This window comes from Lonsdalea iberica (assembly GCF_002111585.1).
Taxonomy (GTDB): domain Bacteria; phylum Pseudomonadota; class Gammaproteobacteria; order Enterobacterales; family Enterobacteriaceae; genus Lonsdalea; species Lonsdalea iberica.
The window spans coordinates 1-57,671 of record NZ_LUTP01000020.1; the positions used below are offsets into that span (position 1 = coordinate 1).

49 protein-coding genes, 1 tRNA gene and 5 pseudogenes are annotated in these 57,671 nt (G+C 55.5%); 23 read left to right on the forward strand and 32 right to left on the reverse strand.

Annotation, left to right across the window (positions count from 1 at the left end):
- The 5 genes and pseudogenes from AU511_RS17735 to AU511_RS09425 all read left to right on the forward strand — a co-directional run.
- A pseudogene (locus tag AU511_RS17735) lies at nucleotides 1-305 on the forward strand (hypothetical protein); the annotation flags it as partial.
- Nucleotides 227-436, forward strand: coding sequence for an AHH domain-containing protein (locus AU511_RS17740; protein WP_240503804.1), 210 nt, complete (start codon nucleotides 227-229; stop codon nucleotides 434-436). The pseudogene AU511_RS17735 and the gene AU511_RS17740, both read left to right, overlap by 79 nt.
- Entirely contained in the window at nucleotides 433-993 is a 561-nt protein-coding gene (locus AU511_RS09415) for a hypothetical protein (RefSeq protein ID WP_338037590.1), read from the forward strand. Before AU511_RS17740 ends, AU511_RS09415 begins: the two co-directional genes overlap by 4 nt.
- A 45-nt stretch (nucleotides 994-1,038) precedes the next feature.
- Nucleotides 1,039-1,566 (forward strand): annotated as a pseudogene (locus AU511_RS09420) (RHS repeat-associated core domain-containing protein); the annotation flags it as partial.
- Nucleotides 1,567-1,575: 9 nt separating this feature from the next.
- On the forward strand, nucleotides 1,576-1,974 hold the full coding sequence (locus AU511_RS09425) for an NTF2 fold immunity protein (protein ID WP_094109499.1): 399 nt from the start codon (nucleotides 1,576-1,578) through the stop codon (nucleotides 1,972-1,974).
- Between the two features lie 67 nt (nucleotides 1,975-2,041).
- Here the strand turns inward: AU511_RS09425 and AU511_RS17240 are convergent, their stop codons facing one another.
- The 10 genes from AU511_RS17240 to gpt all read right to left on the reverse strand — a co-directional run bounded on the left by AU511_RS17240 (nucleotide 2,042) and on the right by gpt (nucleotide 10,044).
- Nucleotides 2,042-2,197, reverse strand: a complete 156-nt coding sequence (locus AU511_RS17240; RefSeq protein ID WP_205756442.1) for a hypothetical protein — start codon at nucleotides 2,195-2,197, stop codon at nucleotides 2,042-2,044.
- A 267-nt stretch (nucleotides 2,198-2,464) separates the two neighbouring features.
- A tRNA-Thr gene (locus AU511_RS09430) sits at nucleotides 2,465-2,540 on the reverse strand.
- A 176-nt stretch (nucleotides 2,541-2,716) separates the two neighbouring features.
- Entirely contained in the window at nucleotides 2,717-3,970 is a 1,254-nt protein-coding gene (gene proA / locus AU511_RS09435) for a glutamate-5-semialdehyde dehydrogenase (protein ID WP_094109500.1), read from the reverse strand.
- Nucleotides 3,971-3,980: 10 nt separating this feature from the next.
- Complete coding sequence (proB, locus tag AU511_RS09440; protein WP_094109501.1) at nucleotides 3,981-5,084, reverse strand: glutamate 5-kinase; 1,104 nt, start codon at nucleotides 5,082-5,084, stop codon at nucleotides 3,981-3,983.
- 127 nt (nucleotides 5,085-5,211) lie between these two features.
- A complete protein-coding gene (gene crl / locus AU511_RS09445) occupies nucleotides 5,212-5,586 on the reverse strand; it encodes a sigma factor-binding protein Crl (protein WP_094100948.1) in 375 nt (124 codons plus the stop codon).
- Nucleotides 5,587-5,710: 124 nt separating this feature from the next.
- Nucleotides 5,711-6,196, reverse strand: a complete 486-nt coding sequence (gene yfiB, locus AU511_RS09450; protein WP_094109502.1) for an outer membrane lipoprotein YfiB — start codon at nucleotides 6,194-6,196, stop codon at nucleotides 5,711-5,713.
- An 8-nt stretch (nucleotides 6,197-6,204) separates the two neighbouring features.
- Entirely contained in the window at nucleotides 6,205-7,443 is a 1,239-nt protein-coding gene (gene dgcN, locus AU511_RS09455) for a diguanylate cyclase DgcN/YfiN (protein WP_094109503.1), read from the reverse strand.
- A complete protein-coding gene (gene yfiR / locus AU511_RS09460; RefSeq protein WP_167372013.1) occupies nucleotides 7,436-7,939 on the reverse strand; it encodes a regulatory sequestration protein YfiR in 504 nt (167 codons plus the stop codon). The genes dgcN and yfiR overlap by 8 nt, the downstream gene beginning before the upstream one ends.
- Before the next feature lie 247 nt (nucleotides 7,940-8,186).
- Nucleotides 8,187-9,434 (reverse strand): esterase FrsA, encoded by a 1,248-nt coding sequence (gene frsA / locus AU511_RS09465; protein ID WP_094109505.1) that lies wholly within the window; start codon nucleotides 9,432-9,434, stop codon nucleotides 8,187-8,189.
- Nucleotides 9,435-9,585: 151 nt separating this feature from the next.
- A complete protein-coding gene (gpt, locus tag AU511_RS09470; protein WP_026739764.1) occupies nucleotides 9,586-10,044 on the reverse strand; it encodes a xanthine phosphoribosyltransferase in 459 nt (152 codons plus the stop codon).
- 341 nt (nucleotides 10,045-10,385) lie between these two features.
- Here gpt and pepD point away from each other — a divergent pair, with 341 nt between their 5' ends.
- Nucleotides 10,386-11,846, forward strand: a complete 1,461-nt coding sequence (pepD, locus tag AU511_RS09475) for a beta-Ala-His dipeptidase (protein ID WP_094109506.1) — start codon at nucleotides 10,386-10,388, stop codon at nucleotides 11,844-11,846.
- A gap of 68 nt (nucleotides 11,847-11,914) precedes the next feature.
- Here the strand turns inward: pepD and dinB are convergent, their stop codons facing one another.
- The gene (dinB, locus tag AU511_RS09480) at nucleotides 11,915-12,976 is read right to left on the reverse strand and encodes a DNA polymerase IV (RefSeq protein ID WP_094100942.1); all 1,062 of its coding nucleotides are present in this window, start codon (nucleotides 12,974-12,976) and stop codon (nucleotides 11,915-11,917) included.
- A 499-nt stretch (nucleotides 12,977-13,475) separates the two neighbouring features.
- Between dinB and dpaA the strand changes: the two genes are divergently transcribed.
- A complete protein-coding gene (dpaA, locus tag AU511_RS09485) occupies nucleotides 13,476-14,198 on the forward strand; it encodes a peptidoglycan meso-diaminopimelic acid protein amidase (protein WP_094100941.1) in 723 nt (240 codons plus the stop codon).
- Here dpaA and AU511_RS09490 read toward each other — a convergent pair.
- From AU511_RS09490 to mtnK, 3 genes are all read right to left on the reverse strand, one after another.
- Nucleotides 14,169-14,936 (reverse strand): class II glutamine amidotransferase, encoded by a 768-nt coding sequence (locus tag AU511_RS09490; protein WP_094109507.1) that lies wholly within the window; start codon nucleotides 14,934-14,936, stop codon nucleotides 14,169-14,171. The genes dpaA and AU511_RS09490 overlap by 30 nt on opposite strands.
- A gap of 251 nt (nucleotides 14,937-15,187) precedes the next feature.
- The gene (gene lpcA / locus AU511_RS09495; protein WP_094100939.1) at nucleotides 15,188-15,769 is read right to left on the reverse strand and encodes a D-sedoheptulose 7-phosphate isomerase; all 582 of its coding nucleotides are present in this window, start codon (nucleotides 15,767-15,769) and stop codon (nucleotides 15,188-15,190) included.
- 536 nt (nucleotides 15,770-16,305) lie between these two features.
- Nucleotides 16,306-17,508 (reverse strand): S-methyl-5-thioribose kinase, encoded by a 1,203-nt coding sequence (mtnK, locus tag AU511_RS09500; protein ID WP_094109508.1) that lies wholly within the window; start codon nucleotides 17,506-17,508, stop codon nucleotides 16,306-16,308.
- Nucleotides 17,509-17,647: 139 nt separating this feature from the next.
- Between mtnK and mtnA the strand changes: the two genes are divergently transcribed.
- Complete coding sequence (mtnA, locus tag AU511_RS09505; RefSeq protein WP_094109509.1) at nucleotides 17,648-18,679, forward strand: S-methyl-5-thioribose-1-phosphate isomerase; 1,032 nt, start codon at nucleotides 17,648-17,650, stop codon at nucleotides 18,677-18,679.
- A 56-nt stretch (nucleotides 18,680-18,735) separates the two neighbouring features.
- Here the strand turns inward: mtnA and AU511_RS09510 are convergent, their stop codons facing one another.
- Genes AU511_RS09510 through AU511_RS09520 form a run of 3 tightly spaced genes read right to left on the reverse strand, consistent with a single transcriptional unit; the run spans nucleotide 18,736 to nucleotide 20,575 of the window.
- Nucleotides 18,736-19,278: a 1,2-dihydroxy-3-keto-5-methylthiopentene dioxygenase gene (locus AU511_RS09510; protein WP_094100936.1), complete on the reverse strand. Its 543-nt coding sequence runs from the start codon at nucleotides 19,276-19,278 to the stop codon at nucleotides 18,736-18,738.
- A complete protein-coding gene (gene mtnC, locus AU511_RS09515; protein ID WP_094109510.1) occupies nucleotides 19,275-19,964 on the reverse strand; it encodes an acireductone synthase in 690 nt (229 codons plus the stop codon). Before mtnC ends, AU511_RS09510 begins: the two co-directional genes overlap by 4 nt.
- A complete protein-coding gene (locus AU511_RS09520; RefSeq protein WP_094109511.1) occupies nucleotides 19,961-20,575 on the reverse strand; it encodes a methylthioribulose 1-phosphate dehydratase in 615 nt (204 codons plus the stop codon). The genes mtnC and AU511_RS09520 overlap by 4 nt, the downstream gene beginning before the upstream one ends.
- 463 nt (nucleotides 20,576-21,038) lie before the next feature.
- Between AU511_RS09520 and AU511_RS09525 the strand changes: the two genes are divergently transcribed.
- Nucleotides 21,039-21,470 (forward strand): hypothetical protein, encoded by a 432-nt coding sequence (locus AU511_RS09525; protein WP_139829364.1) that lies wholly within the window; start codon nucleotides 21,039-21,041, stop codon nucleotides 21,468-21,470.
- A 100-nt stretch (nucleotides 21,471-21,570) separates the two neighbouring features.
- Here AU511_RS09525 and AU511_RS09530 read toward each other — a convergent pair whose 3' ends face one another.
- Entirely contained in the window at nucleotides 21,571-22,422 is an 852-nt protein-coding gene (locus tag AU511_RS09530; RefSeq protein ID WP_167372014.1) for a glycoside hydrolase family 19 protein, read from the reverse strand.
- A 512-nt stretch (nucleotides 22,423-22,934) separates the two neighbouring features.
- Between AU511_RS09530 and AU511_RS09535 the strand changes: the two genes are divergently transcribed.
- Entirely contained in the window at nucleotides 22,935-24,092 is a 1,158-nt protein-coding gene (locus AU511_RS09535; protein WP_094100931.1) for a pyridoxal phosphate-dependent aminotransferase, read from the forward strand.
- Nucleotides 24,080-24,847 (forward strand): amidohydrolase, encoded by a 768-nt coding sequence (locus AU511_RS09540; protein ID WP_094100930.1) that lies wholly within the window; start codon nucleotides 24,080-24,082, stop codon nucleotides 24,845-24,847. Before AU511_RS09535 ends, AU511_RS09540 begins: the two co-directional genes overlap by 13 nt.
- Before the next feature lie 233 nt (nucleotides 24,848-25,080).
- Here the strand turns inward: AU511_RS09540 and hpxK are convergent, their stop codons facing one another.
- From hpxK to AU511_RS09575, 7 genes are all read right to left on the reverse strand, one after another.
- Nucleotides 25,081-26,382, reverse strand: a complete 1,302-nt coding sequence (gene hpxK / locus AU511_RS09545; protein ID WP_094109514.1) for an allantoate amidohydrolase — start codon at nucleotides 26,380-26,382, stop codon at nucleotides 25,081-25,083.
- On the reverse strand, nucleotides 26,379-27,623 hold the full coding sequence (locus AU511_RS09550) for a pyridoxal-phosphate-dependent aminotransferase family protein (protein ID WP_094109515.1): 1,245 nt from the start codon (nucleotides 27,621-27,623) through the stop codon (nucleotides 26,379-26,381). The genes hpxK and AU511_RS09550 overlap by 4 nt, the downstream gene beginning before the upstream one ends.
- 96 nt (nucleotides 27,624-27,719) lie before the next feature.
- Nucleotides 27,720-28,463 carry an amino acid ABC transporter ATP-binding protein gene (locus AU511_RS09555; RefSeq protein ID WP_094100928.1) on the reverse strand — a complete coding sequence of 248 codons (744 nt, stop codon included), beginning with the start codon at nucleotides 28,461-28,463 and terminating at the stop codon, nucleotides 27,720-27,722.
- Entirely contained in the window at nucleotides 28,444-29,097 is a 654-nt protein-coding gene (locus AU511_RS09560) for an amino acid ABC transporter permease (RefSeq protein WP_338037594.1), read from the reverse strand. Before AU511_RS09560 ends, AU511_RS09555 begins: the two co-directional genes overlap by 20 nt.
- Complete coding sequence (locus tag AU511_RS09565; protein WP_094100926.1) at nucleotides 29,097-29,765, reverse strand: amino acid ABC transporter permease; 669 nt, start codon at nucleotides 29,763-29,765, stop codon at nucleotides 29,097-29,099. The genes AU511_RS09560 and AU511_RS09565 overlap by 1 nt, the downstream gene beginning before the upstream one ends.
- A gap of 9 nt (nucleotides 29,766-29,774) precedes the next feature.
- Nucleotides 29,775-30,566 (reverse strand): transporter substrate-binding domain-containing protein, encoded by a 792-nt coding sequence (locus AU511_RS09570; protein ID WP_420843445.1) that lies wholly within the window; start codon nucleotides 30,564-30,566, stop codon nucleotides 29,775-29,777.
- A 686-nt stretch (nucleotides 30,567-31,252) separates the two neighbouring features.
- The gene (locus tag AU511_RS09575; protein ID WP_094100925.1) at nucleotides 31,253-32,092 is read right to left on the reverse strand and encodes a MurR/RpiR family transcriptional regulator; all 840 of its coding nucleotides are present in this window, start codon (nucleotides 32,090-32,092) and stop codon (nucleotides 31,253-31,255) included.
- 220 nt (nucleotides 32,093-32,312) lie between these two features.
- On the opposite strand from AU511_RS09575, the gene AU511_RS09580 reads away from it, so the two are divergent.
- The 4 genes from AU511_RS09580 to hpxZ are packed head-to-tail and all read left to right on the forward strand — an operon-like array spanning nucleotide 32,313 to nucleotide 35,943.
- A complete protein-coding gene (locus AU511_RS09580) occupies nucleotides 32,313-33,899 on the forward strand; it encodes a gamma-glutamyltransferase family protein (protein WP_094109516.1) in 1,587 nt (528 codons plus the stop codon).
- 48 nt (nucleotides 33,900-33,947) lie between these two features.
- A complete protein-coding gene (hpxX, locus tag AU511_RS09585; RefSeq protein ID WP_094109517.1) occupies nucleotides 33,948-34,136 on the forward strand; it encodes an oxalurate catabolism protein HpxX in 189 nt (62 codons plus the stop codon).
- Nucleotides 34,133-35,539, forward strand: coding sequence for an AtzE family amidohydrolase (locus AU511_RS09590; protein WP_094109518.1), 1,407 nt, complete (start codon nucleotides 34,133-34,135; stop codon nucleotides 35,537-35,539). Before hpxX ends, AU511_RS09590 begins: the two co-directional genes overlap by 4 nt.
- Before the next feature lie 17 nt (nucleotides 35,540-35,556).
- A complete protein-coding gene (gene hpxZ / locus AU511_RS09595) occupies nucleotides 35,557-35,943 on the forward strand; it encodes an oxalurate catabolism protein HpxZ (RefSeq protein WP_094109519.1) in 387 nt (128 codons plus the stop codon).
- Nucleotides 35,944-36,020: 77 nt separating this feature from the next.
- On the opposite strand, the gene puuE is transcribed toward hpxZ, so the two are convergent.
- From puuE to AU511_RS09610, 3 genes are read right to left on the reverse strand one after another with little or no spacing between them, the layout of a single operon-like run.
- A complete protein-coding gene (gene puuE, locus AU511_RS09600) occupies nucleotides 36,021-36,971 on the reverse strand; it encodes an allantoinase PuuE (RefSeq protein ID WP_094109520.1) in 951 nt (316 codons plus the stop codon).
- Nucleotides 36,972-37,012: 41 nt separating this feature from the next.
- The gene (locus AU511_RS09605) at nucleotides 37,013-37,750 is read right to left on the reverse strand and encodes an aspartate/glutamate racemase family protein (RefSeq protein ID WP_094109521.1); all 738 of its coding nucleotides are present in this window, start codon (nucleotides 37,748-37,750) and stop codon (nucleotides 37,013-37,015) included.
- Complete coding sequence (locus AU511_RS09610) at nucleotides 37,747-38,472, reverse strand: GntR family transcriptional regulator (RefSeq protein ID WP_094100918.1); 726 nt, start codon at nucleotides 38,470-38,472, stop codon at nucleotides 37,747-37,749. Before AU511_RS09610 ends, AU511_RS09605 begins: the two co-directional genes overlap by 4 nt.
- Before the next feature lie 154 nt (nucleotides 38,473-38,626).
- On the opposite strand from AU511_RS09610, the gene AU511_RS09615 reads away from it, so the two are divergent.
- The gene (locus AU511_RS09615) at nucleotides 38,627-40,105 is read left to right on the forward strand and encodes an NCS1 family nucleobase:cation symporter-1 (RefSeq protein ID WP_094109522.1); all 1,479 of its coding nucleotides are present in this window, start codon (nucleotides 38,627-38,629) and stop codon (nucleotides 40,103-40,105) included.
- Between the two features lie 113 nt (nucleotides 40,106-40,218).
- Here the strand turns inward: AU511_RS09615 and AU511_RS09620 are convergent, their stop codons facing one another.
- The 4 genes and pseudogenes from AU511_RS09620 to AU511_RS09635 form a co-directional block, all read right to left on the reverse strand.
- Nucleotides 40,219-42,027 (reverse strand): glycoside hydrolase family 13 protein, encoded by a 1,809-nt coding sequence (locus AU511_RS09620; protein ID WP_094109523.1) that lies wholly within the window; start codon nucleotides 42,025-42,027, stop codon nucleotides 40,219-40,221.
- A gap of 507 nt (nucleotides 42,028-42,534) precedes the next feature.
- Nucleotides 42,535-42,954: pseudogene (gene tnpA, locus AU511_RS09625) on the reverse strand (IS200/IS605 family transposase); the annotation flags it as partial.
- 160 nt (nucleotides 42,955-43,114) lie between these two features.
- Complete coding sequence (locus AU511_RS09630) at nucleotides 43,115-44,923, reverse strand: glycoside hydrolase family 13 protein (RefSeq protein WP_094109524.1); 1,809 nt, start codon at nucleotides 44,921-44,923, stop codon at nucleotides 43,115-43,117.
- Nucleotides 44,924-45,776: 853 nt separating this feature from the next.
- Nucleotides 45,777-47,573 (reverse strand): annotated as a pseudogene (locus AU511_RS09635) (glycoside hydrolase family 13 protein).
- A 1,319-nt stretch (nucleotides 47,574-48,892) separates the two neighbouring features.
- Between AU511_RS09635 and proV the strand changes: the two are divergent.
- The 7 genes and pseudogenes from proV (at nucleotide 48,893) to emrB (ending at nucleotide 57,486) form a co-directional block, all read left to right on the forward strand.
- The gene (gene proV, locus AU511_RS09645; RefSeq protein ID WP_094100914.1) at nucleotides 48,893-50,095 is read left to right on the forward strand and encodes a glycine betaine/L-proline ABC transporter ATP-binding protein ProV; all 1,203 of its coding nucleotides are present in this window, start codon (nucleotides 48,893-48,895) and stop codon (nucleotides 50,093-50,095) included.
- Nucleotides 50,088-51,230 carry a glycine betaine/L-proline ABC transporter permease ProW gene (proW, locus tag AU511_RS09650; protein WP_094109526.1) on the forward strand — a complete coding sequence of 381 codons (1,143 nt, stop codon included), beginning with the start codon at nucleotides 50,088-50,090 and terminating at the stop codon, nucleotides 51,228-51,230. The genes proV and proW overlap by 8 nt, the downstream gene beginning before the upstream one ends.
- 100 nt (nucleotides 51,231-51,330) lie before the next feature.
- Nucleotides 51,331-52,326, forward strand: a complete 996-nt coding sequence (gene proX / locus AU511_RS09655; RefSeq protein WP_094109527.1) for a glycine betaine/L-proline ABC transporter substrate-binding protein ProX — start codon at nucleotides 51,331-51,333, stop codon at nucleotides 52,324-52,326.
- A 252-nt stretch (nucleotides 52,327-52,578) separates the two neighbouring features.
- Entirely contained in the window at nucleotides 52,579-53,763 is a 1,185-nt protein-coding gene (locus tag AU511_RS09660; protein ID WP_094109528.1) for an MFS transporter, read from the forward strand.
- Between the two features lie 252 nt (nucleotides 53,764-54,015).
- Nucleotides 54,016-54,531: a transcriptional repressor MprA gene (gene mprA / locus AU511_RS09665; RefSeq protein ID WP_094100909.1), complete on the forward strand. Its 516-nt coding sequence runs from the start codon at nucleotides 54,016-54,018 to the stop codon at nucleotides 54,529-54,531.
- Nucleotides 54,532-54,761: 230 nt separating this feature from the next.
- Nucleotides 54,762-55,933: pseudogene (gene emrA / locus AU511_RS09670) on the forward strand (multidrug efflux MFS transporter periplasmic adaptor subunit EmrA).
- Between the two features lie 17 nt (nucleotides 55,934-55,950).
- Complete coding sequence (gene emrB / locus AU511_RS09675) at nucleotides 55,951-57,486, forward strand: multidrug efflux MFS transporter permease subunit EmrB (protein WP_094109536.1); 1,536 nt, start codon at nucleotides 55,951-55,953, stop codon at nucleotides 57,484-57,486.
- Nucleotides 57,487-57,671: the final 185 nt, after the last annotated feature.

A 57,671-nucleotide genomic window follows, 5' to 3' on the forward strand; every position in this document is an offset into this window, starting at 1 on the left:
TGTTGGGGGGGGAGAGTAACTATGGTTACGTTTACAATCCTAAAACATGGATCGATCCGCTGGGGCTAACAAGTTGTCAGCTATCATCTGCAATGGAAAAAAGTGGAGTTCCACGGCCAGCAGATTCGGCAGCGCATCATATTGTAGGAGAGACATCTAAAGCTGCTAAACCCGCCCGAGACATCTTGAACAAGCATGGTATGATGTTAATGGTGCTGAAAATGGAGTGTTCTTACCAAACAAAAACAACAGCGATGGTCTATTGGGAATATTGCATAACGGACGACATCCTGATGACTATTTAAGAGCGGTGAACAATCGGATTGAACAAGCGGATATTCTTGGCGGTAAACAAGAGGTAATTCGAGAACTGGACCGAATTAGAGATATCCTTACTTCTGCTAAAAGAAATGCAAGTTGGTACACTATATTATGATGAAGATATATCTGTTACGCTCAACTTCAAAGAATACCTGTTCATTCATTCAGGACTATCCGAGTGGCGAAAGAAGCATAATTGGCCGCTCGATGATGAGATGCTGGAAACCGTTTCTCAACGATTATAGTGAAATCAGGTTAGAACTGAGGAAAAATGACTTTGGTAAGAAAAACTACCAATTTGATTTCAGTAGTGCTCTTGGCCCTTTTTTTATAATAAGCGAGTCGGTGCTAGATAAACTCAGCGATATTTTAGAATCAAGAGGGCAAATACTTCCAGTTATCACTGACAGTAAAAAGAAGAAGTTTTTCGGTTATTACCCTACCAATCCATTGACAGGCTGCTTTGATACAGAAAAATCTATTTATCGTGTGGCTGAGCGAGGTTTGATTATTGAAAAACCCGTATTGATTGCTTCGAATATCGTTGATGAATATTTGTTCTCAATTGAAGAGGACATTAGCCGAGTATTTGTGACAGATCGTTTCAAACAACGGATCGAAGAAGCGGGGCTTTTAGGTTTTGATTTCTCAGTTGAAATACCAACCTCGTGATTTAAATGGCCGGGAGGAATATTATATCCCCCAGTTGTAAGCATTCACCGATTTCGGTACTACGACCCCACCGGCGGCGGGTATATCTCGCCGGACCCGATAGGGGTGCTGGGGGGGGAGAGTAATTACGGGTACGTCTCAAATCCCATGTGCTGGGTCGACCCATTTGGGTTGGCAAAGTGCCCGACGTTAACTCATGGCGCTAACGGGGAAATATTATCAGCCAAAGCCACCGTATCGAAAGCCGAGCTTAGAACGGGTTCCGGAACGAATCAAAGCTCCAGAGATTACGCCCGTTCATTAGGTAATCAAACCGACGATGCCGGACACATATTAGGCAATGTGCTTGGTGGTCAAGGCGGTAAAGGGAATGTGTTTCCACAATTACCGGGTATTAACCGTGGTGAATATCGAGTGTTCGAAGAGCAAGTCAGAAAATATATCGATAAAAATGGAACAGTAGATATTGACTGGGCGTTTAAATATGGAAATGGTGGAACCCGACCTACAGAAATCTACTATGACGTCTATCAAAATGGACAGAAAGTCCTTGGTAGAATATTCAATAAGTAAGGTATTTTTATGACTGAGTTATCTAAAGCTGAAAAGGTTCTAAAAGAATTTATCATTCAAATGAATCAGTGGGAGTTGAAGTATTACCCATTATTCAGAAATGAAGGAATGACTGCGTATAAAGATGCAGCCAAAAAGGAACTTGATGATATATATACTCTCTTCTGCACAAAAAAAGAAAGAAAACAGGGCAGGCAAGTATCGCTATCATGTGGTGAACCACCGGAATACTCACCAGATGAAGAAGTATTAAGCAACGAGTTAAATAAAAATAAATGTGTATTTATAACTCAACAACATACTGGATTTAAAAATCAATATCGCTATACTCTTCAATTTAAGAATGATGAGTGGCGAATTGATAAGAAAGAATGGTTTGATGACAAGTGGAAGCAAGCCTACTTATAATAAAAAGCCGGAAATGATCCCAATGATCCTTCCGGCTTTATTTTACCTGTCGTTCAATTGCATTTATTTACTGATTGAGTATCCCCACCATATCCAGCCCACCGGGAAAACGGTTCAGCCAGTCAGCTGCGGCGCGTTCATCAAACGGCTCCCGGCTTAATCCTTCCAGACTGCACCACAGCTCCCGAATATCCTGCACAGTGATGACGATGCAACCCGGCATCACGCGCAGCTTGAGCGGCAGCCTAGTGCTGACCCCGGCTTCCTGTAGTCATCTACCGCAATACATAGGCTTTAGTTTCAGGCTTAGCGCGGCGAATCTGTACACCGTTTGAAGTCATGTGTATAGGAGCTCCGATTCGAACAGGACATAGACACATTCTGTACCGGATTCGACTGGACGGTCATTGATGACAATGAATTGAGTGGGTCTAACGTCTTGTAAAACAGTAGGGTTATAGACAATTAGGGACGTTTGAGACTGTTGAAATGGTGCCGATAATAGGAGTCGAACCTACGACCTTCGCATTACGAATGCGCTGCTCTACCAACTGAGCTATATCGGCTTTTTGGTCGCCCTGCGAATGCCTGACGATGTGTTACGGGGTGACAAACTAGTGAAATCATGCTGGCAAGTCAAGCATCTGGCGCTCGTCTGCCGAATTTATAATCGGACCAACGAGCGCTTTTTTCCTGTTATAGCAGCTTGTTATAACTAACTGAACCGCTATAACACGGGCGATTAAGCGCGGACGAGATCGTCGCCGTAGCCTATCCACTTGTAGGTGGTGAGCGCTTCCAGTCCCATGGGGCCGCGGGCATGCAGTTTCTGCGTGCTGACGGCGACTTCAGCACCCAGCCCGAACTGTCCGCCGTCGGTGAACCGGGTGCTGGCATTCACGTAGACAGCGGAGGAGTCGACCTCACGGACAAATTGTTCCGCACGGCTTAGCGAACGCGTCAGAATCGCGTCTGAATGCTGCGTGCCGTGTTCACGGATGTGGGAGACGGCATCGTCAAGATCGTCCACCAGCGCGACATTCAGGTCCAGCGACAGCCATTCATCATCAAAGTCGGCGGCTTCAACGGCCGTGACTTGCGCCGGTCCCTCGCTAAGCAGCGGCAGAGAACGCGGACAGGCATGGAGCGTGACGCCGCTTTTGTGCATCGCGGCGCTCAGCTGCGGCAGGAAATCCTGCGCGATACGCTGATGAACCAGCAGCGTCTCCAACGTGTTGCAGGTGCTGGGACGCTGGGTTTTCGCGTTCACGATGATGCGCAGAGCGGGCTCGAACGCCATCGACTCATCGACGTAAGTATGGCAAACGCCGATACCGCCGGTGATCACAGGGATGGTCGACTGTTCGCGGCAGAGCTTGTGAAGACCAGCACCGCCACGGGGGATCAGCATGTCTACGTAGCGATCGAGTTTCAGCAGTTGGTTTACGAGTTCGCGGTCCGGCTTTTCGATTGCCTGGATCGCCGCGGCGGGTAAGCCGCACTGCGTCAATGCCCGTTGGATTACGCTAACCGTCGCCACGTTGGTGCGATAGGTTTCTTTCCCGCCGCGCAGAATAGCCGCGTTACCCGTTTTCAGGCACAGGCTCGCCACATCGACCGTCACATTGGGACGCGCTTCGTAGATCACCCCAACCACGCCCAGCGGTACGCGCCGACGTTCCAGCTTGAGACCGTTATCCAGAATACGTCCATCCATCACTTCGCCGACCGGATCGTTGAGGCTGCAAACTTGACGTACATCGCTTGCGATCGCGGCCAGACGCGCTGGCGTCAATTGCAGACGGTCCAACATCGCTTCGCTCAGCCCCTCTTCACGCGCAGCGGCAACGTCCTGTTCGTTAGCGGACAGAATAGAGGCGCTCTCCGCTTCCAGCAGATCGGCTATCGCGAGAAGGGCCTGATTTTTCTGACTGGTGCTCAAGGCCGCCAGTTGATAAGAGGCCTGTTTTGCCGCTTTGCCCATTTGTTCAAGCACCGCGTACTCCTTAATTGATAATCATGTCGTCCCGATGGACCGCCACCGGACCGTATTCGTATCCGAGAATTTCTTCGATCTCCTGCGAGTGATGGCCCGCAATCATGCGCAGTGCATCACTGTTGTAGCGAGTGACCGCGTGAGCCAAATCCCGACCGGACAGGCTGCGCACACAGATGACTTCGCCACGGGAGAAAATCCCTGTCACTTCACGAATGCCTTTTGGCAGCAGAGAGCTACCGCGTTCCTGGATGGCGGACAGTGCGCCGTCATCCACAATGATCTCGCCTGCCGGAGGCGCACCGAAAATCCAACGTTTACGTTTTTCGAGCGGTTCGTCAACGGCATGGAAGTGAGTACCCACCGACACGTTATTCATGACATCGCCAATCACGCCCAGTCGACAACCTTCCGCGATGATGACGTCGATCCCGGCGCGGCACGCCACTTCGGCCGCCTGAATTTTGGTCGACATACCGCCTGTTCCCAGACCTGATACGCTGCCGCCCGCGATGTGCCGCAGCTCATCGGTGATGGTCTGAACATCGCTAATCAGTTTCGCATCCGGATTATCACGCGGATCGGCGGTGAAAAGGCCCTTCTGATCGGTGAGCAGTAACAGCTTGTCGGCATCCGCCATAATGGCGACCAGCGCTGACAGGTTATCGTTGTCGCCGACCTTGATTTCCAGTGTCGCGACCGCGTCGTTCTCATTGATAACCGGAACAACACGATTATCCAGCAATGCGCGCATCGTGTCGCGCGCATTCAGGAAGCGTTCACGATCTTCCATATCCGCACGGGTCAGTAACATCTGACCGATGTGGATGCCGTAAATCGAAAACAGTTGTTCCCATAGCTGGATGAGTCGACTCTGTCCGACGGCAGCTAACAGCTGCTTGGTCGCGACATTCACGGGGAGGTCGGGATAGCCGAGATGCTCCCGACCTGCGGCGATAGCGCCAGAGGTAACAATAACAATGCGATGCCCTGCGGCATGCAACTGCGCGCACTGACGCACAAGTTCTACGATATGGGCCCGGTTGAGGCGAGAAGACCCGCCTGTCAGCACGCTGGTGCCCAGTTTTACAACCATCGTTTGGCTGCCACTCATAATTTTTCTGCCATTGAATTGTATAAAAAAAGAGGATGGTGAAGAAAACGTTGTAACAGGAGAGACGCGTTATGCCAACAGGCACAACGCGAAAAAAAACCACACAGTCCTATGACCTAAGGGGGGGTTACGGTCTTTCCGTTAAGGAATAAGGGGGGTCTAGCTTCAGTACCAATACTTCCAGTCGTTTGTGGAAACTTTCCCGCGTAGTGTGCACCTTTTCGGTAATCGCTTTGTCTTTGAATTTGATTTCAGACCAGTTACCGGCTTCGTCAAACAAGCCATAACGATACGAGTAAGTCATACTTTGTCCCTGCGCATCCAGATCCAACCACCAGCCCCAAAATTCGCGCTTTTCCGGCTCTGCTTTGACGTCGACGCACATCGCCAGACAGTCAAAGAAGAAGTAGAAATCATGGCACTGGCCTTCTCGCAAATAAGGTCCCAAAGAGGTGAAATTTTTAATCAAACGGTGTCGCGTATGTCCACACGGTAATGTCATTCGGCATTCTCCCAGTTTTAACATTAAGTTATTAGCAGAGATGCCGCATTTTTCAACTTAATCGCGGGAGAAATAAGGCTTGACGACAGGCATTCTTATCGCGGCCTGCCGCCAGCGGGACAATTTACGGGGAGGTAATCACGATGGAAACTCGGCGATTTTCCGCCCTGCCCTGCGCCGTCCCATTGCTCACAATGGGATAATCCTTGCCCAGGCCACGAGTCTGAAGTTGGCTGCGCGGAATGTTAGCGCTCGTGGCATAAACATCCGCGACCACTTCCGCACGGCGCAAGGAGAGCGCCTGGTTATAGCGATCGTCGCCGGTATTGTCCGTATGACCATCCATGCGGGCGTGACTCAGCCCCACGGCCGACAACGTTTTGGCGACCTTTTGAATCGCCGCGCGGCTTTGCGGGGTCAGTGTGGCTTTGTCGAGGTCGAACAGCACTTTTTCCGTCAACCCCAACGCCCACCCCTCTTCGCACGGCTTGAATCCTGTCGATTGCAATGCCGCAACCTGTTGGGGAGTGAACGGAGCTTTGTGAGACTGGCAGGACGTCACCCCCAGAGCCAGCGCCGCAATCAACACGAATTGCAGAGAGAACTTCATACAACCACTTACCTCGTTAACGCATGTCGCCGGTATTTTTGCTTTTCCAGGTACATGTTTTTGTCAGCTTGCTCCAGGAGGTCCTCTATAGTGGAGTACTGATCGGCAATCGCTACGCCAATGCTTAGCGACATCACAACTTCCGCGCCATTTTGAAGTTCGATCGGCTGGCTTACGCGACGGCGGATCTTGTTCACGATGGGCATAACGTCATCCATATCCTGGACGTCAGACAGGATTAAAGCGAACTCATCACCGCCCAATCGCGCCGGAAGGTCTTTTTTCCCCGCGCAATATTTCAATCGTTTAGCGATGGTTATCAACACCTTGTCGCCAGCAGCATGACCATAGGTATCATTGATATATTTAAACTGGTTGCCATCCATAAACAGCACGGCCGTGCGGCTGTGGCTCTCTTCATCTTCCAGCACGTTTTCCAGCGCGCTGCAAAATGCCGTGCGGTTGGCTAACCCCGTCAAAGCATCGTGCAGAGAACGTTTCAGCAATGAATCATTCTCTTTCAGAATCTGCTCCTGCCAGCTTTCAATCTCTTCGAGCAGGCTATTGAAATCCTGGCTAAAGACATCCAGTTCAACAATCTTTGCCGACGGCACTCGCCGAGCGAAGTTACGGTTTTCTCGAATATCGTGCACTACCTCGGCAATATTTTGCAGCGCCATAATCAAGCCATGATGCAGATGGCGGGTGATGATGACGGACAATATCGAGGCAAAGACCAGGCACAGCGTGAGCACCAGTAGGGAAAAGTAAACAAAGCTTTTAACCGGGGCGTCGCTGCCCGAAATCTCGATATGGCCCACGAGATTGCCCCGGTGATAGATGGGCTGCAGCACCGAACTGGGAAAGAGCCATTTGGCGATCATTCGGCTCATCGGGTCGGCGTGTTCGCTGCCTGCGGCTTGCCAAAACGTGATTTTTCGACCGTTCGCATCCGTGACTATAGCCTGACTGAACTGACCCTGCTGGCCGAGAGTGTTCAGCGTTTCACGGGCCGCCACGCCGTCGCGGAACACGACAGCGGCCTCGATGCTTTGGCTCAGAGTACTGGTGAGCAACTGCAGATTCTTTTCAGAATACTGTTTGAATGAGATCAGCGACGCCGTGGTGATCAACATCCATGACACCGTCATAGTGATGACGATACTCAAGGTACTGATACGCGCCAGGGCTTTCCTGAAGGTGATTCTGCCGGTGACTGTACTGGACGTAGAGGCTGGCTTATCCATGTTTAGCATTCCGCGGACGACCAAGCATTAATACTTCGGGACTAACTTTCACCCCGGTACGAAACAACGAGTCCAAATTTACAGAGAAACTGACCTTTTTATCCGCGAAGATAAGACAAAACGCGCTGCCATCAACACATTCGGGGTTTTGCTCCGAAATAGTCAGTAGTGGATGCGCCGGGTCCAGGCTTGAAATTCCGACCTGCTCTTGAATGGATTCCCTGCCGAAGTATACCGCATCGCAGTGCGAGGACGAAAAATCATCGACATCTTCTATCAATATTGCATTGAATAAGGGAAGATCTTGCTCATTACGAGTATCGGTGAGCGCGGCAGCGAAATGCGCTGAAGAGAATACGCAAAGCGTAGGAACCATTTGGGTGGACGGCCACCGTGTGTAGCTGACGATACCGGATACGGTACGGCGTAGGTCGGCCGCTGAAACCTGATTCATCTCTGTTTTAAGATTGGACGCGTCGGCCCTGGCTAACAACATAAGGGGTAACATCGAAAATATTAGAACAAGTAAGATCCACCTTCTCTCCATAATAACGTTATCCAGCTGCTAATCATCCAATTGGGAAGGAATGTTTTTTGCACGCGCTGCAAAGCCAAACGCGCGGCGGCTTACCTTCGAAGCTATTTTGTTTTTCAAATAGCATAGCTAACGAATACGTTATCACCATCCCATCCACGGTAATGGGACGATAAAGGGGACGATCATGCGGCAGATAAAGACATCGCTACTGAAGCTGATGCCCTAACCAATGGCTGATTTGCTGTAAACAGAGATGGAAACTTTCGTAGACCGGTGAAGATTTAACCTCCAATAGCTTGCCCTGGGACGATGAGTTGACGATCAGTTCGGACTCCTCTTTCGGGCTGAGTACGTCGTCCTTCCAATAAGCGGAGAGCATCGGCGTCGGGCAGCGCCGACCCAACAACCCCTGCGTTTTCAAGGAATAGCGCCCCATCTCCGCCTTCAATGCGGCGTCCGTGGAAGACGGCATGCCGAGCCGGCTGGCGAGGATATCCATATACATATCCGGCACATCCTGCTGACGCACGGCGCCAGCCAGCAGCGAATGCACCACCGGCCCCAGACAAGCGACGCCCTTCAGACGCGGCGATTCCAGATACGCGAGCCGGACGGCGATATTGGCGCCGAAGCGAAAACCAAACGCTCCGACTCGGGTATGATCCACCCACGGCACGTCCGGCAAGGCTTTCAATACCTGCTGATGCAGGAAGCTGGAGTCTTGATCCAACTTCCAGCGCGACGAAAAACCGACTGACGGCATATCAATCGTCAGCATCGCCATTCCCGCCGGCGCCAGATAGTCATGGAACAAGCGATAATAGTCGCTTTGCAGCAAATCCAGACTGCCGCACACCAGTACGGTGGGAAACGGCGCGCTGCCCTGAGAGGGCATATGCAAAAACCCGGTCAGCGTACCGCCGCCGTCGATAGGAATAGACAGCGTTTTTAATTCAAAACTGAGGAGATTGGCCGCCTCTTCATAGGCGCGATTCGCCATCGTCTGCGCCTGCTCCGCAAGCTCATCGCCCTTCAGGTGCGGATAGGCGGCGATGCTGTACAGCGTGGCGGCCTTCAGCCAGCACAGCCCTTTTGTCTCATCATCGTGTTCGCTCTCCGTCGCCTGCTGCTGGCAGCGCATTCCCTGTACGACCCATTCGTAAATCCAGTTTCCGCCGCGGTAACCGATGACCGTATCCAGCAGCGCGTCATCGCTGCGCTGGGCCGTACTGGCGGCAATGCGCGATAGTACTTCCTCGATGTCCAACGGCGCTACGCCGCGCCAGATCCACATCAGGCGGTTGATCATCCGATACCAGGCGCTGTTATTGCTGCCCTCCAGGGCGGAGTGCATCGCACTGGTGGAGTGATGCGCACGCGGGATCAGGGTCGAGGTTTCCGGATGTTTGAAGGACGGTTTGAACAGCTTTTCGGACAGATTGGCCTGAACCACAACAGCCTCCATATAAGATCGAGCGGCAGAGAGAGCGTTTCGCTAAAGTGTACTCAACACCACATGGAAATGCAGTACGGGAGAGGGAAAAGAGTCGGAAATGACAACGCCCGGCAAAACCGGGCGTTATAGACGGCAAATCAGGGAGCGATTAGCGGTCGGACAGCGGCGGTACGAATACCACGCCCATGTCCCAAGGCTGCTCAATCCAGGTATCCTGCGGGATATCAACCTGATAATCGTCCACCAGCGGTTTCCCAGCTGGTTTCGCAAAAATGGTGATGAAGTGCGCTTTCGGATACATATCGCGAATCGCTTTGGCGGTACCGCCGGTATCGACTAGATCGTCCACCACGATGAAGCCTTCGCCATCGCCTTCAGCACGTTTCAGCACTTTCAGCTCGCGCTGGTTGTCATGGTCGTAGCTGGAGATGCATACGGTGTCCACATGACGGATACCCAGCTCGCGGGCCAGCAGAGAACCCGGAACCAGACCGCCGCGGCTGACGGCGATGATGCCTTTCCATTGGTCCGCCGGCAGTAAACGCTCGGCCAGTTTGCGGGCATGAATCTGCAACATATCCCAGGTTACGACGTATTTTTCACTCATATAATATATCCCGGCCAACGGTGGAGTCGGCTTTATCATAGTCGGAGGGGGAAAAAGGTTGCGCGAGATTATAGATAGCCAACCTCATAAAAACCAGCCTTTATCCGATTGAGTTTTGTGGGTGGCGACAAAATCCCCGCCGCCATCGTTGGCAAGCCGCCCGCTGTCAGCCACCTTAGCCGGTTCATCGCGGCCAGGATTGACAGACTCTCCCCGGCGGCGGGAAAGTGATACTCTGTTTCATGATGCCCGATCGCCCCGCTCAAGCGCGATCATTTTTTAACCTGTAGCGCCTCACGCGCCAGACGCGGACTTAGGCTGCTGAAAAGGAGACGTGAATAGTGTCTGAATTGTCTCAGCTTTCCCCACAACCCCTGTGGGATATTTTTGCCACGATCTGTTCCATTCCCCATCCCTCCTATCATGAAGAGGCGCTGGCGGCGCACATTCTGTCATGGGCGCAGGCGCGCGGCATTCATTCAGAGCGCGATCGCGTCGGCAACATTCTGCTGCGCAAACCGGCGACCCCGGGCATGGAAAACCGCAAGCCGGTTGTGCTGCAAGCTCATCTGGATATGGTGCCGCAGAAAAACAACGATACGACGCATGATTTCACGAAAGATCCGATTCAGCCTTATATCGACGGCGAGTGGGTGAAAGCGCGCGGCACCACGCTGGGCGCAGACAATGGTATCGGTATGGCGTCTACGCTGGCCGTCCTCTCCGACGACAGCGTCGAACACGGCCCGCTGGAAGTACTGCTCACCATGACGGAAGAGTCCGGCATGGACGGCGCTTTCGGCCTGCAACCGAACTGGCTGCAGGGAGAGATTCTGATCAACACCGACTCGGAAGAGGAAGGCGAAGTCTATATGGGCTGCGCGGGCGGGATCGATTTCCTGACGCGCCTGCCGCTGCAGCGAGAAGCGGTGCCTGCGGGCTATCAAGTGATGAAGCTGGTGATTAAAGGGCTGAAAGGCGGGCATTCCGGCTGCGACATTCACCTGGGGCTTGGCAACGCGAATAAACTGCTGAGCCGTTTCCTGGCGGAGCAGGCGAAAACGCTGGACCTGCGTCTTCTCGACCTGAACGGCGGCACGCTGCGCAACGCCATCCCTCGCGAAAGCGCGGTCACGCTGGCCGTCGCGGCAGATAAGGTCGCTGCGCTGAAAGCGGCGGCGCAGGATTATGTCGCCGTACTGAAACATGAGCTGGCCGCGGTGGAAAAAAACATCGCTGTGCTCATCGAACCGACGTCGGACGCCTCGGCGGCCCTCACAGCAGACAGCCGAGATCGGCTGGTGGCGCTGCTTAACGCAACCCCAAACGGCGTGATCCGCATGAGCGATGAGGTCAAAGGCGTGGTGGAAACCTCGCTCAACGTCGGGGTCATCACCATGACCGAGACGCAGGCGGAAGTGCACTGTCTGATCCGTTCACTGATCGACAGCGGCAAGGACTATGTGGTGAGCGTGCTGACGTCGCTGGGACAACTGGCCGGCGCGGAAACGCTCCCCAAAGGCGGCTACCCAGGCTGGCAGCCGGATGCGCAATCGCCGGTCATGCAGCTGGTGCGGGAAACTTATCAGCAGTTGTTCGACAAAACGCCGAGCGTTCAAGTGATCCACGCCGGTCTGGAATGCGGGCTGTTTAAGAAGCCTTATCCGGAGATGGATATGGTTTCTATCGGCCCGACCATCACCGGACCGCACTCGCCGGATGAGCGGGTAAATATCGCGAGCGTCGGCTTGTATTGGCAACTGCTGACCGCGGTCTTGAAAGCTATCCCAGAGAAACGCTAAGGCGTTCATTGACTCCCCTCCCCGCATCCGGCTGACATCTCGCCGGATGCGGCGTCAAATGCCTTCGATCAACGCTCCCAGTTAAATACCAACTGCCGCTCCAGCTGCGGGTCCAGTAGTGTCACGTGTAAGCCCACCAGCCGAACCCCGCGCGCTTCGCGTCGCTGCTCCCAGGTTTGCCTCGCCAACTGAATGAGGTCCTCTTTATTCAGGACCGGCCAGACATGCTCCTGCGTGGTCTGCCGAAAATCATCGAACTTCAGCTTTACCCCCTGACGCGCGATATGCAGATCCGGCTTCACCCGGCGCAGGCGCACCTCCAGCTCGTCATACAGCGTATCGATCAGCGCTTCGCATTGAGGCCAGTCGTGTATATCCTGCGCCAGCGTTTTCTCGACGCCGACGGATTTACGTAGCCGGTCAGGCGACACCTGTCGTTCATCAATGCCGTGACAGCGCTCCCACAGCACCCGCCCAAACTTGCCGAACGACTTCAATAGCGCGGACAAATCATAACGCCGCACGTCGGCGCAGGTATGCAGTCCCCGTTCGGCCAACCGGCTGGCGGTCACTTTGCCGACGCCGGGGATCTTCGCCAACGGCAGCGCCAAAATGAAGTCATCCACCTGGGTGGGCGTAATGACATATTGTCCGTTGGGTTTGTTCTGTTCGGAGGCCACCTTTGCCAGAAATTTGATCGGCGCGACGCCCGCGGAGGCGGTCAGATTCAGCTCATCAAAGATGGCCTGACGAATCTCCTGCGCCATCAGCGTGGCGGAGCCGTTGCAATGAGGACTTTCGGTCACGTCGAGGTAGGCTTCGTCCAGCGACAACGGTTCAATCAGTTCGGTATAGCGGGCAAAGATCTGTCGAATTTGGAGGGAGGTAGTCTTATAGACCTCCATTCGCCCCGGCAGCAAGGTCAGATGTGGACAAAGCCGCAAAGCGGTGGCGGTGGCCATCGCGCTGTGGACGCCGTAACGGCGAGCGGGATAATTGGCGGTGCTGATCACCCCACGGCGCAACGCGCTGCCGCCGATGGCAAGGGGAATATCGCGCAGGCGCGGATTGTCCCGCATTTCAATGGCGGCGTAAAAGCAATCCATATCGACATGAATAATCTTGCGCATATCCCCTCCGGTATCTGTATAAAAATACAGTACCGACGCGGAGTGATGCAAGCAGGTCGACCACCCGAGCAACATCGCGCCAGTGAACCGAGGCGGTCAAATGCCCGGACGACGCGCATATCCGCACGATTTTCGTAGAAAATACGCTGAAAGAAAAATAGGGCTCCAGCTCGCTTCCCATGACGAAGAGAATTTGCCTTTTCTACCTGCAGCAAGGAGGCGATGACAATCCGTTTCTTAATAAGATCGTTGTGTTACCGACGTTTTTCCCCAACCTTCTCGCGCCTTATCGGCTGGGAGCAGAGCCGTCATTACGTCAACGATGACGCCCTCGGTGTGACCCTCATGTTACCGCTGTTTGCGTCTAACATAATTTCCCACTTGAATAAAATAAACGCAGTGCTAATGTGACAGCGCTACACCGCCTTAGGCACAGGAATACGGGACGACACCACAAAAATACCGTATGTCACACAGCTTCAGTTATCAGGATCCATCAATGCAAAAAATCGCACTGTCATTTGCGACGCTGTTTTTTTTGCCTTCCGTATTTGTTACCAGCTACGCGAGCGAAGTCATTCCGGTCACGACCTCCTTCAAGCAGCAGGCGTTAGGCTCGCCGGTATATATTCAAATATTCAAAGAAGAGCGGCTTTTAGAGCTGTATGCCAAAATCGGCACCGACTATCGTCTGGTGCAAAGCTATCCCATCTGCAAATACTCGGGCGGTCTCGGTCCCAAACGGGTGGAAGGCGATATGAAGAGTCCGGAAGGATTTTATCAGGTCGATTTGCATCAGCTTAAACCGGATAGCCGCTTTCACCGCGCCATCAACGTCGGTTTCCCCAACGAATATGACCGAGCCCAGGGCTATTCCGGACGCTATCTCATGATTCACGGCGAATGCGTGTCGGTCGGCTGTTACGCGATGACCAATCAGTACATCGATGAGATCTACACCTATGTCGAGCGGGCGCTATTGAATGGGCAGGCGAAAGTCGAACTGGCGATTTACCCGTTCCGTATGACGGACAAAAACCTGCAGCGGCATCGCAACTCTCTCTACGCCAACTTCTGGCAGCAGTTGCAGCCGGGCTACGCCTATTTCAACCAGCATCACCAGCCCCCGGCCGTCGCGGTGTTCAATAACCAATATATGGTGAATCAGGCGACCCCGAACAAGAATCCGTTTTCAAACTATGCGCTCACCAAAATGGAATAACACGAACTCGCCTGGCTCGATCTGATGCCAGGTCTCATTTCCCGTCAGCGGCTGCGTCGCCAGCACGGTGACCACGTCATCCGGCGTGGTCTGCTGTTGAAAATCGATCTCCACATCATCATCGAGCAGCGTCGCCTTACCGAATGGCGCACGGCGCGTAATCCAGCATAGCCGCGTGGAGCAGTACCCCATCACGAAATGTCCATCGGACAACAGCATGTTAAATACGCCCTTTTTACTCAGCGTTTCCGCCAGCGATGCGATATAGCGAAAGACCGAAGGCCAGTGCGATGGCGTGCGGGGATAGCGTAACGAGAGATGGTGAAGCAGCCAGCAGAAGGCGTATTCGCTGTCCGTCTGCCCCACCGGGCGGTAGGTTCCCGTTTTCAGGCTCCGATAACCCTTTAGCTGGCCGTTGTGGGCGAACGTCCAGTTTCTCCCCCACAGCTCGCGGGTAAACGGATGGGTGTTCTCCAGCGCCACCGCCCCCCGGTTGGCCTGGCGGATATGCGACACCACGGCGCGGGACTTGATGGGATACTTCTGTACCAGCTGTGCAATAGGCGACGTGGCGCTAGGCAGCGGATCTTTGAACGTACGACAACCGTTGCCTTCGTAAAAGGTAATCCCCCAGCCGTCACGATGCGGTCCGGTACGGCCGCCGCGCTGCATCAGTCCGGAAAAGCTAAAACAGATATCAGCGGGGACATTTGCGCTCATCCCAAGCAGTTCACACATGGTTGATTCCTTACCTTGGCGACCCGCGATGAAAACGTCAGAGCCGCAGACCATGATTAGCCTGCGTCTTCAGGCGAGATCCGTGCGGTGTGAATGGCCCTGAGGAACAGCCCAGCCCTGCTCCTTTGGGCCAACGTGACATCCCATCTTCTGCAGAGCGCTCGTCCGCGCCTTGATGAAACGATTTTGCGACAATGGCAGCATTCTGACCGGGGCGAGATGCTGCCTGATGTACCGTTGGCGCAGCGGGATTAGCTCTCCGCCATTTCCTTTTCAATCAGCTGGATCAGGATATGAATCGCTTTGATATGGATTTCCTGAATACGGTCGGCGTAGCCAAAATGCGGCACGCGGATTTCGACGTCCGCCGATCCGGCCATTTTGCCGCCGTCTTTGCCGGTCAGCGTAATGACTTTCATCCGCTTGGCGCGCGCGGCCGCAATGGCCCGAATGATATTGCCGGAGTTGCCCGAGGTGGAAATCCCCAGCAGCACATCCCCTTCACGCCCCAGGGATTCAATGTAGCGCGAGAACACGAAGTCGTAGCCAAAGTCATTGCTGACGCAGGAGATATGGCTCGGGTCGGAAATCGCGATCGCCGGCAGTCCCGCACGGTTTTCACGGTAACGGCCGGTCAGCTCTTCGGCGAAATGCATGGCATCGCAATGAGAACCGCCGTTCCCACAGGAGATAACCTTTCCGCCCGCTTTGAACGCGTCCGCCAGCAGTACCGCCGCATCCTGAATCGACTGAATATTGGCATCGTCGCTTAAAAAGGTATTCAGCGTATCCGCCGCTTCTGTTAGCTCTTTACGGATTAAGTCCTGATACATGGAACCCTCTCATTAGGTGATATCACGATGGTCTTGCCGTGCAGTGTAACGGATCGCCCAAACCCGGAGAAGCGGACAATTGACGATTGATATGTTTCGCGGCGGAGGTCACGTAGGGGAGATTATTTAACGCACAGTTTCCACCGCCCATCATAGAGAACCACATCGCAAAGCACGGCCGGAACTAAAAAAACCGCCGACCTATCGGCGGTATAAGACGTTAAAACACGCCTTTCGATACGCGACGATGACTGCAAATGCTCTTTCAGCAGTATACCAGCCTGATTCAGGGTGCCTGAACTTCAGGAACGCTGGCGAGCGCCTTCAGAAGACGGTAGTCATGGCTCGTACCGTTATAACGCACCTGCTCCACATCGACGCCCGTAGCGTTCACATGCCGCGAGACGTTTCAGACAGGCCGAAACATTGCGAGGGGAGATAACAGGCGGTGAGGTTTGCACAACGGCGACGGCGTGTTTAATAGCATGATGCGGGGGGAAAACGGCGCGGAGACCTCCGCGCCATTTGGCGATACCTCAGGCTTCCCATTTGCCGATACGCGTCAATAGCGCCTTGGGATCGGCAATGTCGCCGGCTTCGACGATCAGCGCTCTACCTAGCGCCAGCGCATGTCTTTTCGCGGTCAATCGAGCCTGGTTGTCCGCAATACTATCCAGATCCGCGACGTGGGCCAGGCCGATGGTGCGACGAATCAATTCGCTGCCGCAGTACCCAACGGCGTCATGCCACACCTGACGCAAAAACAGTTCGGCATAGCCGTCGGCCGCCAGCGCAGGCTCACGACCTTGCTCTGCGCATAGCGCCGTAAAACGTTCAGCGAAAGTCCGCCACAGCGTGACGCACTCCTCAAGACGCTGAGACCGGGCGATCTTTGCCGCTTCGGCTCCCAACAATCCCGGCACACCGCAGTAGTTCAACAGCAGGTTCCCTAGCGCAGACCCCACGTCGAAGCCGATAGGACCGTAGAAACCGAACTCGGCGTCAATCACCTTGAGCTTGCCTTCGGCCACGAAAATCGACCCACTATGCACATCGCCGTGCAACAACGCTTCCGCCTTGGTGAGAAAACCGTGTTTTAACGCGGCCACCGCGCGCTTCAACGCGCGATCTTCCCGCAGCGCCAATACGTTCGGCAGTAGCTCCGGCTCGAACTGATTGCGTTCATGATCGCTATACGGATCGGTAAAGAACAGATCTTCCGTAATCTGACACAGCTCCGGGTTAGTGAAACGGCTGACAGCTGCTTTCTTATCGTGCGGCAACTGATAGAAGTCGGAGGTATGAAACAGCGTCTGCGCCAGATATTCGCCCAGCTGAGAGGCCGCCTGCGGGTAATGACACCCCGCCACCAGTTCGTGACGCCAAATGCGATGATCGGACAGATCTTCCTGCACCATCACCGCCAGTTCGGGATCGTAATGCGATACCGCAACGGTATGCTGCGGGCAAAACTGCGCGTGGGTCAGCAGCGTTTCGGCTTCAATTCTGGCCCTGTCCAGCGTCAGCGGCCACGACTCGCCGACACAGCGCACATAGGGCAGCGCCTGCTTGACGATCACACGGCTGACGCCCCGCGTATCGCGAATTTTGAAGACCAGATTCAGGTTGCCGTCGCCAATCTCCTCGGCGGCGACCAACGTATGCGCCTCTGCCACGCCGCCGTATTGGCGGGCGTATGCTACGGCATCGTCTGCTTGGAAAGTACGGTATTGTGACATTGCGAATCCCCTGGTAGGTGGTGTCTGTGTCATTTTTTGTTGTTTTAGCCATAAAAGCGTTTGGACGTCTATACATCCGAAAGGCATACTGGCAGAATAAAAAAATTGATGCAATAACGCAACACGGATTTAACCCCAAATGCAAAACATTAACACGACAAGTCTAAAGGTTATTGATAACCAGCTCTGGATCCTCGATCAGCAGGCGCTGCCGCAGGAAAAGGTTTGGCATCCCTGTCCGAACGTCGATGCGCTGGTTGAACATATCAAAGCGCTGCGCGTTCGCGGCGCGCCGGTCATCGGGCTATCAGCAAGTCTGCTGTTGGCTTTGCTGGCGGAAGACGGCCTGTCGCAACAGGCGCTGGCGGCAGCTTTGGAGACGCTACGCGCGGCGCGGCCGACCGCCGTCAACCTGATGAACAATCTTGACCGCATGAAGCAGGCGCTGGCGGCGCCGGAGTGGGTCCCGGCCCTGGAGCGGGAGGCTCTGCGGTTGATTGAGGAAGATCGCGCCCTGTGCGATCGCATCGCGGATAACGGCGCCACGCTCGTCACCCCCGGCAGCCGGCTGCTGACTCACTGCAACACCGGCGGACTGGCGACGGCGGGCGTGGGCACGGCGATCGGGGTACTGCTGCGCGCGCATCAGCAGGGCAAGATAGAAAACGTATGGGTGGATGAAACCCGGCCGTTGCTGCAAGGCGGACGCCTTACCGCCTGGGAACTGGGCGAATTGGGCATTCCCTATCGCCTGATTTGCGACTCTATGGCGGCGTCGCTGATGGCGCAGGGCCAAGTCGATGCCGTGTGGGTCGGCGCGGACCGCATCGCTGCCAACGGCGATGTCGCCAACAAGATCGGCACCTATAGCCTGGCAGTGCTGGCGCATTATCACCGCGTTCCTTTCTACGTCGCCGCGCCTCACACCACGCACGATCCGCACTGTGCGGATGGCGATGCGATCCCCATCGAACAGCGCGCGGCCGCCGAGGTCACCGGCGTGTCAGGAAGCTTTGGCCACACCCAGTGGGCGCCGCAGGATGCGCCAGTGTATAACCCGGCCTTTGATGTCACCCCGGCCGCCTTGATTAGCGGTTGGGTGCTGGATAGCGGCGTGATTACGCCCGAGCAGGCGCGGGAAGGTGTTTTCCAGAAGACGCTGTCGCGTTGATGCGGTAGGACTCGTCTCCCCGCCGCTCGGGTGGGGAGACGCTGAGAGGCTGGCGGTCAGGCCAGCTTCGGATAGGCCGTGGCAATGTCATCGCCGGTGAAGTGCGCGATCCACCCTTCCGGGTTGTCGAACAGCCGGATCGCCGTGAAGTTCGGTGACGATCCCATATCGAACCAGTGCGGCGTTCCCGCAGGTACGGAGAGCAAATCGTTCTTCTCACACAGGATCTGGAAAATCTGTCCCTCGACATGCAGGCAGAACAGCCCTGCGCCCTCGACGAAGAAACGCACTTCATCTTCCCCGTGCGTATGCTCAGACAGAAACTTGCCGCGCAACGCCTCCTTCTGCGGATTGTCGGCGCGCATGCTGATCACATCCCAACTTTGATACCCTTTTTCCGCGACCAGCTTGTTAATTTCGCGCTGATAGGCCGCCAACACTTCTTCCGCATCAGGCTCGTCGCTTAATGCGCGGTCCGCCTGCCAGCGTTCGAAGCGGACGCCGATCGCCGTCAAACGCTGCCGGATCGCCTCCGCGTCCCGGCTCTGCCAGATCGGTTGAGATGCATCTTGATCGCTGAAAATAGTGAGTGCGCTCATAAGGAAATCTCCTGTACGTCGATGTGATCGAAGCGGCTCACCTGCGGGTGATCGCTGTGGGGGTCTGCCTCGCCGCGCAGCAGCTGACAGGTATGCCAGCCGGCGCTCCGCGCCGCGTCCAGCTCCTGATGAATATCGGAGAGAAACAGGATCTCGGCCGCCGGCAACGCGATGACGTCGGCGATATTCCGATAGGAAGTCACTTCACGCTTCGCGCCGACGCGAGTATCGAAATAGCCGCTGAACAGCGGCCGTAAATCGCCCACATCGCTGTGGCCGAAAAGCAGCTGCTGCGCCTCGACCGAGCCGGAAGAGTAGACATACAGCTTAATACCCTGCTCAAGCCACGCATGCAGCTGCGGCGTCACGTCGTCGTAAATGTGGCCGTGAAAATCGCCCTGCTGGTAGCCCGTGCGCCAGATAATGCCCTGTAATGCTTTCAGCGCCGTCGACTTGCGATCTTGATCCATAAACTGCGCCAAGGCGTCCACCAGCTCAGTTTCGCTGGCATCCGGCTGCCCTAACTCGATCCGGAGCGCAGCCAGCGCCTCGGCGACATCCGGCCGCTCTCCCGCCTGAGCCACCACCTGCGCCAGTCGAGCGCGGGCATAGGGAAACAGGACGTTGTGAACAAAGCGAATATCGCTGGTGGTGCCTTCAATATCGGTCACGATGGCCTTAATCATTGCGCCTCCAGCACACGTCGTTGCAGTTCGCACTGGAACAGAAACTCCAGCCCTTCGAGATGGCGGCGCGCCTCTTGTACGCTCTCCCCCCAACAGTAGAGGCCGTGGCCCCGCACCAGAAAGCCATAGCGCAGCGGCGTAGACCCATGGCAGGCCGCGACGCGTTCGGCCAGCGCAGGAATGTCCTGATCGTTATCGAAAATAGGGAGAGTAACTCGGTCCAGATGCGAGCGCTGACCTGCCAGCGACTTCTGCATCTCGTAGCCTTCCAGAATCAGGACGTCGCGTTTCTTCACACGGGACAGCACCGTGGCGTTCACCGAGTGCGTATGCAGCACGGCGCCGATGTGCGCGTCGAGACGATATAGCAGGGTGTGCAACCCGGTTTCCGCAGACGGCGTACGGCCGCAGGGGACATGGTTGGTGGCAATGTCGACCTGCAAAAAGTCTTCAGGTTTTAGGTTGCCCTTGTCTTTGCCCGATGCCGTAATCAGGCAGCGCGCCTCATCAAGACGGACGGACATATTGCCGCCGGTGGCGGGACACCAGCCTTTTTCCCCGATCCAGTGGCAGGCCGCCAGCAGGTCGGCCAAATTTGCGTTATCGCTCATTGTCTATTCCCAGTGCAGGTGAATCCCAAACGTTCCGACGCAACCGTCGGCGTTCAGTGTTGTTATTGCCGCTCAGTGAGCATGAAGTTTGATAAAAATCAGAGAGAATACAGATCAACGTGCCGGTCTACCCCCACCCGCGACGACAACCTCTGACTCAAGCGTTGGCGCAGGCTTTCAGCTCTGACAGCGAAATGCCTGGCTTGCGCCGCAGCCTGAATAACAGCGAGCAATCCGTGGGTTCGATGAGGAGGCGTTCGGCCAGCATTGAGGTCCGCGCCTGACAACGTCTACACTGGTACATCAGTGATGTCTCTGCCTCGCAGCCCTTCGCGTACACCGTGTCGGCCCTCTGACCTCTGCGCCTTTACCTGATGACAGGCAGGACGTTAAAGCGAGAGATTACCCGGAGAAAACGGGGATCTCAAGAAGATCATCAGCCCTTCCCGCCAAGGAGAAAGCCGTGAAAAGGATGGTAAAAATCCCCCTTTCTTTGTGCTGTTTTATTCTTTTCTGTCCGCCAGCCCAAGCCGCGCCGTCGCCCGACGACACGCCGCTCTTTTATTGTCCAACGGACAAGGGCGATCACATTTCGTTGGAACATCAGGATGGGAAATTGGCATTATTCCTCAACGGGAAGCGCCATGTTTCAGATGAATCCGTGCAGGAAATTAGCCAAAACTATCGTCGAAACATCGAGATATCGCCCGAATACAATGTGGTCAGCTTTCACATCAACGGGGTCGCATACAGTATCGGCTCGTTCAAAAATATCGCCACTCAGGCAGAACCGAGCAGTCAGTTTTTCTCTTACTCTTCCGATAAAAATCGAATTCCCGACCAACTCTGCTCGTTTGGTGAAGACATCAATAATCTCTCCAGGCTGACGAAATAATCCGCCGCACTTCCTAACAACAACGCAGACGTCACGCTATTCACCTGTAGCGTATGGTTGAGCCGGGCATAAAAAAAGGGTCTGAATCAGCCCCTGCGTGTTAACTCAAATTAGCTATTCGCGTTTGAATCGCGCTGACCTTGGCGGTGTCCTTCGCGGCCTGATATAACGTCAACGCCCTTTTATAAGCCACCAGCGCTTCGGCCTTGTCTTTACGCGTCCCCTGTTCCTTGCTGAGCGGATCGTGATAACGCGCCCAACTGTACGCATACACCTTGTTGTTATAAATTCCGCTCTCTTCGAAAGTGAATCCGTTCGACTTTCTCAATTGGTTAAGATGCCCACACTTCAGCACTTCACTCGCCTTATCAAAATAGCTCAAGCGGTCGTCATAACCATCGAACCCGCCATTGATTCTGGCCGTGATCATATTGAAGTCATCTTTTTTGGCGTAACGATTCAGATTCTGGTTGCCGTAATCCATATAAAACCAAAAAGCGGATTGCACACAGTGCGGATAGGTGGTCAGTTTATTTCGGTTGTCTTCGCTGGAATAAACATCCTCCCCCACGGCGCTGCCATAAGCGCGATAGTTCTTTTCGAAGGTCAACTGAATCAGTCCACGTCCATACCACGGCGCGTAACTTTTTTGGCTCCCGTTGATCTCCGAGGTGTACACCAAACCGAGGCTTTCGTGGCAACACTGCGCGAGGAAATGCGATTTCTCCCTGCATGTCGTCATCCCATATTTCGCGAAGCCGTCATTAAAGGCCTTCAGGTACGTCATCAGTTTGTCTTCACCGACCTTTGGCGCGATTTTAGGCAGCTCGCCCAACGTAATATCACGATTGCAGGCGCAAGTGGTCGGTTCCGCCGTCGTGGTGCCATAGCTCTGCGCCGTCATCGGCAACACCGACTGGAGAAAATGACGCGGAAGACTCGCGGCCAGCATCGTTCGTACACCAGCCTGTAGCGCTGAGGATAAATCGTTGACGGCCCGACAGGACGTCGAATCCAAACGGAGAGGGAGATGAGCCAATAAATATTCGGGTAATCGTTTCACCCTGGAAATGGCCTGTCCATAGGGTGCCAATGAGCCTGATAACACGTCGAGATTTCGAAGGGATTGGCGTGTGCCAAAATCGATCATATCTACATTTTTCATTACGGTATTCATAAACAAATATGTCCTTATGTTGTTTTACTGCCAAATAGCCAGCGTGCGCACTGGCGTTCCTGATCCTCAGGATTGTTTATGCCTTGTTGCTGTCCTCCTTTATCGCTCACTAGTTTAAAAACGATTTCAAACAGTATTAGCACCACATATCAATACGATAAGTCTGCTTTGCGGTTTCCATGCGTTAGCTTATTTAGCCATATAGACGTTCAAACGTCTTGATTGCCAATTACTGACAGCGTGATATATTGGCTAGCTCTACAAGTTTGCAGGAGTTGTTTTCAGTCATGAGCGCGGCGCTAATCCCCCAAAGTAAACTTCCTTCTCTCGGCACGACGATCTTCAGTCAGATGAGCGCGCTGGCGCAGAAACATCAGGCGATCAACCTGTCGCAGGGGTTCCCTGATTTCGATGGCCCCTCCTATCTGCAAGAGCGTCTGGCCTTTCACGTCAGTCAGGGAGCCAATCAATACGCGCCGATGACCGGCGTCGCGCCGCTGAGACAGGCCATCGCGGAAAAAACCGGTCAGCTATATGGCTGGGAACCGGACGCCGACCAGGAAATCACGGTGACGGCTGGCGCGACGGAAGCCCTGTTCGCCGCCATTAGCGCGCTGGTGCGCCAGGGCGACGAGGTGATTTGCTTCGACCCCAGTTATGACTGCTATGCGCCAGCCATCGAATTGGCTGGCGGCGTGGTGAAACGTCTGGCGCTACAGCCGCCCGGCTTCCAGGTGGACTGGGCGCAGTTCGCCGAACTGCTGAGCGATAAAACTCGGCTGGTGATACTCAACACGCCGCACAACCCCTCCGCCACCGTCTGGCAAGCATCGGATTTCAATGCTCTGTGGCAGGCAATTGCAGAACGCGAAATTTACGTGCTGAGCGATGAAGTTTACGAGCATATCTGCTTCGACCCGCAAGGCCATGCCAGCGTATTGGCGCATCCCAAACTTCGTCAGCGGGCCGTCGCCGTCTCGTCCTTCGGCAAAACGTTTCATATGACCGGCTGGAAGGTCGGTTACTGCGTAGCGCCCGCGCCTATCAGCGCCGAACTGCGCAAAATTCATCAGTATCTGACGTTCGCCGTCAACACGCCCGCACAACTAGCGATTGCCGATATGCTGCGGGAACATCCGGAACACTGGCGCGAACTGCCTGCGTTTTACCGAGCGCGGCGAGATCGTTTCGTCAATGCGCTGTCGACCAGCCGCTTTGAGCTGTTGCCGTGTCAGGGCACCTACTTCCTGCTGGCGGACTACAAAGCGATCTCGACGCAGGATGACGTGAGCTTCTGCCGCTGGATGACCGAACATGTCGGCGTCGCCGCCATTCCGCTGTCGGTTTTCTGCGCAGACCCTTTCCCCCATACGTTGATTCGGTTATGTTTTGCCAAACAGGAATCAACGTTGGATGCCGCTGCGGAGCGCCTATGTCGACTTTGAAAATCACCCTATTGCAGCAACCCTTGGCATGGATGGATGGCCCCGCCAACCTGAGCCACTTCGACGCGTTGCTGGAGAGCATTACGGGGCGTGATCTCATTCTGTTGCCAGAGATGTTCACCACCGGATTCGCGATGGAAGCTGCCGAACACAGCCTGGAGCAGTCGGTGGTGGAAGCGTGGCTCTGCCAGTGGGCGCAGCGTACCAATGCGCTCATCGGCGGCAGCGTGGCGGTGCAAACCCCAAAAGGCGCGGCGAACCGGTTTCTGTTCGCCGATCCGCACGGCGCGCTGTATCGCTACGACAAGCGACACCTGTTCCGCATGGCGGACGAGCATCAGTATTATCAGGCGGGCACGAAAAAGCTGGTCGTCGAGTGGCGCGGCTGGCGCATCATGCCGTTGATCTGCTACGACCTGCGCTTCCCGGTCTGGGCGCGCAACCAGCAAGATTACGACCTGCTGCTGTATGTGGCTAACTGGCCGACGCCGCGCGCGCATCACTGGAAGACGCTGCTCACGGCTCGTGCGATTGAAAATCAGAGCTATGTGGCGGGCTGCAACCGCGTCGGCACCGACGCCAACGGCCACGGCTATCAGGGTGACAGCGCGATCCTCGGTCCGCAGGGTCAGATGCTGGCCAGCGCCCCGGAAAATCAGCCCGCGCGTTTGGATGCGGAGCTGTCGCTGGAAGCGTTACAGGCCTATCGGGAAGCATTCCCAGCCTGGCGCGACGCGGACAAGTTCGACCTGTAGCGCGTCTCCCCCCCTGCCCCGAGAAGTTAGTCAGCGCTGACTTCTCAGCCATCCGCCGTGACGTCGAATGCGCATGTCCTGCCGCCGCCGACGAAGAGATAGCAGGATAGACAGAAGAGCGGACAGTAGACACGAGTCGCCATTCGCGAAAACCTCGCGCGCCGCAAACAGGACCGGCTCGCGCGTTCTCGTTTCAGAGCACAGAGCGTCCGCCGGACGCGATGCGGTCCCTTTTACGCACTCCTCTCCCGAGATTGGCTACGCGCTGACTTCCCGCCGTCGCGTGCGACGCTCTGCACCGTCAACAGTAGCGCCTGCAACGCCTGCGCCACGTCGTCAGTAAGCACTGACTCATCAGGATGATGGCTAACGCCGCCGCGACAGCGCACAAACAGCATGCCTACCGGCCAACGTTCGGCGATAGCAATCGCGTCATGCCCCGCACCGCTGGGTAGCGACAGGCCCTTTCCCTGCACCGTCGTCACGGCGTCGGACAACATCGCCTGCAGCCCGGCGTCGCAGCGCGTGGCGGGAATTCGATAGTACTCCTCCGCGCTGAACCGACATCCGCGCCGCGCCGCTATCTCCTCCGCCGTCGCCAGCAAACGACTTAGCAAGGCCTCCAGCGCCGCATCTTCCGGTCCGCGGATATCCAGCGTCAGTCTGACCTCGCCGGGGATGACGTTGGCCGCCCCCGGCAAACATTGCAACGTCCCCACGGTCGCGACCCGATGCGGATCGCCCGACTGCGTCAGCGCTTCTACCTGCGTCATCCAGGCCGCCGCCGCCGCCAGCGCATCCTGTCGCTGGCCCATCGGCACCGTGCCTGCGTGGCCGGCGTGGCCCAAAAATGCGCAGTTCAACCGCCGTGCCCCGTTGATCGCCGTCACCACGCCCAGCGCCAGTCCCGCCTGCTCCAGACACGGCCCCTGCTCGATATGCAATTCCAGATAGGCCAGAATATCGCTCGGCGCGCGTGCCGCCTCCCCGATCGCGTCGCGAGATAATCCAGCCTCCGTCAGGGCTTGCGCCACGGAAACGCCGTCAGCATCCCGGCACGCCAGCCACTCCGCCGGCCAGGTGCCGGTCAGTCCGCGACTGCCCAGCAGGGTGATGCCGAACCGTGTCCCCTCTTCGTCGCCGAAGCCCACGATCTCCAGCGCCACCGGCAGCCGAATGTGGCGCTGATGCAGGTAGCGGACGGTTTCCAGCGCGCAGATCACCCCCAACATGCCGTCGTAACGACCGGCGTTGCGGACCGTGTCCAGATGCGAGCCGAGCAACAGCGCCGGGGCGTTCGCCGTCTCACCCTCATAGCGGCCGCAGATATTGCCCACGCTGTCCTGCCAGACGCGCATCCCCGCCGCTCGCATCCACTCGCCTACCACCTGATTGGCGCGCAGATGCTCTTGTGACAGATAGACCCGCGTCAGTTGGCCTGCGCTTTCGGAAATTTCCGCCAGCGCATCACAGCGATCCATGACCTGCCGTGCGGCGTCGAACGCCTCCGCAGCCGTCATCGCGACGGGATTCATGCCGACGCCTGCTGGCGAGCGTAGACATCCCATGCGGCCTGCAACGCCGCGCCTTGCACCGAGCGGAAACCCAGCCGGTTCAGCACGGCTTCCAGCGCGGTCAGCGTCTGCATGACGCAGTCTTTGCGGGCGTTGTAACCCATCGTGCCGATCCGCCAGATCTTGCCCTGCAACGGGCCGAAAGAGGTGCCGATCTCGATGGCGAAATCGTCCAGCAGCAGCTTACGCACGGCCTCCCCGTGGATCCCCTCGGGGATCGTCACGCCCAAGACGTTGTTCATGCGATGCGCCGGATCGCCATAGGCTTGCAGGCCCATGCCTTCGATCCCGGCCAGCAGCGCCTGCCCGTGCAACGCATGGCGGGCGATGCAGGTGTCCAGCCCTTCTTCCAGAATAATGCGGGCGCACTCGCGGGCGGCGAACAGCATACTGGTCGCTTCGGTGTGGTGGTTCAGCCGCTCAGGTCCCCAGTAGTCCATGATCATGCCGAGATCGAAGTAGTTGGAGTAGACCATCTCCTCATCGCCATCCTGATGATCGTCGGTGCGGATCCCCTGCTCCACGCATTTGCGCTGACGGATCGCCGTGGCCATCCGTTCGCTGATCGTCACCGGCGAACTGCCGGACGGACCGCCGAGGCACTTCTGCAAACCGGCTGATACCCCGTCCAGCCCCCAGGCGTCGGTCTCCAGCGGATTACCGCCAAAAGACGCGGTCGCGTCGGTGTAGAACAGCACGCCGTGACGCCGGCAGATATCGCCCAGTTCGTTGAGCGGTTGCAGCATTGTCGTCGAGGTGTCGCCCTGAACGGTCAGCAGCAGACGCGGTTTGACGCATTTGACGGCCTCTTCGATGCGATCGGGCATGAAGACTTCGCCCCACGGCGCCTCAATCGTATGCACGTCGGCGCGGCAGCGGCGGGCGATCTCGCACAATAGGTGGCCGAAACGGCCGAAGACCGGCACCAATACGCGATCGCCGGGGCGGATGGCCGAAACCAGCACGGCCTCAATACCCGATCGCGAAGTGCCGTCCACCAGCATCGTCCAGCGGTTTTCGGTGCGGAATAGCTGCCGATACAGCGCCATAACCTGATTCATGTAACCGGTCATCACCGGGTCATACTGGCCAATTAACTGGCTGGACATCGCCCGGAGAACGCGGGGATCGGCGTTAATCGGACCCGGCCCCATCAGCAGACGATGAGGCGGGTTAATTTGAGCGAACAGTTCGCTTTGCATAGTGGTGAACTCCTGATGTCCTTGATTCATGGTGTGCGTTGACGCATTGGTCGGAGAAATCGGCGGCAACGTCCGCCGCAACGGCTTCGTCGCGCGTCAGGCTTCCGTCAGCCCGCGCACAGAAGCGATAAACTGTTTCAGTTCCGGGGTCTGCGGTTGGGCGAACAGGCGGCACCCTTCGCCCTGCTCCCACACGGTGCCCTGATGCATGAACACCACGCGGTCGCCGACCTCGCGGGCAAAATTCATCTCGTGGGTCACCAAAATCAGCGTCATGCCCTCCGCCGCCAGCTGTTCCAGCACCTTAAGCACCTCACCCACCAGCTCCGGATCCAGCGCCGACGTAATCTCGTCACACAACAGCACTTTGGGATTCATCGCCAATGCACGGGCGATAGCCACGCGCTGCTGCTGTCCGCCGGAAAGATTGGCGGGATAGTAGTCCCGACGTTCACCCAGCCCGACTTTGTCCAGCACCTGCTCGCCCAGACGACGACACTCCGCCGCGCTTTTGCCCAGCACCAACCGAGGCGCCAGCATCACGTTTTCCAGCGCGGTCATATGCGGGAACAGGTTGAAATTCTGGAAAATCATGCCGATGGAACGGCTGATCTCGCGCGCCTGAGACTCCCGGTCGGTAATGGTCATGCCACCGAGCTTGATACTGCCTTCCTGATAGCCTTCCAGTCCGTTTATGCAACGCAGCAGCGTACTTTTACCCGAGCCGCTTCGCCCGATGATTGAGATCACCTCGCCCATCTCGACGTCCAGGTCCACGCCCTTTAACACGTGGTTTTGACCGTAAAACTTATGCACCTGATTAATGGTGATGAGCGGCATTGAATTTTTTCTCCAGATAGCGGCTGTAGTAAGACAGCGGATAACACAGCAGGAAGTAGCCGAGCGCCACCAGTCCGAACACCTTGAAAGGCTGATAGGTGACGTTGTTCAGCATGGTTCCGGCCTTGGTCAGTTCGACGAAGCCGATGATGGACGCCAACGCCGTGCCTTTAATCACCTGCACAGAGAAGCCGACCGTCGGGGCGATGGCGATACGCATCGCCTGCGGCGCGACGACCCGGCTTAAGGTCTGCCAGAAGCTCAGCCCCAGACAGCGCGAGGCTTCCCACTGGCCGCGCGGCAGCGCCAATACGCTGCCGTGCCAGATATCCACCAGAAACGCGCTGGTGAACAGCGTCAGCGCCAGCGCGGCGGCCCCCCACGGACTGACGTCGATGCCGAACAGGCCCAGACCAAAGAAGGCGAGGAACAGCTGCATCAGCAGCGGCGTGCCCTGAAACAGGTTGGCGTAAGCACGGGTCATCCGCAGCGGCCAGGGACGGCGGGTTAGACGCAGCAGCAACAGCGGCAGCGTCACCAACGCGCCGCCGAAGAAAGCGGTCAGCGACAGCAGCACCGTCCAGCGGCCCGCCAGCAGCAAGTTGCGTACGATATCCCAGTCGGTAAAGTTCATCATGCGCCCTGCGTTCCCAGAAAACGGCGCCCCAACATCATCAGCAGTTGGCGCATCAGCAGCGACAACGCCAGATACAGGAGCGTAGTGACCAGATACACCTCAAAGCTTAAGAAGGTGCGAGATTGGATCAGATTGGCGGCGAAGGTCAGCTCTTCGTACGACACCTGCGATACCACCGAAGAGCCGAGCATGACGATGATGCACTGGCTGACCAGCGCCGGATAAATCCGTTGCAGCGCAGGCGGCAAAATCACCCGCAGAAACGTCTGCGTGCGCGTCAACCCCAGCACCCGGCAGGCTTCCCACTGCCCTTTCGGCGTCACCTGAATGCCCGCGCGGATGATCTCGGTGCTGTAGGCCCCGAGATTCACCAGCATGGCGATCAGCGCCGCCTCGCCTGCGGTCAACTTCAACCCCAGCCCCGGCAGTCCGAACACGATAAAGAACAGCTGCACGACGAAGGGAGTGTTGCGTATGACCTCCACGTAAACACCCCACAGACAGCTCAGCACGTTTGGCTTGCCGCAGCGCAGCGCGGCGCCGCAGATGCCGATGGCGATGCCGCCGACCGTGGCCAGCACCGTCAGTTGCGCGGTGACCCACAAACCGGCCAGCATCTCCGGCCAGTAAGGCCACAGCGCGGCAAAATCAAGCTGATAGGTCATGCGTTACCCTCATGCGCCCAGATTGGCGGGTAGCGGCGCTTTCAGCCACTTCTGCGACAGGCCGTTCAGCGTGTTGTCTTTTACCGCCTTTTCAATCAGCGCATTGACCTTCTCTTTCAATGCGGGTTCGCCTTTTTTCAGGCCGATAAAGCACGGCGAATCTTTCAGCATGAATTTCGCCACCGGCGCTTTCGTCGGGGTCTGCGCGGCGATGGCCGCGACCACCAGGTTACCGGTCGCAATGTACTGCACCTGTCCGGACAGGTAAGCCGACAGCGTGGTGTTATTGTCCTCATAGCGTTTCAGCTGCGCCTCTTTCGGCGCGATGGCGGTCAACACCATATCTTCCACCGCGCCGCGGGTGACGCCCACGCTTTTGCCCGCGAGCGCTTGAGGATTGGCGAGGTCGCCGTCTTTCGGTCCGAACACGCCCAGGAAAAACGGCGCGTAGGCGCGAGTAAAGTCGATCACCTTTTCGCGCTCGGCGTTTTTACCCAGGCTGGAGATCACCAGATCCACCTTGTTGGTTTGCAGATAAGGGACACGGTTGGCGCTGCTCACGGGCACCAGCTGCAACTTTAGTTTCATCTCGCTGGCCAGATAACGGGCTATGTCGATATCGTAGCCCTGCGGCTGAAGATCCGTGCCGACCGAGCCGAACGGCGGGAAGTCCTGCGGTACGGCGACGCGTAGTACACCGCGCTTTTCAATGTCTTGCAGCTGGTCTGCCAGAGCATGCCCAGACTGTACGAAAAACAGCGCCGCGCTGACCACGGCCAAGAAACCTTTTCTGATATCCATCGCTCTGCTCCTGGTTCGCCAATATGAAACAAAAGATTCTCAACAAACACTAATGAAACTATCGTTACAAATAACCGAGCAAGATATATGCCAATAATGAGGTTGTCAGCGTGGTGAGATGAGCGGCAGAAAAAAGCGCAGACCTTCCTATAAATCGTCTTTCTGCCAGCATGGGCGAGGAGACGCATCGCGGAAACGGCGAAGAGAAGACAGCGATGCTCGCACTGAAACAATGCACTGCAAGAGAGCAACAGCACTATTCTGGTGCTGAAAGCCGGCTCATCGCTTGCCGCGACCTACATCTCCCTTTGGCATGACGACATTACCGCCATCATGGGTTATGCAAAACATCACGAATGTTCCAAGGCGTTGACGTCAGGGGGGCGGCCAGACGCAGGCGGAGTGACGACATTGCCGGCATCATGAGTTATTCAAAGCATTACGGATGTCCCGTAGTGTTAACGATGGCGGTAGGCAGGCGGCATGACGACATTACCGCCATCATGGATTATGCAAAACGTCACGAACGTTCCAAGGCGTTGACGTCAGGGGGGCGGCCATAGGCTGTCGGAGTGACGCCGGTAGGCGGTGTACCTGAAATATCGACGTAGGTTGCCGTTTATTCATGCCCGACAAGCGGCGCTGCGCCCCGCCAACGGCATTCACACGTTGAGACAACACTTCGCCTAACGCTGCTCCAGCTCATCCAGTTGCTGATACAGATCGGCGATGTGATGGATGCGCTGACGCCCGTCCTGCAACATTTCGTGCAGCAACGCGTTGCTCAGCAAGTTGACCAACCCCATCGCGGAGGCGTAGCTGTCGAAGGCGGAGACGCTGTCCAACGGCGCGCTCAGCGTCCAGGTCGCCAGCGGTTGCAGACGGTGGGCCTGCGGCTCGCACAGCAGCAGCACCGGGATCTGTTTTTCCTTTAATTGGGCGAGCAAAGACGGCATCAGCCGTGGACGGCGGCGGAACGCGGCCACGATCACAACATCCTCTGGACTCAAGTCGGCCAGCTCTTCCGCCAACGTCTGCCCCGGCTGCGCCAAAAGACAGACCTGGGGCCTCACCTGTAACAGCTGTTGACGCAGATGCAGCGCCACCGGGTAGCTGTTGCGCAGCCCGATCAGGCAGACGCGCCGGGCCTGCTGGAGCGCGGCAATCACCGCGCCGAACTGCCCCGCATCGATCTGATTAACCCACTGGGTCAGGTTCGCCATTTCCTGCTTATAGTGACGCGCCAGCAGGGTATTCCCCTGTACCGCATCGCGGTTGTCGGCCAACGGCATGCCGCTTTGACGCAGCGTGCGCAGCTCATCGCGCATTTCGCGGTAGCTAGGATAGCCGAGACGACGAAATAGGCGGCTGACGGTCGCTTTGGAGACGCCGCACAGCCGCGACAGCTCCGCGCTGTTGTAGCTGATCAGGTCGTTGAGGTGATCGAAAATGAACTCCGCGACCCGCCGCTCCTGAGGGGAAAGCGCATCAAAGTGGCTGCGTAGCCGTTCATCAATCTGCTTCATACCTGCCTCTGTAACTTTCGTTTCATCCATTTACGGTATCGCTGCACCTTAGCACACCTCTTCACGAGAACGGCAAGAGGAAAAAGAGTGGAATGCTTTTTGCTTTTATCTTGAGTCGATTATCCGTGGGCCCCCTTACGGCACGACGTCTGGCCTGTGCTTTATCACTCGCCGACGTTGAGCGCCGGAGCCTTGCCCCCTGGCAATGGGAATCTTTTAGATGATGCACAGTAATATCGCGCCCGCCGGCATGGCGGTGACGCCACATCACCTGGCCAGCGCTTCCGCTCAGGCCGTTTTGCGGGAGGGCGGCAATGCGATTGAAGCGATGGTCGCCGCCGCCTCCACCATCGCCGTCGTCTATCCGCACATGAACAGTCTGGGCGGAGACGGTTTCTGGCTTATCGTGCCGCCGCAGGGCGACCCCATAGCCATCGACGCCAGCGGACCGGCTGGCTCGCTGGCCAACCGCGCAATGTATGACGGAATGGCGCGCATTCCTCATCGCGGTCCCAACGCCGCCATCACCGTGGCGGGCACCGTCGGCGGGTGGCAGGAAGCACTGCGCTACGCCGACCAACTGGGCGGAACATCACTGCCGCTGAAGCGGCTGCTGGCCGACGCGATCCGCTACGCCGAACACGGTATTCCCGTCACGCCCTCGCAGTCGGACGCGCTCACGCAGCATGTTGACGCCCTCAGCGCCAACGCCGAATTCCGCCGCGTCTTCTTGCCGGACGGTCGCCCCCCTTCCCCCGGCAGCCGCTTCGTTCAGTCCGATCTTGCCCGCACGCTAACGCAGCTGGCGCAAGACGGTCTGGACAGTTTTTATCGCGGCGCGCTGGCCGATACGCTGGCGGCAGCCATGGCGCAGATAGGTATGCCGGTAACCCGAGACGATCTGGCTAACTACCGCGCCAAACGCGTCGCGCCGCTGAGGTTGGCCCACAGTCAGGGCGAGATTTTCAACCTGGCGCCGCCGACGCAAGGGCTGGTGTCACTCGCGATCCTCGGGATCGCCGACCGGCTAGACATGGCCGATCTCAACGATGCGCAAACGATCCACCGCATCGTCGAAGCCACCAAGCTGGCGTTTGAACTGCGCGATGCCTACATCACGGATCCCAGACACGTCACGCAGGATATCCCCGTTCTGCTCAGCGCCGATGTGCTGGACGCCTTGAGCGCCCGGGTTGATACCGGCGTCGCCGCGCCTTGGGGAGAAGGCAAAGGCCCCGGCGATACCGTGTGGATGGGCGTATGCGACGCCAGCGGATTGTCGGTTTCCTTTATTCAGAGCCTCTATCACGAATTCGGCAGCGGCGTGGTACTGCCGGAAACCGGTATCGTCTGGCAGAACCGGGGCGCCTCGTTCAGCCTCGATCCGCAGCATCTGCTGGCGCTGGAACCGGGAAAACAGCCGTTTCACACTCTGAATCCGGCCGCCGCACGGCTGTCTGACGGAAGGACGATGGTCTACGGATCGATGGGCGGCGACGGCCAGCCGCAAACGCAGGCGGCGCTGTTTATCCGCCACGTAGTGCAGGGACTGCCGCTACAGCAAGCCATCGCCGCGCCGCGCTGGCTGCTGGGCCGCACCTGGGGACAAACCTCCGACAGTCTGAAGCTGGAGGACCGCTTCACGGCCGCCACCGTCGATACGCTACGCGGTCTGGGCCATGAGGTGGAGATGCTGCCCGACTTCAGCGAGAGCGTCGGACACGCAGGCGCCATCGTGCGCCATACTAACGGTATGCTCGAAGGGGCGTTCGACCCGCGCAGCAACGGCAGCGCCCTCGGCTTCTAAACCGATAAGACCGCGACCAAGAGAATGACAGAGGGAACCATGAGTGAGATGAAACTTGATGACGCCGCGCTGGCCGACTATCTGCGGCAAATGGAAACATTACTGGCGCTGGAATTGGATCCCGCCCGCCGCGAGGAATTGCAGCGACAGTTCAGCCGCATCGCCGATATGGCGTTGCCGCTGATGGCCTTTCCGCTGGACGAACGTGAAGAAATTGCGGGGGTTTATCGGTTATGAGTACGACACGTCACCCCGGCAGCTATTCCATTAATGAGATTCAGACGCTGCAAGAGCGCGGCGAACTGTCCGCGCAGGACATTGCCCGACAGACGCTGGCGCACATTGCCGAGCGCAATCCCCAGCTCAATGCTTACACCCGTGTCACCGAAACGCGCATGCTGGAAGAGGCCGCGCAGCGCGATCAACAACGCCGCGACGGTGCCGCGTTGCCCACGCTGACCGGCGTGCCGTATGCGGTTAAAAATCTGTTCGACGTGGCAGGCGAAACCACGCTGGCGGGAGCGAAGCTGTTTAGCCAGCGTCCCCCCGCCACGCAGGATGCCTACGCCGTCTGCCGGCTAAGCGCTCAGGGCGCGCTGCTGTCGGGGCTGTTGAACATGGATGCCTACGCCTATGGCTTCACGACGGAGAACACCCACTATGGCGCGACGCGGAACCCGCATGACGTCAACCGCATCGCGGGCGGCTCCTCCGGCGGTTCGGCGGCGGCGGTCGCGGCCGGGCTGGTGACCTTCGCGCTCGGCAGCGACACTAACGGATCCATTCGCGTCCCTTCATCGCTGTGCGGCATTTTCGGGCTTAAGCCGACCTTTGGTCGCCTGTCTCGCCGCGGCGCGCAGCCCTTCGTCGCCAGTCTCGATCACATCGGCCCGATGGCGCGCAATACCGAGGATCTGGCGCAGGTGTTTGATCTACTGCAAGGCATCGACGCTCACGATCGTTTTCAAACGCCGCGTTCGTCGCTGGACTGCTCGACCGCGCTGGATGATGACGCGCAGCCAATACGCGCCAGAATTCTGGCGGGCTATTTCGCCGACTGGTGCGACGAACACGCGAAAACCGCCGTACTGCGGGTCGCCCGGGCGCTGGGGGCGGATGATAACGTGTTGATCGACGATGCCGCGCTGGCCCGCACGGCCGCTTTCCTGATCTCCGCCAGCGAGGGCGGGAATCAGTACCTGCCCGCGCTGCGAAACGTACCGGATCAGTTCGAACCGCATTCGCGCGAACGCCTGCTGGCCGGCGCGATGATCCCGGCGACGTGGTACGTGCAGGCTCAGCGATTCCGCGACCACTTCCGCCGGAAAGTCCTGTCGCTGTTCGAACACACCGACCTGTTGATTGCCCCGGCAACGCCCTGCTCGGCGACGTTGATCGGTCAGGAAACGATGAGCATTAACGGCGTGGATCTGCCTATTCGCGCCAGCATGGGCATGCTCACGCAGCCGATTTCATTCGTCGGTCTGCCGGTCGTGACCGTGCCGCTGCTCACCGACTCCGGGCTGCCCATCGGCGTTCAACTGATTGCCGCGCCGTGGCGCGAAGACATTGCGCTGCGCGCGGCCCGACGACTGGAACAGCAAGGCATCACGCATGCCGTCATCCCCTTACCGCTCTGAAACGCAAGGAATCAGACATGTTGCAGCTCAACGACATCAACCTGCCCGACGTCCTGGAAGAGGTCAGCGCCGCCTTCTACCGCTACGAAAAAGCGCTGACCGGCAACGACGTCGAAGAACTCGACGCCCTGTTCTGGCACGATGCGCGCACCGTGCGCTACGGCGCGTCCGAGAACCTGTACGGCATTGAGCAGATCCGGGCGTTTCGCGCCGCCCGTCCGTCAGCCGGACTCGACCGTCAGTTGCACAATACGGAGATCACCAGCTACGGCCGGGATATGGCCGTCGCCAGCACTGAGTTTCGTCGGGCGCATTCAGAAAAGGTGGGTCGCCAGATGCAAACCTGGATCCGTACCGAGCAGGGGTGGCGCATCGTGGCCGCCCACGTCAGCCTGATGACGTAAACGCGCCGGGGAGCCTTGTGATGAAGACAGGCCGCGATGATCTAAGCGGCCTTTTTTATCTCTTGGCGAGGGCGGCATCAACCCCGATAGGGATGGTGCTGACGCCAGTGATCGGCGATATCCTGACGACGACAAATCCACACCTGGTCGTGCTGCTGTACGTAATCGAGGAAACGCTGCAACGCGCGGAAGCGCCCCGGCCGTCCCAGCAGCCGACAGTGCATGCCGATCGACATCATCTTCGGCGCCGTTTCCCCTTCTTCATACAGCACATCAAAACTATCTTTCAGGTAGGTCAGGAACTGGTCCCCACAGTTAAACCCCTGCGGCGAGGCGAAACGCATATCGTTGGCCTCCAGCGTATAAGGGATGATGAGGTGCGGCTGGGCCGCGCCGTCATCCCCCGCCACAGGCATCCAGAACGGCAGATCGTCGCCATAATAGTCGCTGTCATACTGGAAGCCGCCGTGTTCCACCACCAGCCGACGCGTGTTTGGGCTGTCGCGACCGGTATACCAGCCCAGCGGCGGGCGGCCGAACAGCGCCGTCATCGTCTCCACGGCCTGGGCCATATGCTGGCGTTCAATCTCCAGCGGCGTGTCCTGATAGTGGATCCACCGCCAGCCGTGGCAGACTACGTCGTAATTCGCCGCCGCGATCGCCGCCACGACGGCCGGATTACGCGCCAGCGCCATCGCCACGCCGAACACGGTCAGCGGCAGACCGCGACGCTGAAACTCCGCGTGAATGCGCCAGAAACCGGCGCGAGAACCGTACTCATATAACGAGTCCATCGACATATGGCGGTCCGGGTAACTGGCCGCGCCGATGATATCGGACAGAAACTGCTCGGAGCCTGCATCGCCGTGCAGCACGTGACTCTCCGCGCCTTCTTCATAGTTGAGGACAAACTGCACCGCGATACGCGCGCGTCCCGGCCACTGGGCGTGCGGCGGCTGGCCCGCATAACCTGTCAGGTCGCGCGGATAGTCCCGACCTTCCCGCAACGCTTGCGTCACTGTCTTCATGCTGAGTTCTCTTTTCTGTGGCTGAGGAGATGTAACCGGCGTCAGCGCAGCTGGCTGAACGGGCCGGTCAGCGGTTTGAGCAGCGGATAGTCGAGGTCGCCGTATTTGCTGGTGGTCAGCCCCATCCCGACCAAGGATTCAACCAGTTTGACCGCGGCGCTGACGCCGTCGATCACCGGGATCCCGAGCTCACGCGTCAATTCAACGGCCAGATCCGCCATGCCGCCGCAGCCCAGCACAATGGCGCCGGATCCATCCTTTTGTTTTGCTTGTATACACTGTTCACGCACTTTCTGTTGCGCCAATCCCTGTCCGTCTTCCAGCGCCAGCACCGGAAGGTCGATGGCATGCAGCGCGGCGCAGTGGCGTTCAAAGCCATACTGATGCAGCAGGTGTCGCGCGATGATCAGCGTCCGCGGCAACGTGGTGACGATAGAAAAGCGCGTCGCCACCAACGTCGCCATATGCATCGCGGCTTCGGCAATGCCGACGACCGGCGCGGCCGCCAGCTCGCGCGCGGCCAGCAGACCCGGATCGCCGAAGCAGGCGATAACGTGACCGTGCACGCCTTGCGCCTTGCCTTGTTGGATCTGCTCCAGCACGCCGAGGGCCGCGATGGCTTCATCGACATGTCCTTCTATCGATGGGGCGCCGTGAGACGGGCACACGGCCCGGATTTCGGTGTCCGGGTGCGCCGCTCGCCGGGCCGCTGCACCGATGGTCTCCGTCATTTCCCGGCTGGTGTTCGGGTTGATGACCTGAATCACACAGCCGCTCATGCTTTCACGTCCCCGTTGAGATGACCGAACAAGCGGGAGAAATCCGGCGCGACGCTATCGTCACGATCGAATCGCAGATGGGCGGTGATGTCATCGAAATGGCGCTGCATTTCCGACGTGAGCGCCGCCGTATTTTTGTCCCTCAGCAGGGCAATCAACCGCTGATGATCGTGACAGCGACACCCCTGCGGCCACGGTGCGCCATAGGCGGCAATCACCAGCGACGATCGCAGCGTGAGCTGAGACACCATGCCGGTCAATACTGCATTGCCGGAGATGGCCTGCAACTGAATGTGAAACGCGGCGGACAGACGGATCGCCTCCGCGCCGTTCTGATCCTGATGAGCTTGATCCTCCGCCTGCACGCCCTTTTCCAGCGCCGCGCAGTGGCTCGGCTGGCAATGCGCCACCACCTGCGGCAGGTTGGCGCACTCCAGCAGACTGCGGGTTCGGAAGATCTGCTGCGCTTCTTCCACCGAAGGCGTGGCGACCTGTGCACCACGCTTGGGCGCCAGGTTGATCATTTGCACTGCGGCAAGACGCTGCAGCACCTTGCGAATACCAGTTCGGCTTACGCCAAAGACGTCCGCCAATGCTTCTTCAGGTAATTTGGTGCCCGGCAGCAGCTGGTGTTCCACAATCGCATTCAGCAATGCGTGATAAATCACTTCGTCTTTTTGCTGAGAAAGCGTTTTATCTTCAAGACCATAGGTATAGTTCATCACGTTATCCCATTACCATTTCATGGCTAAATCGTACACCGCAATTGTCATTTATTGTATACAAAAAACAGATCATGGCCTGAATCCTGCAAAACACCTTTCGTATACACCATCGAGTGACGTTGACGTTAGGTTATCCAAAGGAGCAGATTCCATGCCAGAAAATACCTCATCGAACCGCACCGTGCGGACAGACTACAGCCCCAGGTTATGCAATGAGGATCTCGCGCCGGTACGGTCGCAGAACTGGTCCTGGTATAACATTTTTTCTTTCTGGATGTCCGACGTGCACAGTATGGGTGGCTACGTCGTCGCGGCCAGTTTCTTTACGCTGGGGCTTGCCAGCTGGCAGGTGCTGGTCTGTCTACTGGCCGGTATCGGCATTGTTCAGCTGTGCGCCAATCTGATCGCCAGACCCAGCCAGATGAGCGGCGTCCCCTATGCCGTCATTTGTCGTCAGGCCTTCGGGGTTTTCGGCGCGAATATCCCGGCGGTGATCCGCGGACTGATTGCCTTCGCCTGGTACGGTATACAAACTTATCTGGCCGCCAACGCGCTGATGCTGGCGCTGCTGAAGTTCTACCCCTCACTGATCGCGCTGACCGAACCTCACTGGCTGGGCCTGTCGGCTCTCGGCTGGATATGCTTCGGCACCCTTTGGCTGCTTCAGGCCATGGTGTTCTGGCACGGCATGGCGGCGATTAAACGGTTCATCGATTTCGCCGGTCCGGCAGTCTATGCGGTGATGTTGGGGTTGGCCGGTTGGATTGTTTACCAGACCGGCTGGGAGGGCATCTCCTTCACGCTGTCCAGTCAATCGCTGAGCGCGGGCGAGCAGCTGTGGCAGATGATTAGCGCCATTGCGCTGGTGGTCTCCTATTTTTCCGGGCCGTTGCTGAACTTCGGCGACTTTTCCCGGTACGGCAAGAGCATGCGCGACGTGCGCCGCGGCAATTTCTGGGGGCTGCCGGTCAACTTCCTGCTGTTCTCCATCGTGACGGTGGTGATCGTTTCCGGCACGCAGTCGCTGTTCGGCAAGATGATTACCGATCCGATCGAAACGGTGAGCCACATCGGCAGCGGCGTTGCCGTTGCGCTGGGTCTGCTGACCATGATTATCGCGACGATTGGTATCAATATTGTGGCGAACTTTGTGTCGCCGGCCTTCGACTTCTCCAACTGTTCACCACAGCGGATCAGCTTCCGCGCGGGCGGGATGATCGCCGCCGTGGGTTCGATCCTGCTGACCCCTTGGAACCTCTTCCAGTCGCCCGAACTGATCCACTATACGCTGGACGTGCTGGCCGCTTTTGTTGGCCCGCTGTTTGGGATCCTGCTGGCGGATTTTTATCTGATCAAAGGCGGGAAAGTACACGTCGACGATCTGTTTAACGCAACCCCGCAGGGGCGCTACTGGTATCGCCGCGGATTCAATCCCAACGCCATTCTGGCGCTGATCCCCGCAGTCGCCATCGGTCTTTTTATCGGTTTTGTGCCGTCGTGGCATGCGCTGGCCAATTTTAACTGGTTTATCGGCGCGGCGCTGGGCGCGAGCTGTTACCGCTTCCTGGCGCGTCATGAACGCAACCCGAGTTATCCGCTTCGTAATCTCTCGATGCCCGGACTGGAATAAAGTTCGGCATCACCCGACTCCGACGTCTGTTCCGCCAAAAAACATCCCGGCCTGAGCCGGGATGTGAGGTGCTGCGCTATGTCTGGCATAAACCCCATACCCGCATCGCGACATTATTTCAGTTTGTAGATCCCTGTCTGCCACGGTTGCAGATTGAGCACGGTGGCATTATCTGCGGGTTTGGCCTTTTCACCGCTTTCGAGCAACGTTTCGCCAATCGCCAGATGATCCGGCAGCGTGTAATCGATCGGATGTTCTTTAAAGTTGATCACCACCAGATAACGATCGCCCTTCATGGTACGCGTATACGCGAAGACATCGCGATTCTGCGGATCCAGATCCGCGTATTGGCCGTAGACCAGCGCCGGGATGCGGTGACGCAAAGCGATCATGTCACGGTAGTAGTTGTAGACCGAATGCGGATTGTCCACTTCGCTCGCCGCGTTGATCTCTTTATACGTCGGGTTCACCGTGTACCAAGGCGTACCGGTCGTGAAGCCCGCGTTTTTCTCGGCGCTCCACTGCATCGGCGTTCTGCTCTGTTCTCGCGAGGTGATGCGATAGTTCTTCAGGAATTCGTCTTCTTTGACTTTTCCGCTCTTAACCAGGCTGTCATATAACGCTTTGGTTTCAATATCGTGGTAGTCATCGATTGAATTGAACGGCGCATTGATCATGCCCAGCTCATCGCCCTGGTAGATGAACGGCGTGGCATGCTGCGTCAGCAGCAGCGTGCCCAGCGCTTTCGCAGAAAGCTCACGCCATTCCGGGCGATCGTCGCCGAGGGTGGAAACCACGCGCGGGTTATCATGGTTGCCAAGGAAAAAGGCCAGCCAGCCGTACTCGCCGCCAGATTCGTTTTCATGTTTTACCACTTCTTTCAGCTGCGGCAGCGTCCAGCCCTTGTAGTGCCATCTTTGCCCTGGATAGCGATAGAACATCACCGCTTCGAACATAAATGCCAGATCCATTTCATGGCGCCGTTGATCGACGAAATTTCTCATCCCCTCGGGTGGCACCGCAAAGGTTTCAGCGGCGAACGCCATATCTTTATGATGCGACAGAACGTGCTCGTTCATATCTTGGATATAACGGTGAACATTCGGCCCCTCACCATAGGTCGCTGCGGCGAACTCCAGTTGTTTCTGATTCAGATCCGGGAAGTCAGGCCATTTAGAGATGGTATTGATAGAGTCAAACCGCATGCCGGAGACCCCTTTCGACATCCAAAACTCCATGACGTCATACAGCTCTTTTCTCACCTGCGGGTTGCTCCAGTCGAGATCCGGCTGATGCACGCTGAAATAGTGAAGATAGTATTCGTCGGTCTTGGCCTCTTTTTCCCACGCTGAACCGCTGAAGATCGACGGATAGTTGTTCGGAACGCCGCCATTTTTACCTTCGCGCCAGAAGTAGTAGCTGCGATAAGGGTTATGGGTCGATTCTTTGCTTTTCAGGAACCACGGGTGTTGATCGCTGGTATGGTTAAACACAATATCGATCATCAGGCGCATATTGCGCTTTTTCATTTCAGCGACAAGCCGATCGAAATCTTCCATCGTGCCGAAGTCTGCCATGACTTTTCTATAGTCGCGGATGTCGTAACCGCTGTCTTGATTCGGGGAGTCGTAATGCGGCGTGATCCAGATGGCGTCGATGCCAAGGTTGTGCAAATAATCCAGCTTCTCAATTAAGCCGTTGAAATCACCGATACCATCTCCGTTGCCATCCTTGAACGAGCGGAGATAGACCTCATAAAAGACCGCTTGCTTCCACCAGACCGGGTAGTCGTCAGAACGTTGAATAACGGCGCCTTGGGAAGAAGCGGCTTTCGCAGGCTCCGCCTGAACCAGAGGAGCATTCCCGCACAGGCCAATACCTAGACTTATCGCAATTAGCGAGGCCAATCTCAGTTTATTCATATTTTTTTCCTTGCTGTAAACAATACGAAAATACAGTTTTTATTTTTCACGCCATAAAGGAATAACAATCAAAATCAAGTGAGAATCGTTTTAGAAAAATGAAACCACTTAAATATCGAAAAAAAATAGGCGCTTTGATTAATACCGCAGAGGGAATAAATAACTTATTATTAATAAAAAGACATATTTATATATCTGACGCAATCATTAACACCCAAACAAATAGGCATAATACAATATCATTATTATTTAAAAACAAGTAGCAAACGATAAGCCATCCCTTTGAAAGGACGTTATTTTTATAATGAGAACCCACCTTGATAAAAAATTAACAGACTTAAATGATATTAAGAAAATATCACTATGGGGACAAAAAACGGTACTTCATCTACACGACGAGTTAAGTATATATAAAAAGGTATTAATCAAAACATCGTATTTACTTATCAAGTAGTCAATAAAAACTCGTCGCCTGCGGGGAAGAGGCTCTCTACGAGCTCGAACGGCTACTTTGTCCAGATACCCGACATAACTGTGAATAATATCTTCACTCGTTTCTAGCGAGTCCATAAATATCTTCTTTGCCAGATGAGATCCCCCCCATAACTTTTTCTTCTTTCTCAGATAGGCAAAGTTTGCGAACAGCCTAATCACAGTTCGTCCTTCCACAACCCCTATCGAGTCTCAAACACTCAGGCTCGGCGGTGCTCTTACCACCAAATGGACATGATCTCTCTGCACATTAAGTTCTAGCACCGTGCATTTACTCACACTGCAATACACATAAATGCTTCGGTATAGCGCTTTCCCGAGATTGCCTTTAAGGATTTGGTGTCTGTACGTCGGGGTCCAAACGAGATGATGCTGACAGCGAAAAAATACATGTGAAGCGGATTCGTATCTGCTCGTGCTATTTACTCCCTTGATTTGCTGGCAACAAACTGGAGCAAAATTTAGCGACGGGCAAAGAGCCCTACAGGCACGATCATCACCTCCATAGGCGGAGGTGTAAGAATGAAAATAAAAACATCCCGGCCAAAGCCGGGATGTGAGGTGTGAAATGGCGCGAGTGCGCCAGCAGCGTGGGTTATTTCAGTTTGTAGATCCCCGTCTGCCACGGTTGCAGATTAAGCACGGTGGCATTGTCTGCAGGTTTGGCCTTTTCACCGCTTTCGAGCAACGTTTCGCCTATCGCCAGATGATTCGGCAGTGTGTAATCGATCGGATGTTCTTTAAAGTTGATCACCACCAGATAACGATCGCCCTTCATGGTGCGCGTGTACGCAAAGACATCGGGATTCTGCGGATCCAGATCCGCGTATTGGCCGTAGACCAGCGCCGGGATGCGGTGACGCAAAGCGATCATGTCACGGTAGTAGTTGTAGACCGAATGCGGATTGTCCACTTCGCTCGCCGCGTTGATCTCTTTGTAGGTCGGGTTCACCGTGTACCACGGCGTACCGGTCGTGAAGCCCGCGTTTTTCTCGGCGCTCCACTGCATCGGAGTTCTGCTCTGTTCACGTGAGGTAATGCGGACATTGTTCATGAAAAAGTCCTCCTTCACCTTTCCGCTAAGAACGAAATTCTTGTAGAACGCTTTGGTTTGGATATCGTTGTAGTCGTCAATGGACTTGAACGGCGCATTAATCATTCCCAGTTCGTCGCCCTGGTAGATAAACGGCGTGGCGTGCTGGGTCAGCAGCAGTGTACCTAGCGCTTTCGCGGAGCGCTCACGCCATTCCGGACGGTCGTCCCCGAGGGTGGAAACGACGCGCGGGTTATCGTGGTTGCCAAGGAAAAACGCCAGCCAGCCATACTCGCCGCCAGATTCATTCGCGTGTTGCACCACTTCTTTCAACTGCGGCAGCACCCAGCCTTGGTAATGCCACTTTTGGCCCGGATAGCGGTAGAACAGCACCGACTCAAACGTGAACGCCATATCCATTTCATGGCGGCGCTGGTCGACATAATCTTTCAGCGACGCTTGAGGCACGCCGAAGGCTTCGGCCGCGAACGCCATATCCTTATGATGTGACAGAACGTGCTCGTTCATGTCGTTGAGATAATGGTGAACGTTAGGCCCACTGCCATAGGTCGCTGCGGCAAATCCCAGCTGCTGCTGATTCAGATCCGGGAATCCTGGTTGTTTGGAGACGGTATTAATAGAGTCAAACCGCAGACCGGAAACGCCTTTGGATAGCCAGAACTCCATAATGTCGTAAAGTTCTTTTCTGACCTGCGGATTTCCCCAGTCGAGATCCGGCTGATGCGCGCTGAAGTAGTGAAGATAGTATTGATTAGTCTTGGCATCTTTCTCCCACGCCGGACCGCTGAAGATGGACGGGTAGTTGTTGGGCTCGCCGCCGTTTTTGCCATCGCGCCAAAAGTAGTAGCTGCGGTAAGGGTTATCGGTGGACTCTTTGCTTTTCAGAAACCACGGGTGTTCATCACTGGTGTGATTAAACACAATATCGATCATCAGACGCATATTGCGTTTTTTCATTTCAGAGACAAGCCGATCGAAATCTTCCATCGTGCCGAAGTCTTTCATGACCTTTTTATAGTCGCGGACGTCGTAGCCGCTATCTTGATTCGGGGAGTCGTAATGCGGCGTGATCCAGATGGCGTCGATACCCAGATTGTGCAAATAATCCAGTTTCTCAATCAAGCCGTTAAAATCACCAATACCATCTCCGTTGCCATCCTTAAACGAGCGAAGATAGACCTCGTAAAAAACCGCCTGTTTCCACCAGGTCGGGTAGTCGTCGGAACGCTGAATAGCGTCGCCATGAGGAGAGGTGACCTCCGCGGGCTCCGCCTGAACCTGAGGAACATTCCCCCATAGGGCAATACCTAAACTCATCGCAATCAGCGATGCCAATCTCAGTTTTTTCATTTCCTTTTTTCCTTGCTTGAAACAATAAGAAAAATACAGTTTTAATTTCTGATGTTATGGCGAAGGTATGTAAATACAGCGAGGTCGAGAATAGCACTACGAAAATAAGCTCACATCACTTTAATATTGAATTAATACTTAAAAACTCTATATTCATGAATTAGTAAAACCACAAAGAATACCTAAAAAAACATTACTGTTAGAGTAATAGCCATATTTTTATATTCACCCAAAAAAACCATTGGGTCAGTTATCATTGAATCAAAAAACGTCTCGTTGCGTGATTATAAGGAATCCATATTCGGTGTAATGAAAAAAAACAATTAAAATCAACAAACAAAACCTGCACTTCCCTTTCAACGCATCTACACAGCAAGGACATGGCCTCATCACGGCAACCTCATTATCCCTCAGGGATAACGCTGAAAATTTTTTTGCCACTGTGTTTTGCAAATTTATATCGCTGACGTGGTGAGTTACCTTTCAAACAAAATCACAATCTCGCCGATAGAAAGCATATTCCGTTAATTTTATTTATCCGCTATTACCACCGTACAGGAAACAATCAGAATGATTCCATTCATTTCGTTACACTTATTTACCGATAACTCACGCCGGTACTTTTTCAACGGGTAAATACATCTTTCCCTCTGCGAGTTTAATAGCCTGAGGGACATAGTGAAGAAATGAAAACAGGGTGAATACGGCGGGTGAGTTGCCGCAATAAGCGGCCTCAGAGGTCACAACCGCATCGATGCAGCCATACGTTTCGCCACGCGCTACAGCCGGCTCGACGTGAGCGTAAGGCAGCACAGCATGGCGAAGACGTGTTTAGTTAATCTGTATCGTCAAATTAGTTCAGCTGGTAGATGCCAGACTGCCAGGGCTGCAGGGTAAGCGAAGACGCATTATGCGCCGGGGCGGCTTTCGCGCCGCTTTCGATGAGCGCTTTATCAATCGTTAGCGCTTGCGGCAATGCGTAATCCATCACTTTTTCTTTGAAGTTGATCACGACCAGATACTTAGCCTCTTTGGTGGTCCGGGTATAGGCATAGATGTCATCGTTCTTCGGCGCCAGATCGGTGTATTTACCGTAAGTGAGCGCAGGCGTTCGATGGCGCAGCGCGATCAGCTGTCGGTAGTAGTGGTAGATGGAATCATCATGTGCGACCTCATTCGCGGCGTTGATCACTTTGTAGTTTGGATTCACCTTGATCCACGGCGTGCCCGTCGTGAAACCGCCATTTTTCTGCGCATCCCATTGGAACGGCGTGCGAGCATTATCTCGTGTCGTTTTTTTAGCGTTTTCCAAGAACCAGGTGGCCTTGACCTTGCCGGTCTCCACAACGTCTTGCCAGGAGCCCTTGGTTTCGAGATCATCAAACTCCGAGATAGATTTGAAGGGATAGTTGGTCATGCCCAGCTCTTCCCCTTGATAGATGAAGGGCGTCGCACGCTGCGTCATCTGAAGCGTCGCCAAAGCCCGAGCGGACAGGCTTCGCCACTCCTCGCGATCGTCGCCGAAAGCCGATACCGCGCGTGGATTATCATGATTTCCCAGGAAGAACGCATTCCATCCATGCTCTCCCGCGACATCATTCATGTTTTGCACCACCTGTTTGAACTCGCTCAGCGTCCAGTCGCGGTAGCGCCATTTCTCAGTCATGTGGCGATACAGTAGGATCAGATCGAATGTGAAGACCATATCCAGCTCTTCCCGACGCTGATCGACGTACAGAGGAACCTGTTTGAGCGGTACGCCGAAGACTTCACCCGCCGTCACGATGTCGGGGTACTGAGACAAGACCTGGGTGTAGATCTCATGGATGTACTTATGCAGGTTCGGCCCCTGCGTGTAGGTTACTGCATAGTGGGTGAGTTCCTCAGGCGTCAGGTCGGGAAAACCGGGGAACTTGGAGTAGGTGCCGACCGTGTCGAAGCGCAGACCGGAGACCCCTTTGTCGAGCCAGAAACGGACGATATCGTAGAGGTCGTGCCGGACTTTCGGGTTGTCCCAGTTCAGGTCCGGCTGATGTTTGCTGAAGTCGTGGAGATAATATTGACCGGTCTTGGCATCTTTTTTCCAGGCTGAACCGCCAAAGAACGAGTGATGATTGTTCGGCGGTCCCCCGTTTTTACCCTCCTGCCAGAAGAAGTAGTCGCGGTAAGGATTGTTCTTCGACGAACGACCTTTCTTAAACCACTCATTTTGGTCGCTGCTATGGTTAGTCACCACATCGATCATTAAACGCATATCGCGTTTTTTCATTTCAACCATCAAACGATTGAAATCTTCCATTGAGCCATATTCACTCATGATTTTTCTATAATCACGAATGTCATAACTGCTATCGGTATTCGGAGAATCATAATGTGGCGCCATTCAAATGGCATTGATACCTAAACCTTTTAAATAGTCCAGCTTCTCGATAATACCTTGGATGTCCCCAATACCATCTCCATTCGTGTCCTTGAAGGAACGTGGATATATCTGGTAGAAAATAGCTTCTTTCCACCATAAAGGATAATCACGGGATTGCTGTATTGACGCGGTTGCGGGAGCACTCTCGGCTTTCGCCGGGTTGAAACTGTTTAAAATAATAATACTCAGACTCATAGCCATAAGCGATGTTAGTTTCAGTTTGGTCATATCATTTTACTTTAATCTCCAACATGTTACTAGCATAACTATTGCTAATGCTTTTTCGATTTAATTAAAAGCGATGTCGAGAGTAGCATCATGAAAATATGCATACATCTCTTTATTTTTTAATAAATACTCATCAATTAATTACTATTTAAATGTTTCAATTTGCATTCAATTAAAATTGAAACTTTTAGTATTATTCATGAGTTATTTTTATTTGTGGATAGATTTAATTTAGTACCATTAATTAATTTTCTACATTTATCCGCATAATGCCTTTTTAATTAACTCAGTATTTTCTTGCATTTTGATTTATTGGCCGGGAAGTCAATATGGCAAACACGTAACAGATCAGGTGCCAAAGAACAGCGAGGAAGATGACCAATGAAGGGGGGAGGTTTTCCGCCTTAGCACGACGGAGAGGGGGGATAATTAAGCAAAAAGCGATGGCTGGCGACAGAGGCGAAATTCACAACACGAAACGCATACCTAAACGCCGAAAATCACCTGTTCGATCGTTCTTCGAGAAAGGGGCGTCACCGCTTAACCTTTGGCAACGGGCAAGCCGGGCGTCGACGACAGACGTCATCATGGATTGGGAGCCGGGGGGCGGCATCGCGCCTCTTGCAAGACGCAGAATCGACTACTCTTAGGATTGCTTTTTGATGAAGACCCAACGCGTGGCGATGTTTTCCCCGAACCTCACAGTTCTCGGCGTTCGCCGCGTCGTGGCGTGACGCTGGGCAAAATAATGCCTTGTATTTCTGGAAAATACGCAAAGTTTATCTATTATATCTCAGGAATATTATCCATCGCGTAAAGACAATCACATTTACAGTTCGCCGACTACTGGCAACATCCCGGTGCAAAAAACCATCCATATGCTGTTGTTATTTTAGCAAACCGGTGCTAACACCTTCAGTAACCGGCCTTTTTTTCACCGAAAGTCGCGTGGCTACACCCTATTTATTCATGCCGAAATAAATATTGCGAAACCGCAATATTGTGGCAAGGGAAACATATTTCTACCTATCAATACAGAAATGTGCTAGAAGCCCACAATAAATTGATTTTTATCGTTTTTTTATTTGTTTAATATTATTAATGGTTTCTGGATTCAGATATTTATCGACGATGATTTACGGTATAAAAACACCTAAAAAAGTCGAAAATAAGGAGGGGGCGAAATTACTCAATCCGGCTCTAGGGGTTGTCTCAAATCGTTATTATGGTAGGGTGTACGGCTGTTTTATCGTTAACAGGGCAGATCTATAGCGCATAACATCAAAGCAATATCGTCACTATAGGAACTAACCAATTTCATGGCAATTAAACTAGAAGTAAAAAATCTCTACAAAATATTCGGCGAACATCCTGACCGTGCATTCAAGCTGATGGACAAAGGCTTAAATAAAGATCAGGTGTTTGAAAAGACCGGACTCACGGTCGGTGTGGAAAACGCCAATCTGGCCATTGAAGAAGGCGAGATATTTGTCATCATGGGATTATCCGGCTCGGGAAAATCCACGCTAGTACGCCTTCTCAATCGTCTGATAGAACCTACGCGCGGCCAGGTGCTGATCGACGGCGAAGATATCGCCCGAATCTCAGACAGCGCCCTGCGCGACGTTCGCCGCAAAAAAATCAGTATGGTGTTTCAGTCCTTCGCGCTGATGCCCCATCTGAACATCCTCGACAACACCGCATTCGGTATGGATCTGGCGGGCATCCCCAGAGCGGAGCGCGAGCAGAAAGCGCGCGACGCCTTGCAACAGGTTGGACTGGAAGCCTACGCGGCGTCCTACCCTGACGAGCTGTCCGGTGGGATGCGTCAGCGCGTGGGCCTCGCTCGCGCATTGGCGAACGACCCAGACATCTTGCTAATGGATGAGGCGTTCTCGGCGCTCGATCCCTTAATCCGTACCGAAATGCAGGATGAGCTGGTCAAGTTGCAGTCTCGTCAGCAGCGTACCATCGTGTTCATTTCCCATGACCTCGACGAGGCCATGCGCATCGGTGACCGTATCGCCATCATGCGTAACGGTGAAGTGATTCAGGTGGGAACGCCGGACGAGATTCTGAACAACCCGGCCAATGACTACGTGCGCACCTTCTTCCGCGGCGTCGACATCAGTCAGGTGTTCAGCGCCAAAGATATCGCGCGCCGCCGTCCGGTCGCCATCATCCGTAAATCGCCCGGCGTGGGTCCGCGTTCCGCGCTGGCCATTTTGCAGGAAGAGGACCGGGAGTTCGGTTATGTGCTGGAACGAGGCCAGAAATTCATCGGTATCGTATCGATTGAATCTCTGAAAGCGGCCCACAAGGCGCAACTGCCGCTAGACCAGGCGTTACTGTCCGAACCGTCTCCGGTTCCCGCCGACATGCCGCTCAACGAGCTGATTTCCCTCGTGGCGCAGGCCCCCTGCGCTATACCGGTTGTCGGTGAAAACAACGAGTACATGGGCATCATCTCTAAAGGGATGCTGCTGCAGGCACTGGATAAAGAGGGCTCACTGAATGACTGATGCGACTAACCCGTGGGAGTCAACCACGACCGCTGAACAAGCCGCCCAGCAACCGGCCGCCGCACCGCAGGCCGATCCTTGGGGCGCAGCTCCCGCCCCGACCGACGGCGGCGGAGCAGATGCCTGGGGCAACGCCGCTCCGCCCGCCGGAGGCACCGATGTTCCCGCTGGGAGCACCGACTGGCTAAGCAGCGCGCCGGCACCGGAACCCGAGCACTTTAGCCTGCTCGATCCGTTCAAACACACGCTGATCCCGCTGGATAGCTGGGTGACTCGCGGCATCGACTGGCTAGTCATGCACTTCCGCCCGGTGTTCCAAGGCGTGCGCGTGCCGGTCGACATTATCTTGAATGCCTTCCAGCAGCTGCTGATGGGAATGCCGGCACCGGTTGCCATCATCGTATTCTCGCTGCTGGCCTGGCAGGTCTCCAGCTTCGGTATGGGGATGGCGGCGTTTATCTCCCTGATCGTGATTGGCGCAATCGGCGCATGGTCCCAGGCGATGGTCACGCTGTCTCTGGTGCTGACCGCCCTGTTCTTCTGCGTCCTCATCGGCCTCCCTATGGGGATTTGGCTGGCGCGCAGCGAGCGGGCTGCAAAGATTATCCGTCCGCTGCTGGACGCCATGCAGACAACGCCTGCGTTCGTCTATCTGGTACCGATCGTCATGCTATTCGGTATCGGCAATGTCCCGGGCGTGGTGGTGACCATAATCTTTGCGCTTCCGCCGATGGTCCGTCTGACCATCCTGGGTATACGTCAGGTCCCAGCCGACCTACTGGAAGCCGCGGCGTCGTTCGGCGCCAGCCCGCGTCAGCTGCTGTTTAAAGTTCAGCTGCCGCTGGCGATGCCGACCATTATGGCCGGGGTCAACCAAACGCTGATGCTGGCGTTGTCGATGGTGGTTATCGCCTCCATGATCGCCGTCGGCGGTCTGGGACAGATGGTGCTGCGCGGCATCGGCCGACTCGATATGGGGCAAGCAGCGATTGGCGGCGTCGGGATCGTCATCCTGGCTATTATCCTTGACCGTCTGACTCAGTCTCTTGGCCGCGACAAGCGCAGCCGTAACAACCAGCGCTGGTTCAACAGCGGTCCTATCGGTCTGCTGGCCCGTCCTTTCATCAAGTCCTGATGCTCTGACTCTCGTGACCGGCTCCGGCCGGTCACATCAAGATAAATAATCATAATGACAGGGGCGCAACGTGTCCCCGACATCAACAAGAGGAATTCTTATGCGTAAAACAGGCATAATTTCATTTGCTCTGACCGCCGTACTTAGTACCTCTCTCGCGGCAGCCGAACTTCCGGGCAAAGGCATTACCGTACAGCCGATTCAGAGCACGCTGACGGAAGAAACGTTCCAGACGGAACTCGTGAACAAGGCGTTAGAAAAACTGGGCTACGACGTACAGCCGACACGTGAAGTGGATTACAACGTCGCTTACACCTCTATCGCAGCCGGCGACGCGACCTTCATGGCGGTCAACTGGGAGCCGCTGCAGAACGACCAGTATAATTCCGCGGGCGGCGACGCTAAATTCTTCCGTCAGGGCATCTACATCTCGGGTGCGGCTCAGGGTTACCTGATCGATAAGAAAACGGCGGAGCAATACAAGATCACCAACATCGCTCAGTTGAAAGATCCTAAAATCGCCAAGTTGTTTGATACCAATGATGACGGCAAAGCCGATCTGACCGGTTGCAACCCTGGCTGGGGCTGTGAAGCGGCCATCAACAACCATATGAAAGCCTACGGCCTGACCCCGACGGTGGAACATAATCAGGGTAACTACGCGGCGATGATCGCCGATACCATTACTCGCTTCCGCGAAGGAAAGCCGATCCTGTACTACACCTGGACGCCATACTGGGTCAGCAACGTGCTGGTACCAGGACGCGATGTCGTCTGGCTGCAGGTTCCTTTCTCTTCCCAGCCTGGGGATATGAAAGGCGTCAGCACCAAGCTGCCTAACGGCGCCGACTATGGTTTCCCTGTGAACAACGTTCGTATCGCCGCGAATAAAGCGTGGGCAGAGAAAAACCCGGCTGCAGCCAAACTGTTCTCCAGCATGTGGCTGCCGGTTGCCGATGTGAATGCGCAGAACCAGCGCATGCACGCAGGCGAGTCGTCTGAAGACGCGATCGAACGTCACGTCAACGGCTGGATTAGAACCCACCAACAGCAGTTTGACGCGTGGGTCAACAGCGCGCGCGACGCAGCGAAGTAAATGTTCTTTGGAGCGCCTGACCGTCAGGCGCTCTTTCCTCCTCCCTACTCCCACCTAATTTTTACTACCTCGCCGCATTCTTTCGAAAGGACTTCAGGCGACTGACGACTGCCACACACTCCCTCAACATGACCGTGACGACGATAATTCAGGCTGGGATGATGACGTGTTGAATTGACTCAAGGGGTGGTATCAATGGGGGATCTGTCCGATACTATCTTCTTATGCCCTTAACAAATAGTTAACCCTTTCATGAACACCGCCATACCACGCCCCCAAACATTAAGCCCGGCACTCACCCTTTTGATGTCGGCCGCAACCGGCCTGATGGTCGCCAGCAATTACTACGCACAACCCCTGCTGGACGCCATCGCGAATGCGTTCATGCTGTCCCCTAATCAGGCGGGCTTTATCGTCACCACAGCCCAGCTCAGCTATGCCTTGGGCCTGCTCTTGCTCGTGCCGCTTGGCGATATGCTGGAGCGCCGTGGACTGATTGTAGGCATGAGCCTGCTGTCCGCCGCCGGCATGCTGATCACCGCATCGTCATCGTCACTGTGGATGATGCTACTCGGCACCGCGTTGACCGGGATGTTCTCCGTCGCCGCTCAGGTACTGGTCCCGCTGGCCGCGACGCTGGCCTCGCCGGAAACCCGGGGTAAAGTCGTCGGCACCGTCATGAGCGGTCTGCTGCTGGGGATATTGCTGGCACGAACGCTGGCGGGCGCGCTGGCGTCGTTGGGCGGATGGCGGCTGGTTTTCTGGGTCGCGAGCGTTCTGATGATCGTCCTGTCGCTGCTGCTGTGGCGGGCGCTGCCGCGTTACAAACAAGACAATCAGCTGAATTATCCACAGCTTCTGGCCTCGATTTTCCATTTGATGATGACAAACAAGACGCTGCGCATTCGCTCCATTTTGGGCGGTCTGACGTTCGCGAACTTCAGCATCCTGTGGACCTCCATGGCGTTTCTGCTCTCCGCACCGCCCTATCGTTACTCCGAGGGCGTTATTGGCCTGTTTGGGCTAGCCGGCGCGGCTGGGGCGCTGGCGGCCACACGTGCCGGACGCCTAGCGGACCGCGGCCATGCCAAAACGGTCACAACCATTGGCCTTGTCGTACTGGCGCTGTCGTGGCTTCCTATCGCCGCGGGCATGCATTCCATCCTGCTGCTGCTGATTGGGATTCTGGCATTGGATCTCACGGTTCAGGGCGTCCATGTCACGAATCAGAGCATAATCTATCGCGACATGCCTGAAGCCCGCAATCGTCTTACTTCGGGTTATATGACCGCCTACTTTATCGGCGGCGCGCTGGGCTCGATGCTCTCCGCCATGATGTTTCAGTACTTTGGTTGGCTGGGCGTTTCCATTGCAGGTTTCCTAACCAGCCTCATAGCCCTGGTAATTTGGTGGCGCGACAGAAACGACGTTTCCTAATGTTGACCTCCCCCCTTTCGGGTGTTTTTGCCCGGGAGGGGATTTCCATAAATGCCATCTTCCGGAAATTTTTCTTTTTTTTATCAAAAAATAAATTGAGGAAAAACAAAATAAAACACATATAAATCAACCAAATATCAAGTAAAGCGCTTTCATCCCTCCGCTTTTCCTCCCTCTTTTTCCACTTTCCCTCATTTACCCAAGTAATAACCTGCGTTACTATACAGAAAGTGATTAATGAGGTTGACATAAATGGAAAGTTCGTTTGCACCAATAGAAAGTATGCTGCGCATGCGCGCGACTCGTCATCCCGACTTCCCTTATAAGGAAGTGACGATGCTCCGCCTGTTTCTACATCTACAGACAAAAATACTTGAACACCGTAACCGAATGCTGAAGGAGCAGAACATCAACGAGACGCTGTTCATGGCATTGCTTACGCTTGAATCTCAAGAGTCTTACAGCATTCAGCCTTCTGAGCTTAGTGCCGCGCTCGGTTCATCACGCACCAACGCTACGCGTATTGCGGATGAACTCGAAAAACGTGGCTGGATTGAGCGCAGAGAGAGTGAAAGCGACCGACGGTGTTTGCATTTGTTCATGACGGAAAAAGGAAAGGCTTTTTTGAATGAGCTACTTCCTCCGCAACACTACAGCCTGCATCAGCTATGCTCTGTCTTGGATGACGAAGAGCAGCTCGAGTTGGAAACACTGATGCGTAAGTTATTGGGGCGCCTTGACGACATTGAGAAAGATATGACGTCATAGCATTTCACCATCATCAGTCAGCTCCATGCCGCGCCACACTGACGTTTACCGACACCAGGCGGACATTGTCGTAACTTGCACAACCCCACGCGCAAGGTACGACGGAATGTTCTCAGTGTGGCTCTGGCTCGAGCTGCCTGTTTATCGCAGCCAGAGCGTTAGCGACACCATCCTTACATCGCCGTATGGCAATTACCCATTTAATAATGAGAAGTACATTAGGGGAAACCATGAGCTCCACTGTGGAAACATCTGCACCGCAACCTGCCAAAAAAAACAAAACCCGTAGGAAACGCATCTTAACGCTGTTAACCCTCCTTTTTTTATTCTTGGGCTGCCTGTTGCTCGCCTATTGGTTCCTGGTTTTACGTCATCATCAGGAGACTGATGATGCATACGTGGCGGGTAACCAGATTCAGATTATGTCGCAGGTCGCCGGCAGTGTGACCAGCGTTAACGTCGACAGCACGGACTTCGTCAGGAAAGGTGATGTGCTGGTCGAACTCGATCCGACCGATGCCCAACAGGCTTACGAGCGTGCGCAACTACGCTGGCCAACAGCGTGCGTCAGGTTCATCAGTTAATCATCAATAGCCGCCAGTATCAGGCGAATATCGCACTCCAGCAGACGGCGCTTAACCAGGCAGTTAGCGACTTGAACCGCCGAGAAGCGCTGGGCAAAGTCAATGCTATCGGACGCGAAGACGTGCAGCACGCACGTGATGCCGTCTCCAGCGCGCAGGCGTCGCTGGACGTTGCCAAACAGCAATTCGCCGCCAATCAGGCGTTGATTCTCAATACGCCGTTGGAAAAGCAGCCAGCGATACAGCAGAGTGCCGCCGACTTGCGTGACGCTTGGCTGGCTTTGCAGCGTACGCACATCGTGAGCCCGGTCGATGGCTACGTGTCGCGCCGCAGCGTACAAGTTGGCGCTCGTGTTGCATCGACATCGGCTCTGATGGTGGTCGTGCCCGCTAAAGGCCTGTGGGTGGACGCCAACTTCAAGGAAACGCAGTTAGCCAATATGCGTATCGGTCAGCCCGCCACCATCGTCAGCGATCTGTACGGAGAGGATGTGGTTTATAAAGGCAAAGTCGTCGGTCTTGATATGGGAACCGGCAGCGCCTTCTCCCTCCTGCCCGCGCAGAATGCCACCGGCAACTGGATCAAGGTCGTGCAGCGTCTTCCCGTGCGGGTTGAGCTCGACCCGCAAGAGCTAGCGGATCACCCTCTGCGTATCGGTCTGTCAATGCTGGTCAATGTCGATACCGCCAAAGCGGACGGCAAGGTCTTGTCTGACATACCGCGGAGCGAACCCGCCTACCAGAGCGATGCGCTGGAACTGGATATGGCGCCGGTCAATCAGCTCATCAACGAGATTATCCGTGCTAATGCAGGCTGAGCATGAGGGATAAACACGTGCAGAAGAAACCACTCGAGGGAATACAGCTGGCCTTGTTGACCATCGCGCTCGCGCTGGCCACCTTCATGCAGGTACTGGATTCCACCATCGCTAATGTGGCGATCCCGACAATTGCCGGCAACCTGGGTTCATCTAACTCTCAGGGCACCTGGGTGATCACCTCCTTCGGGGTGGCGAATGCCATTTCCATTCCGATTACCGGCTGGCTGGCAAAACGCTTTGGCGAAGTGCGCCTTTTCGTCTGGGCTACGGGACTGTTTGCACTGATGTCCTGGCTATGCGGGATCTCCAACAGTCTCGAAATGTTGATTTTCTTCCGCGTCCTGCAAGGGCTGGTCGCGGGTCCGATCATTCCGCTTTCGCAAAGCCTGCTGTTGAATAACTATCCTCCGGCGAAACGCAGTATCGCCCTGGCGCTGTGGTCTATGACCGTCGTTGTCGCGCCGATTTTCGGTCCGATACTCGGCGGTTGGATCAGCGACAACTACCACTGGGGATGGATCTTCTTTATCAATATTCCGCTGGGCGCGTTGGTGGTGGTGCTGACGTTGCAGTTGCTGCGCGGACGTGAGACTGCGGTCACGATAAGGCCGATTGATACCATCGGATTGGTATTACTGGTCTTGGGGGTGGGTTGCCTACAGATGATGCTCGACCGTGGGAAGGAGCTGGATTGGTTTAACTCGACTGAAATTATCACGCTTTGCGTCGTCGCGGTGATAGCCCTGGTGTTCCTGGTCGTATGGGAGCTGACGGACGATAATCCGGTCGTCGATCTCTCCCTGTTCACGTCCCGCAACTTCACCATTGGCTGCCTGTGCACCAGTCTGGCATTTATGTTCTATTTCGGCGCCATCGTTCTTATGCCGCAGCTGTTGCAGGAGGTCTATGGCTATACTGCCACCTGGGCCGGATTGGCTTCGGCGCCCGTCGGGCTGATGCCCGTGCTGCTTTCGCCGCTTATTGGCCGCTTCGCGCCGCGCCTGGATATGCGCTATCTGGTCAGCTTCAGCTTTGTGATGTACGCCGTTTGCTTCTATTGGCGGGCCTACACCTTCGAACCATCAATGGACTTCGCCGCCTCTGCCTGGCCGCAGTTCGTGCAGGGGTTTGCCGTCGCATGCTTCTTTATGCCGCTGACGACGATTACCCTTTCTGGACTTGGACCAGAGAGACTGGCTGCAGCATCCAGTTTGTTTAACTTCTCGCGTACCCTTGCGGGCTCCATCGGTACGTCTTTGACCACTACGCTTTGGGAGCGACGAGAAGCACTGCATCACGCCCAGTTGACGGAGTCTGTCACACCTTATAACCCCCTGGCTCAGCAGTTCTATCAGCAAATGGAGGCTTTAGGGCTTACCCAGCAGCAAGTTTCTTCTTATCTTGCCCAGCAGATCACCGGGCAAGGGCTGATCATTGCTGCCAATGAAATTTTTTGGGCGGCGGCTGCAATATTCATAGCACTGATTGTTTTGGTTTGGTTCGCTCGACCTCCCTTTGGCAGTTCTGGAAGCGGAGGCGGTGCTCACTAAGTCACCTGCGTCTTCCTCTTACCGTGCCGTCCTCTTTGAGGACGGCTTTTTTGTCTTCGGGCAAAGCGATTCGGAACTAGGCTCCCCGTCAGGAATTACCGAAAGTTTTCACCCTCAATTCTGACGTCACTCCATCATCCAAATGACCTTCACCTGCAGCACTTTCTCCTTTATAGCAACTTCGC

What these genes read in the sequence shown, in the direction of transcription:
- lpcA (WP_094100939.1), bottom strand. Translation starts at nt 15,769, where the DNA reads ATGTATCAGGACTTAATCCGTAAAGAGCTAACAGAAGCGGCGGATACG.
- mtnA (WP_094109509.1), top strand. Translation starts at nt 17,648, where the DNA reads ATGCAAAACATTAACACGACAAGTCTAAAGGTTATTGATAACCAGCTC.
- AU511_RS17240 (WP_205756442.1), bottom strand. Translation starts at nt 2,197, where the DNA reads ATGCCGGGTTGCATCGTCATCACTGTGCAGGATATTCGGGAGCTGTGG.
- AU511_RS09510 (WP_094100936.1), bottom strand. Translation starts at nt 19,278, where the DNA reads ATGAGCGCACTCACTATTTTCAGCGATCAAGATGCATCTCAACCGATC.
- yfiB (WP_094109502.1), bottom strand. Translation starts at nt 6,196, where the DNA reads ATGAAGTTCTCTCTGCAATTCGTGTTGATTGCGGCGCTGGCTCTGGGG.
- dinB (WP_094100942.1), bottom strand. Translation starts at nt 12,976, where the DNA reads ATGCGCAAGATTATTCATGTCGATATGGATTGCTTTTACGCCGCCATT.
- proX (WP_094109527.1), top strand. Translation starts at nt 51,331, where the DNA reads ATGCGTAAAACAGGCATAATTTCATTTGCTCTGACCGCCGTACTTAGT.
- AU511_RS09620 (WP_094109523.1), bottom strand. Translation starts at nt 42,027, where the DNA reads ATGAATAAACTGAGATTGGCCTCGCTAATTGCGATAAGTCTAGGTATT.
- hpxX (WP_094109517.1), top strand. Translation starts at nt 33,948, where the DNA reads ATGAAACTTGATGACGCCGCGCTGGCCGACTATCTGCGGCAAATGGAA.
- AU511_RS09605 (WP_094109521.1), bottom strand. Translation starts at nt 37,750, where the DNA reads ATGAGCGGCTGTGTGATTCAGGTCATCAACCCGAACACCAGCCGGGAA.
- AU511_RS09530 (WP_167372014.1), bottom strand. Translation starts at nt 22,422, where the DNA reads ATGCTGGCCGCGAGTCTTCCGCGTCATTTTCTCCAGTCGGTGTTGCCG.
- AU511_RS09540 (WP_094100930.1), top strand. Translation starts at nt 24,080, where the DNA reads ATGTCGACTTTGAAAATCACCCTATTGCAGCAACCCTTGGCATGGATG.
- dpaA (WP_094100941.1), top strand. Translation starts at nt 13,476, where the DNA reads ATGCAAAAAATCGCACTGTCATTTGCGACGCTGTTTTTTTTGCCTTCC.
- hpxK (WP_094109514.1), bottom strand. Translation starts at nt 26,382, where the DNA reads ATGAATCCCGTCGCGATGACGGCTGCGGAGGCGTTCGACGCCGCACGG.
- AU511_RS09590 (WP_094109518.1), top strand. Translation starts at nt 34,133, where the DNA reads ATGAGTACGACACGTCACCCCGGCAGCTATTCCATTAATGAGATTCAG.
- hpxZ (WP_094109519.1), top strand. Translation starts at nt 35,557, where the DNA reads ATGTTGCAGCTCAACGACATCAACCTGCCCGACGTCCTGGAAGAGGTC.
- AU511_RS09490 (WP_094109507.1), bottom strand. Translation starts at nt 14,936, where the DNA reads ATGTGTGAACTGCTTGGGATGAGCGCAAATGTCCCCGCTGATATCTGT.
- AU511_RS09575 (WP_094100925.1), bottom strand. Translation starts at nt 32,092, where the DNA reads ATGAAGCAGATTGATGAACGGCTACGCAGCCACTTTGATGCGCTTTCC.
- AU511_RS09660 (WP_094109528.1), top strand. Translation starts at nt 52,579, where the DNA reads ATGAACACCGCCATACCACGCCCCCAAACATTAAGCCCGGCACTCACC.
- AU511_RS09630 (WP_094109524.1), bottom strand. Translation starts at nt 44,923, where the DNA reads ATGAAAAAACTGAGATTGGCATCGCTGATTGCGATGAGTTTAGGTATT.
- dgcN (WP_094109503.1), bottom strand. Translation starts at nt 7,443, where the DNA reads ATGGATAAGCCAGCCTCTACGTCCAGTACAGTCACCGGCAGAATCACC.
- AU511_RS09520 (WP_094109511.1), bottom strand. Translation starts at nt 20,575, where the DNA reads ATGAGCGATAACGCAAATTTGGCCGACCTGCTGGCGGCCTGCCACTGG.
- AU511_RS09550 (WP_094109515.1), bottom strand. Translation starts at nt 27,623, where the DNA reads ATGCAAAGCGAACTGTTCGCTCAAATTAACCCGCCTCATCGTCTGCTG.
- gpt (WP_026739764.1), bottom strand. Translation starts at nt 10,044, where the DNA reads ATGAGTGAAAAATACGTCGTAACCTGGGATATGTTGCAGATTCATGCC.
- AU511_RS09555 (WP_094100928.1), bottom strand. Translation starts at nt 28,463, where the DNA reads ATGCCGCTCATCACCATTAATCAGGTGCATAAGTTTTACGGTCAAAAC.
- proW (WP_094109526.1), top strand. Translation starts at nt 50,088, where the DNA reads ATGACTGATGCGACTAACCCGTGGGAGTCAACCACGACCGCTGAACAA.
- puuE (WP_094109520.1), bottom strand. Translation starts at nt 36,971, where the DNA reads ATGAAGACAGTGACGCAAGCGTTGCGGGAAGGTCGGGACTATCCGCGC.
- AU511_RS09610 (WP_094100918.1), bottom strand. Translation starts at nt 38,472, where the DNA reads ATGAACTATACCTATGGTCTTGAAGATAAAACGCTTTCTCAGCAAAAA.
- proB (WP_094109501.1), bottom strand. Translation starts at nt 5,084, where the DNA reads ATGAGTGGCAGCCAAACGATGGTTGTAAAACTGGGCACCAGCGTGCTG.
- proV (WP_094100914.1), top strand. Translation starts at nt 48,893, where the DNA reads ATGGCAATTAAACTAGAAGTAAAAAATCTCTACAAAATATTCGGCGAA.
- mprA (WP_094100909.1), top strand. Translation starts at nt 54,016, where the DNA reads ATGGAAAGTTCGTTTGCACCAATAGAAAGTATGCTGCGCATGCGCGCG.
- AU511_RS09580 (WP_094109516.1), top strand. Translation starts at nt 32,313, where the DNA reads ATGATGCACAGTAATATCGCGCCCGCCGGCATGGCGGTGACGCCACAT.
- AU511_RS09615 (WP_094109522.1), top strand. Translation starts at nt 38,627, where the DNA reads ATGCCAGAAAATACCTCATCGAACCGCACCGTGCGGACAGACTACAGC.
- mtnC (WP_094109510.1), bottom strand. Translation starts at nt 19,964, where the DNA reads ATGATTAAGGCCATCGTGACCGATATTGAAGGCACCACCAGCGATATT.
- AU511_RS09425 (WP_094109499.1), top strand. Translation starts at nt 1,576, where the DNA reads ATGACTGAGTTATCTAAAGCTGAAAAGGTTCTAAAAGAATTTATCATT.
- AU511_RS09560 (WP_338037594.1), bottom strand. Translation starts at nt 29,097, where the DNA reads ATGAACTTTACCGACTGGGATATCGTACGCAACTTGCTGCTGGCGGGC.
- AU511_RS09535 (WP_094100931.1), top strand. Translation starts at nt 22,935, where the DNA reads ATGAGCGCGGCGCTAATCCCCCAAAGTAAACTTCCTTCTCTCGGCACG.
- AU511_RS09570 (WP_420843445.1), bottom strand. Translation starts at nt 30,566, where the DNA reads ATGGATATCAGAAAAGGTTTCTTGGCCGTGGTCAGCGCGGCGCTGTTT.
- mtnK (WP_094109508.1), bottom strand. Translation starts at nt 17,508, where the DNA reads ATGTCACAATACCGTACTTTCCAAGCAGACGATGCCGTAGCATACGCC.
- AU511_RS09565 (WP_094100926.1), bottom strand. Translation starts at nt 29,765, where the DNA reads ATGACCTATCAGCTTGATTTTGCCGCGCTGTGGCCTTACTGGCCGGAG.
- crl (WP_094100948.1), bottom strand. Translation starts at nt 5,586, where the DNA reads ATGACATTACCGTGTGGACATACGCGACACCGTTTGATTAAAAATTTC.
- yfiR (WP_167372013.1), bottom strand. Translation starts at nt 7,939, where the DNA reads ATGTTGTTAGCCAGGGCCGACGCGTCCAATCTTAAAACAGAGATGAAT.
- AU511_RS09415 (WP_338037590.1), top strand. Translation starts at nt 433, where the DNA reads ATGATGAAGATATATCTGTTACGCTCAACTTCAAAGAATACCTGTTCA.